Genomic DNA, 57,671 nt, shown 5'->3' on the forward strand with positions numbered 1-57,671 from the left:
CTAGACTTGCTTCATAGTTGCCATCTTTTATCTCATTTACAAAGGTGTTGGCTTTTTGGATGAAGATACTTTGATCTTTCATACCATCTTCAATGGCCTTTGTGTTTTTGTTTATTAGCTCTGCCATTTGACCAAATTCATCTTTAGAGGTTATCTCTATAGGCTGGGCTTTGTTTGTCTTGTGATTTAGTAGATCAAAGAAAGATAGTAGGCCTGTTTTTAGTTTGAGGATGATTTTTAGGAGGTAAGACGATAGGTAAAGCGAGAGCAATAGTCCTAAAATAAGCACCACTACAAGCACTCCAACAGATGCATAAGCAAGTGAGTTTAGATCCTCTAAAAGCTCGTCTTTGTCAAGCTCTCCGATAAGATACCAGCCCATACTTTTGATATATTTTGAGCCGATCAATAAATTTCTGCCATCTTTATCTAGCGATATGTAGCTGCCATTTTCGTTGATTAGCTTTTTAAGGTTTGCATCGCCAACTATATCTTTTAGGTTGCCGCTTACGTCTTTACCGATCTTGATGTCGCCTTTTTCATCGACTAGTAGAAATTTACCGCCACGACCTATCTTTTGTGACTGGACAAAATTTACTATCTCGCTTAAATTTACGCCAGTCGCTGCGATACCATAAAATTTATCATCTTTTTGAACTTTGTAGTTTATATACATCATTATCTTGCCACTGCCGTCTTCAGCCTTGTTGATGTCGATTAGGCTTAGGCTGCTGCCATCTTTTAAGGCATAGTACCATTTGTCATTTTCTGGGTTAATGACCTTTAAAATTTTATCTTCGACGTAGTAGTTTAGGGTTCTATCTGAGCCAAACATTATCGTATCTAGCTTTAAATTTTTAGCAAGAGTTTGAAAATAGTCAAACAAGACCTTTCTGCCGTGCTCGTCCTCGCCGTTTTTGACCCAGTCTATTAAGAAGCTATTTTGAGTTATTTGATAAGAAGAGTCGATTATCTTATCGATGTAAGACTCTATTTTATAACCAACTTCATTGATCGCAAGTGGAAATTCTTTACTTTCGACCCTGTCGGTATATAGATTTTTAGCCATGTTATAGGTCACAAGACCAACCACACTAACACAAACTAAGATCATGACACTTAGCACAAGTGCCGTTCTCATCCTGAGTGACTTCATTGCATTCTCCTTAAAGTAAATTGACAATTTTATTACAATATATTTAAATAATATTAAATTTTATAAATTAGAAATTTGTGAGATTTTTTGCAAGAAGCATTTTGCCTCTTGCAAATTTGTATTGAGAGTTACTTCTTAAGGCCGTATTTAGCGAGCATTTTATCAAATTCGCCAGATTTTTGTAGCTCTTCGATCGCGGCGTCTATTTTTTTGATAAGCTCAGTGTGTTTGCCCTTATCAAATGCCATTGCAAAGCCCTCTGTGCCGTCAGGAAGTCTTAAAAACTCCTCTAAGTCTGGATTTTGTTTCAAAAACTCAACACCTATTGGACTATCAGTAAGCACAACATCGATTTTACCGGCATTTAGTGACATTATAGCTGCTGCTACGTTTTCAGCTGGGATTGACTGATTTGTGATCTTTTTAGCTGCCTCTTCTTGAAGTGTGCCAACTTGAGCTGAAATTTTCTTATCTTTAAGATTGTCTTTATTTACATCTGAGCCTTTTTTGCGGATAAATAAATTCTCTGAAAAATAATATGGCTTAGTAAAATCAACAGACTTTCTTCTCTCGTCAGTTGCGCTCATGCCGCTTATCGCGATATCTATCTTGCCAGTTTTTAAAGCAGGTATTAGCCCATCAAAACTCATATTTGCTACGTCAAATTTGATCCCAGTTTTTTTAGTGATCTCATTTAGAAGATCAATCTCAAAGCCAACGATTTGATTTTTATCATCAAGATACTCAAACGGAGGATAATCAGCACTTGAACCTACCTTATAAACTACCTCTTTGCTAGCTTCTGGTGCATTTGTAGCACTTTTTTTACCACTATCATCACCACAACCTATAAAAAACATAACTAACCCTAACGCTAGAACTTTTAATAAATTTTTCATTTTACTCCTTTATTAGTGGTTTAAAATTTTGCCTAAAAACTCTCGCAGACGCTCGTGCTGCGGATTTGTAAAGACATTTTTTGGCGTATCATCAACTGCTATCTTGCCTTTATCCATAAAGAAAATTCTATTTGCCACGTTTCTTGCGAAGCCCATCTCGTGAGTCACAACAAGCATCGTTATACCCTTGGCCGCGACATCTTTCATGATATCAAGCACCTCGCCGATCATCTCAGGATCTAGCGCACTTGTTGGCTCGTCAAACAGTATCACCTCTGGCTCCATTGCAAGGCTTCTAGCGATCGCGATACGCTGCTTTTGACCGCCTGAGAGCTTGTGCGGATAGGCAAATTTCTTATCACTTAGCCCAACGCTCTTTAGCAGCTCATCTGCCCTCCTCTCAGCACTCTCTTTGTCTAAGATCCCAGCTTTTATCGGAGCTAGAGTTAAATTTTGCAATACATTTTTGTTTGCAAAAAGGTTAAAGTGCTGAAACACCATGCTCACTTTTTGGCGAATTTTATTTATGTCTGATTTTTTATCGAGGATATCTTCGCCATTTATCTTGATATGCCCGCTATCTGGCTCTTCAAGGCGGTTTATACAACGCAAAAATGTACTTTTTCCACCGCCGCTTGGGCCAATTATCGCTATGACTTCGCCCTTTTTGATATTTACGCTAATGTCATTTAAAACACGCAAATCGCCATAGCTTTTGTTTAAATTTTTAATCTCAATCATGGCGATTTAGTCTCCTCTCAAGTAGTTTCACCAAAAGGGTGAAAAATTTAACGCTCACGTAATATACAATGCCCGTAAAAATGACTGGCTCTGGGCTGTAAAAGACCGCTTGAAGGCTCTTACTTTGCATCGTAATATCAACGACGCTTATGTAGCCAACGACTGAGGTCTCTTTAAAAAGCGAGATAAATTCGTTTGCAAGCGCTGGCAAGATGTTTTTTGTAGCCTGTGGAAAAACCACCTCACGCATCGAAACGTAGTAGTTTAGACCCATCGCGCGTGCTGCCTCCATCTGGCCTTTATCAACGCTATTTATGCCGCTTCTTACGATCTCAGCGACGTATGCCGAGCTATTTAGTCCAAGTGCGATCACAGCGACATAAAAGTTGTCACTCCAAGTGGCAAAAATGACCACTGAAAATATAAGAAGTTGAAGTATTACAGGCGTTCCACGCAAGATGTCGATGTATTCGTCTATTATAAAATTTATAACTTTGATGTTTAGAAATTTAATAAACGCTAAGATAAATCCAAGCGTAATACCTATGGCGACACCACCGATAGTAAGCCCCAGCGTCACTCCGTAGCTCTTGATATAGGCTAGCTGCTGAGCATCGCTAAGCTCCCTTGGGTAGAAAAAATATGCGCCCAATGAGACGATTGTTATAAAAAACAGAAATTTAGCTAAATTTTGAGCGTTCAACTTCATCCTTTCTTTAAAATGTAGCCTTAAATGATACGAAAAAAAATATATCATTTTGCTTAAATAAATTTAAGGATTGCCCTAGCATTGAAATTTAAATAAATTTGTAATAACATAAGCGTTTTATTTTATTTGAAAGGAAATTTATGAGCTTTGGGTCTTATTTAGCCATCGCCATCTATTTTGGTTTCTTGCTCTTCATCGGACGATATTTCTACGATAAAAATGCAAGTATGAACGAGTATCTGCTAGATAACCGTCAAATGGGTCCAGTCGTCACCGCACTTAGCGCTGGTGCTTCTGATATGAGTGGTTGGATGCTACTTGGCGTGCCCGGGGCCTTATACGCAACTGGCGTGGCAAATGTCTGGATGATAGCTGGCCTTATCGTGGGAGCTTACTGCAACTACCTATTTCTAGCAAAAAGACTTAGGGTCTATACTGAGGTTGCAAGCGATAGCATCACGATACCAGACTTTTTGGAAAACCGCTTTAAAGATAGGACGAAAATTTTAAGGATCATCTCAGGTCTTATCATATTGATATTTTTCACACTTTACGTAAGTAGCGGCATCATCGCTGGTGGCAAGACTTTTGAGAGCTTTTTTGGTTTAAAATTTGCATACGGAGCGGTCTTTACGCTCATAATCGTAGTCTTTTACACATTTTTTGGTGGATTTAAGGCTGTTAGCATAACTGACGCATTTCAGGGGCTTTTGATGTTTTGTGTCCTAGTTTCGATCCCAGTCGTGGCATATCTAAATTTAGACTTGCCAAGCGATACAAATTTGATAAAAGAGATAAGCAAGCTTGATGCAAATCACCTAAATCCATTTAGAGACCAGACTTTCTGGGGCATTTTGGGCCTTCTAGCTTGGGGCTTTGGCTACTTTGGACAGCCACATATCATCGTTAGATTTATGGCGATACGTGACTCAAAAGAGCTTGCAAAGGCAAGAAGGATCGGCATTGGCTGGATGACGATCGGCCTACTAGGCGCAATTATGAGCGGACTTATCGGCTTTGTATATTTTAGCCAAAGAGGCGGACTGAGCGATCCTGAGACCGTGTTTTTAAAGCTTGGTGAGCTACTTTTCCCGCCATTTTTTATAGGTATCATCATCTCAGCTGTGCTTTCAGCGATCATGAGTACCATCTCAAGCCAGCTTTTAGTCACTTCAAGCTCAGTCACAAAGGACTTCATCTTTGCCTTTTATAAAAAAGAGGTGAGTCAAAGCACGCAAACAGCGATCAGCCGCTATGCAGTTGTGGTTGTAGCGATAATTGCCACCGTACTTGCCTTTATCTCGACAGATAACGTTCTAAACGTCGTTGGCAACGCTTGGGCTGGATTTGGCGCGAGCTTTGGTCCGGTGCTTCTTTTTAGCCTTTACTGGAAACGCATGAGCGCACTTGGAGCGCTTGCTGGTATGATAGCTGGCGGTGCGACCGTGATATTTTGGATAACATCAGGACTAAATGCCTATGTTTATGAAATTCTACCAGGCATTTTAACCTCAAGCCTAGCCATCATCATGGTCAGTATCTGGGGCGACGCGATAAATAAAATGACTATCGAGCCACACGAGCAAGTGATAAAAGATGAATTTGAAAAGATGAAGACAAGGCTTTAGGTCTTAAATTTATAAGAAATTCCTAGTACTTGTAACTGGGAATTTCTAAAATTTAACTTTACTTTCTTTATTAGAAAATCATCCAGATAGCAATAAAAATTTAAATCTTAAACCACTCTCGCTATTCATATAAATTTACAAAATAAGCATTTGCAAAGCTTTTATTTTTTTCTTGTATGCAGCAACACTGCAACTTTCAAATTTGCATTTAATCATATTCTAAAATTTAGCCTTTAGACATAAAAACACATCTTTGCTAGTGTCTTTTAACTTTTAGTTTCTAAGTCTTGCGGATCGTGAATTGTACTCTTTTTGTATCTAGCATAGCAATTTTTAATATATCTTCATCAGTAAGAGCAAAATCAAAAACTTCTATTTTGTTTCACACGCTCCTTCTTTACAGATTTTGGGACAACGATGACATTTCTTTGGATTAGCCATCTTAGCATAACCTGCCCTGTAGATTTATTATATTTTTCCCTATTTCTTTTAGTATATCTACATTAAAAACATCATTATTCCCCTCTGTGTATGAGAAGTCCAAGCCATAGACTCTTTGTCTTACTCAAACTGCGCTTCGCCCTCTATGACCCAAGCTAGACTATCTACAGTGATCTAGCTCCTCTCTTTCGTCAAATGCGTATATATCGATGCTTGCGTTTTTATTTTGAAAGAGCCTTTTGCCAACGACGCTTTTTCTACTATGTTTGGATATCTATTGAGATTATAAATTTGGCCTATTTGATGTCCTTTTACAAATTTACGTATCATTGTAGTTAAATTTTTCAAAGGATTTATTGATAGAGGCTATACTTTTATTCAGAATACAACTTGTCGTTTTTCCAGGACAATATTTTCTGTATCTGAATAAATAATTCAGGATTATCAATTACAACTAGCAATAAATTACTTTTTACTCTGGTTAGTGCTTCAAAAATACAACTATGTTCGTCGTAAGGGTAATATTCATTGTATAAAGATATCAGGTTCCCCTCTTCAGAATATTTAAAATACTTATCTAAAACTACAAGCACATTTTCATATTCTCTTCCAATAACATTGTGCGTAGATTTTGATTTTGCATAGACCATTATTCTTTTTAGGGATCTAGTTGATTTTGTTGTATACTCTGTTAACTCGATTGAAACATAATGCTCCTCGGAACATTTTTTCTCAATATATAGTTTTGCGTCATCTTTATTAGAGAAATATACAACCTGGACTTTATCGTAATCGTATGGTTGAACCTTGCTGGTTTTAGTATGCAAGAATTTAGATATAAAAGAAGCCATAAAAATATTTGTTCTTATTTTATCTTTTAGCCTTATATGCAAAATATCACTTCCATTACTTAATTTTTCTTCTACATTCAACGCTTTTTCTGATTTATGAAGTGTTTGCTGATGGTCTACTGAAAATACTATCATCTTATTATCAAGCTTTAAAAGCTGTTTAAATTGTATTTCATACAGTCTTTGTGCCTCATCTATTAGTATAACATCATAACATTTTAGATCATGATCTATACTAACGCCTTTTACTGGTACAATTTTTATACCCAATTCATTAGATAATAATTCATGTTCAGGAATTAGTGCACAAAATATAACTAAAACTTTATTTCCACTCAAAATATATTCTTTTGCTAAATCCAATAATAATAAAGATTTTCCTGTTCCAGGTCCTCCTGCAAGACAAACTTTTTTATAATCAGTTTTTAGTATGTCGTTTTTTCTTTGATTTTGTTCACTTGTTAAAAAATATTTATGATTCTTAAATTCTTTAGGCTGTGAGTATGGAGAAATTATAAGAGATGACTGATCTATAGATAGCAATTCGTTTTTAATTACATAATCATCTGGAATCATTTTGGATAAATCTGAAAAATCAATATCTTTTAATTTATCATCTTCTAATAAATAAATTTGTTTTGTTTTTACTATATATGTACATACAATAATATCTTTATTTAATAATTTAAGCAAACAATTGTGCCTGATTAATTGATCTCTAATCGCAGATATACCATCTTTTGGCAGCTCACTTTTAACTTCTACATTCAAAACAGATTTATTACTAAACCTTAGAATATCAAATTCTTCTCTTATTCCGGCTTCAATTAAAGTAGATATAAAATAACCTTCTTTTTGCATATGAGATAAATGTAAGCTTATTTCTATAAAAAACAAACATATACTGTCCATCTCACTATCAGACATGCCTTTATCTCGCTTAAATGAAAAACTACCATCTACTAATTTAAAAAGCGACCTACGTAGATCTTTATTTTTGGAGTCAAATATTTGAATTAGAGAATCTACATTGGTGCTTTTCATAAAATATTTTTACTCCCACTCTATCGTTGCAGGTGGCTTGCTTGAGATGTCATAAACTACGCGGTTTATGCCGTTTACCTCATTTATGATACGGCGACTTACGTTTTCAAGTAGATCATAAGGAAGCCTTGAAAAGCTTGCAGTCATGCCGTCGCTCGCATCGACCACGCGCACACAAACAGCATTTTCATAGGTGCGATTATCGCCCATTACGCCAACAGAATTTACATTTAAAAGTACGCAGAATGCCTGCCAAGTTTTGTTATACCAGCCACTACTTTTTAATTCATCGCGCAAGATCACGTCGGCTTTGCGAAGTAGCTCAAGGCTTGGCTTATTTACCTCGCCCATTATGCGGATAGCAAGGCCCGGTCCTGGGAAAGGGTGGCGGAAGACTAGATCGCGGCTTAGTCCAAGCTCAAGTCCAAGCTTTCTAACCTCGTCTTTAAAAATTTCTCTTAGCGGCTCAATAAGCTCAAATGTCATCCAATCAGGCAAACCTCCAACGTTGTGGTGGCTCTTTATCGTCTTGCTTGAGCCAACGACTGAGCTTTCGATGATATCAGTATAAAGAGTGCCTTGAGCTAGAAATTTCACATCGCCATGCTTCTTAGCCTCTTGCTCAAAAATTTCTATAAATGTCTCGCCTATGATCTTGCGTTTTTTCTCAGGATCAACGACGCCAGCCAAGCGACCTAAAAATATCTCACTCGCATCTATGCTAACTAGCTCAACGCCAAGTTTCGTTCTAAATGTAGCTTCAACTTGCTCTTTTTCGTTTGTTCTAAGAAGTCCGTTATCAACAAATACAAGGATCAAATTTTCAGGCACAGCTGCTGCTAAAAGCGCTGCGGTCACAGAGCTATCTACGCCGCCACTAACTGCGCAAAGTACCTTGTGAGTACCCACTGTTTTTCTGATCTCTTCTATCTTATTTTTAGCGAAGCTTCCCATGTTCCAAGTGCTCTCGCAGCCGCAGATATATTTAGCAAAATTCTTTAAAATTTGCGTGCCATACTCGCTGTGTTGTACCTCTGCGTGAAACTGGATCGCATAAAATTTACGTTTATCATCACCAAAAGCACAATAAGGCGAATTTTCGCTGACTGCAATCGCCTCAAAGCCCTTTGGTAGGTCTTTTACATAGTCGCTATGGCTCATCCATACGATTTGTTTTGAAGGTGTATCTTTAAAAAGATCGTGCTCTTTTACGACGCTAAGTTCAGCCTTGCCGTACTCTTTGTGATCAGCTGCTAAAACCTCAGCGCCATGTGTGTGAGCAAGTAGCTGCATGCCGTAGCAAACACCAAGTATAGGGATATTTAGCTCAAAAACGCCATTATCACAAAAGTAAGCATCTTTAGCATAAACGCTAGCTGGACCACCACTTAAAATGATACCTTTTGGATCTTTCGCCTTTATATCGCTTAGTTTTGCGTTAAATGGCAAAATTTCAGTATAAACTCCCTCTTCTCTTAGCCTTCTAGCTATTAGTTGAGTATACTGCGAACCAAAGTCCAAAACTATAATCGTATTGTTCATTTATAACCTTTTAAAAGTAGATGTGAAAAATTTCAAACTGCACATACCAAACAATGAGTGATACGATGTATCCCAAAACTACCATCCATGCATATTTCATATGCGCACCAAAGGTATAAATTCCTTTTAATTTACCCATTACTCCAACGCCAGCTGCTGAGCCAAAACTGATCATCGAACCACCGATACCAGCTGTAAGTGTCACTAGTAGCCACTGACTCATAGCCTCGCCCGCATCAGCTCCCATGACCGGATTTGCTTTTAGCACAGCTGACATAACAGGGACGTTATCAACGACTGCTGAGAGGAAGCCAACTCCGATATTTACAGGTGTCGAGCCAAATTTATCATAAAGTGATACAGCGTAATTTAAAAATCCAGCAAAGTGAAGAGCGCCAACTGCAGCTAAAATTCCAAAGAAGAAAAATAGCGTGTTATTCTCGATCTTTGACATATAGTGAAAGACGTTCATAGGCTCTTCGTCTTTATGGGCTTTTTTGAAATAGTAAGTGTAAAGGCTAAGCAGTGAGAAGCCAAACATCATGCCCCACATCGCTGGTAAGTGAAATAACTGGTGCATCATAACTGCACAAAAGATGGTAAATGCACCTATAAAGATAACCGCTTTACCGCCCTTTTTCATAACCACTTTTGGCTCATTTGCGACGTCAAAATGAGGCGCAGTATTTGGCACGATGCGTGAAAGTAAAAACGCTGTCACAAACCAGCCGATAAATGAAGCTGGGAAAAGTGCGAAAAAGTCTAAAAATGGTGACTTGCCAGCTGCCCAAACCATAAGTGTAGTGATATCGCCAAATGGACTCCACGCTCCGCCTGCGTTTGCTGCTACGACGATGTTTATCGCACCTGCGACTAGGAAATTTGTATTATTTCTATCTATCGTTAAAAGAACGGTTGATAGGATAAGCGCTGTTGTTAGGTTATCAGCCACTGGGCTAATGAAAAATGCCAAAATACCAGTTAGCCAAAATAGCTTTCTGTAAGTGTAGCCTTTTGAAACTAGGTTGTATTTAAGTGCGTTAAATACATCTCTTTCAACAAGTGCTTCGATAAATGTCATCGCTACCATTAAGAAAAAGACGATCTGAGCTATCTCTAAGATCAGGTGATTTACCTCGTGCTCTAGCGAATGCACATCCATGCCGTTTATAAGCATATAAACGCCGATTAGCAAAAACATAAAAGTGCCGATAAAGATAGCAGGTTTTGCCTTGTCGATGTGAAAATTCTCTTCTGCTGCTATGAAAAAGTATCCAACAACAAAAATGATAAGCGATAAAATTCCCGCCCATGTAGTAGTTAAGTCAATAGCCGCAGCTTCTCCGTCAGCACCAAAGGCTATAGCAAAAAACAAGCCTAGAAGTCCAAATAACCTCATATACTCTCCTTGTAAGATAAAAATTTGCGTATTTTACTTAAATGAGCCTAAAATTTAGGTTAGTTAAATTTATTAAGCTTGCATTACATTTTTATCTTACGCGAAATTTAAGATCAAATTTTATTGATCTTATCTGTTTTTTTCTCTTTCACAGGTGCATCGCCATAAAATGGATCGTCCTTGTAGCCGCAACCACTAAGTGCAAAAAGAGCGAAAATTAAAATAAAAGATGATAAGATTGCCTTATGAAAGACGCCAAATTTATGATAGATGCTATCCACGAAAATCCTTTGTATAAAGAAAAATTAAGCATGGCAGACGAGTGCCAAGAGCTTCTTCGCCTAATGGGTAAAGCAAAGCGATTTTACATAGCTTTTTGCTATGTTAGAGAAGGCATTTTAACCTTCGTTCTCACTCATCCCTCAGGGCTTTTGGAGCTTAGACGTGATAGTAGTATAAATGATATAAAAGGGTTATTAAAAACCTTTTACAAATTTAATAAAAATAGCATTTTTGCAAGCGTCATCGAGCCAAAACCTCTTAATGAGATCAACTATATAAAAAATAAAAAAGAAGAAAATATAAGATTTATCGTGAGCAAATATCTAAAATTTTTCACGCCTCAACCTACGCAAAGGTCAAATTTCATCGCGCCAGCAAGCAAAGGCGAGTTTAAAAATTTAGCCACAAATGAGCAAATTTATAAGAAATTTGAAGAGCTAAGAGAAATTTTGCTAAAGAAAAACGAGCAGGCAAGATGCTAATAGACGAGATAAGAACACTTCCAAACGAGCCTGGCGTATATCAGTATTTTGACGCTCAAAACAGACTTTTATATGTAGGCAAGGCCAAAATTTTAAAAAACAGGGTCAAAAGCTACTTTAAATTTATCCCAAGCTTAGCCCCAGCTGAAAAGCTAAGCCCAAGAATTTCAAAGATGATAAGCGAGGCGGTGCATCTTGAATACATCGTCACACCAAGCGAGGCAGACGCGCTCATACTTGAAAATTCATTTATCAAACAGCTTAAGCCAAAATACAACATCTTACTTCGTGACGACAAGACCTATCCTTATATCTTTATAAATTTAAACGATGAATTCCCTAGATTTGAGATCACTAGAAAGGTTGTAAAAGGCTCAAACATTCGCTATTTTGGGCCATATTTTAGTGGAGCGGGAGAGCTTCTTGAAGCGCTTTATCTAAATTTCAACCTAGTTCAAAAAAAGTCCTGCATCAAAGGCAAAAAAGCCTGCCTTTTTCACCAGCTAAAACGCTGCTACGCCCCGTGCGAGGGTAAAATTTCAAAAGAGAGCTACGCCAAAATAGTCGCTGACGCCACAGCCGCTTTGCAAAATCCAAATTTGTTAATCGCTCGCCTTGAAGAGCTCATGCTAAACTACGCCAAGGCCGAAGACTACGAGCAAGCAGCCGCGACTAGAGATAAGATGCAAACGCTTAAAAATATGCAAACAAAGGTCGAGGTCGATCTAGCTAAGCTTGAAGACTTTGAGGCCTACTCGGTCGCTTGCGTGCATGATATGATCTGCGCTGTGAGATTTAGCGTGCAAAGTGGCAAGATAACAGGCGTAAAAACCGATATCACGCAGGCTAAAAACGCTCAAAAAGACGAGATAAACGAGGCTTATAAGCAGGCTATTTTAAAAAGCTTTATCGCTGGTCAGCCAATAATCAGCACCAAAATTTACGTCAATGAAAACTTTGAAGATAGCGAACTGGTGGAGGAAATTTTAAACGAGAGGTTTGGACGTAAATTTAGCATCACTTGCCCAAAAATAGGCGATAAGCGTAAAATTTGCGAGATAGCTACAAAAAACGCCGAAGTTAGCATCGAAAAATACCTAAAAACACACGATAACGAGCTCTTAAACGAGATAAAAGAGTATTTTAATCTAGCTCACACGCCTTACGTGGTCGAAGCCTACGACAACTCGCACTTTTTTGGCGAGGCAAGTGCGGGGGCGATGGTGCGCTATGAGCATGGTGAGTGGGCGAAGCAAAACTACCGTCACATGCACCTAAACTCTAAAAACGACTACGATCAGATGAGAGAGAGCCTAACTGCCAGAGCACTTAGGTTTGATAAGCTTAGCCCGCCTGATCTTTGGGTCATAGACGGCGGCGAAGTGCTTTTAAGCTTAGCCTGCGAAATTTTAGCAAGCAGTGGCGCAAATGTCGATGTGATCGCTATCTCAAAAGAAAAAATAGACGCCAAAGCTCACAGAGCAAAGGGCGAGGCAAAGGATAAAATTTATACAAAAAATGGCAGTTTTAGCCTAAGCACGAGCGATAAAAAACTGCAATTTTTCCAAAAAATGCGCGATGAGAGCCATAGATTTGTCATCAGTTTTCACAGAAAAACAAGGCAGAAAAATGATATGCAAAGATCAGTGCTAAGACAAGCTGGCGTATCTGAGGGCAGTATCGCGAAATTAATCAGCTTTTACGGAAGTTTTGATAAAATCAGCGAAGCAAATTTAGACGAAGTAGCAAAAATAACAAACAAAAGCGTGGCAGCAAAGCTTTTAACGCTCAAAGAAGGAAATTTGAAGTGATAATATACGACAAAAACGGTCAAATTTTAGCGATGGGAGATATCTCTCTTGGTCTGCTTGAATTTAAAGATGTAAGGGAGTTTTTAAGCGAGCATAAAGACATTGACGAGCTAGTTTTGGACTACAAAGAGTCTGGAGTTTTTATAGACTATCTGGCAAAAAGGCCAAATTTAAGAGTAAATTTAAAGACTAAAAACGGCAAAATTTTAAATGCGACGCTTAAATTTTCAAAGATCAGCTCAGTAAAAAACGAAGAGTATTTCGAGCTTCTAATCCTAGATCAAACAGAAATTTACAGCCAAAACCAGCAAGCTGCGATAAAAGCAAAGACAAAGCTTCGCTTGCCAAATTTAAAGGTAGATGAAAAAGAGCTTTTAGACAAAGAAGAAGAGGTTTTAAACGAGAGCTGGTTTAGCGAGACGGCTAGCTTTTTAAATTTAAGCAAAAGCGAGTTTGCGACCTACCTTGGTATATTTTTAAGCAAGGCAAAAGATAAGATGATCTTTATCCAAAGTGCAGTACAAGCAAGAGATACTAAATTTTTAGAAGAGAGCATAAAGATATTAAAAGAGCCGGCTCTAAATTTAAAGATCACTCCGCTTGTGGCAAATTTCGATGCGCTACTTACCAGACCAAACAAAATGAAAAAGATCGCTCATATCAATGAAAGACTAGGCGAAATAAGCACGCTTTGCAATAAATTTTCAAAAAGGCTTGGCCATGAGGGTTAGTAAATTTTTGGTTCTTTTGCCGATATTTTTGGCTGCTATCACTTGCTTTTATAATGGCGCGCTCTACTTTGATAAATTTAGGATCTCTTATGGCATAAATAGCGAGGTAAAAAGAGAAAGTTTGATAAGAAAAACCTTAGATGCGATCGTTTCAGAAAGAATTGCTTACGAAAGATACAGCCAAACTAGGTCGCCACAAGACGAGACGGCTTTAAGAGAGGCAAATGCTGCTAAGAATTTAGTTGTAGAAAGTTTATCAAACACTCTTTCTAACACAACAGATGATAAAAGGATAAGAGATAGGCTAAATGAGGTTTTAAAAAACGCAAATGCAAGTTGGGAGAGCTCTAATCTCTCGTTTCTTAGCTTTGTTGAGTTAGCAAATTCTGCTGTTGAAAGTGGGCAAGTAGTGTTTAGAGATGTTGCTTTAGATATTAATATGAAGCGTTATATACTCTCTTTACTCAGAACCTATCAGCTGCTTCAAAACGTAAATATCACAAAAGAGCATATCTTGGCTGTGCTTATGGGTAAAGAAAAAATTACTGAAAGTTCGTTAAAACAATCTCTAGATAGCCTTAAATACAACGATATAAATGCAAATTTACTCCCAAATGGCGATATAAAAGACAACATAATAAGAGATATAGATAGGCTTGATAATATAGAGACCTCTCAGGGCTATGACGAGATCCGCCTTAAGCTAAAGCTAAAAAATGAGCTAACACGTGATGAAATTTTGCAGATATATACCTTTGAAAGCAATAGAGCCAAGCTCTTTAGCAAGATAGCAAATGTCTTAAGTGGCGAGCTAAAGAGACTAAATGATAACTTTAGAGTAAAGGTGCTTAGCCTAACATTTTTGATGTTTTTTCTTTCATTTTGGCTCTTTTACGCTGGCTATAAAACATACATCTGGCTAAAAGATCTAGAGAATTTAAATCAAAAAATGAAGCTTGTAAGAGATGAGATTTTAAAAAGGGGAAATAGAAATCCACAAAATTTAATAGAAAGCTTCATAACACTATATAAAGAGCTACTTCAAAAGTATGAGCAAGAAAGAAGCTTTGCTGCGATAAAAGATAGACTGCTTGTTAGGCTAAGTAAGAAATTTTATCAAGCAAAAGAGCAGATCTTTAGCTCGGTCGCTACCCTAAAAAAAGATGAAAATGTGGTAAAAAATGAGCTTCTTTTTGAAAATTTAGAAAAAAATAGCCAAATAATCGCGCTAAATTATAGCAATATAAAAGGCTTGCTTGATAGCAAAAATGGCGAAGTTGGACTAAATTTAAAGCCATTTAACCCACAAATTTTATTTTCAAACATACTTGAAGCGCAGATACCTTTTACGCAAGAGAAAAAGCTAAATTTCTTAACCTATCTTGACGCAAACATTAGCGACGAGCTAGAGGGAGATAGCGAGAAGATAAGCGTTGTATTTGGCTCTATCATGCAAGCTATCGTGACAAAATGCGATAAATTTGCCAACTTGATAGTGGAGATAAAAAATGTCAGCGACGCTCTTAGCCAAAGTGGTCTTTTGCTCATCGAAACAAAGATAAGGACAAATCAAATTTTCATAAATGAAGAGCAGATAAAGGCTTTAAGCGCAAAAGATGAAAGCGAGATAAACGATGAAGAGAGCGAGTTTTATCTCAGACTTGCTAGCTTTTATCTAGGGCTTTTTAACTCAAACCTTGATATAAGCACGCTTGGCGGAGCTGGCAATGAGTTTAAATTTATCCTTAGCCTAAAAAAGGTGCGAAAACTGCAAAATTTCAGCCTAAATCATGAGCTAAGGATCGCATATCTGCCTGATATAAATGCAAAATACAATGAATTTTTCGCAGCTACTTTAGAAGATATGGGGCTTAGGTTTCAAAATATTATCTCAAACAACCAAGCACTAGCGAAAAACTATGACATCGTCTTTGCAAGGCAGAGTGCTAGTAAAAATATAAATATAAAAAATGCGGTCTTGCTAAAAGATCCGCTCACGCCACTTAGCGTTGCGCGGCTTGTCTATATGGAGAAGAACAAGGGCGAGAGCTTGGCTGAAGAGAAAGTGCTCTTTTTACTATGCGATAAAAATCCGCTTAGTCTTGAGATGTTTTCGCGCGCCTTTAGCTTCTTAGACTGCGAAGTTATAGGCGTTAGCAGCCATAAAGAGCTTAAGCAAGCACTGCTTTTAAATAGGTTTAATGCTGTTTTTATCGATGCTTCATTTTTTGAAAATAGCGTGGCAAATTTCGTAAAAGAGATAAGATCACTTCAAGAAGAGAAGATAAATTTAGTCGCTGTGGTCTCAAACACCTCAAATATCCCTGAAAGAGAGCTGCTACCTGCTTTTGATGAGAAGATCAGAAAGCCTTTTAGCAAAGATGATCTAAATCAAATTTTGCCTAAATTTATCAAAAACTATAAGCCAAGCAAAGAAAATAGATACTTTAGCAAAAATGAAAATATAGTGATTTACAAGAGCACGAAGCTTGAAAATAAGATATTTGCTGGCGCTCTTGGCGAGTTTCAAAACACGCTTGAGATCGCAAATAGCTTTAGCGAGTTTTTGATAAAGATAAAGACAAAACCTTGCTCGCTAGCGCTTGTGGATGAAGCAGCGGAGGGTTTTGATATGAAAGAGCTAATAGCCACGATATCTGAGCTTAGATCTGGGCTAAAGCTAGATGCTAGAGTGCTACTTTTTAGCAACAACTTGGAGCTTAAAAATCAAAAAGAGTATATAAAAATCCTATCTCCAAGCGTTAGCAAGATAGAGCTTACAAACTTCGTAAAATCAGAGCTTAGCGAGATAAATTCAACCCAAAATGAACTAAAAAACAACTTTAAGTTTATAAAATTTAAGAGTTGAGTGTTTGGCTAGCTTGTAAATTTGAACTAAATTTCTAGGCTTGCATCTTTAGTAAATTTATGTGAGATAAAATTTAAATTTTTGCTGGTAAATTTGCCGCTTTGATTTAATGTAGCTTGCATTTGGCAAAGCTATTTTGATCAAGATCTAGCTAGCATTTTGCTAAAAGGATTTGCAGGTTTTTGAATTTATTTAAGCCAATAGTAGATCAAATTTATTCTTAAAACGGCATGGGTAAAAATAGAATTTACTAGCCTGTAAATTTGGCATTAGGCTAGCTTTGGATCAATTTTACTCTTTTATCCTACCGATAGCTTCAGCAAATTTTAGCTCTTTGTTTTCAAAGAGGTTGTACTCGATCGCATCTTTTTCGCTAAGTATGACGATGGTTGAGCCAAGCTCGAAATTTCCAAGACGCTCGCCCTTTTTAATGTGTAAATTTTCATACTCATAAATTTGCGTAAAATTTGCCATCGCATTTGTCTGGATACGCTCATCAAAGCAAAATTTCATCTTACCAACGTTTAGCGCACCCACGAAAACTAGCCAAAGTTTTTTGCCATTTTTCATCTCGCAAAGTAGCGCCACACGCTCGTTTTTGGTATAAAGGCTATCGACCTTGCCAAGCCATTTTACCGCCACGCTGTAAAGCTTACCAGGGATATAGACCGCTTTTTTTATCGTAATATCACAAGGTGCATGATAGTGATGATAGTCTTTTGGGCTAAGATAGATGTTGGCAAAGTCAAACTCGCCTTCAAGCTCGCCCTGCCCTAAAAGCTCCTTTAGCCCGTAGCTCATACCTTTTATACTAAAAGCTTCTAGCTCTTTTGTAGTGCCAAAGCTAAGGCAGGTACCATCAACAGGACTTATAAATATCTCATCTGCTGCGTCAAATTCTCTTGGCTTTAAGAGCTCTCTGGTGAAAAGTTCGTTTAAATTTTTATACTCATTTGATGGCTTAAACTCGCTCATGTCGATCTTAAATAGCTTTACATAAAAGGAGTTGATAAGCTCTTGAAGCGGTTTGAAAAAGTTTATTTTTGCAACCTTGCCAAAAAATTGAGAAAAGAGATTGTCCTTGTTCATTTTAGTCCTTGCTTAAATTTAAAATAGCGATCTCACTAGGAGCAAATATCCTAACCGGAGGCCCCCAAAATCCTGCACCGCTACTAACATAAGCTTGCATTTTATCATTAATCTTATAAAGCCCATGTAAAAAACCCTGATCCAGCAAAACTAGGATACTAAAAGGGAAAATTTGTCCAGCGTGCGTGTGACCGCAAAGCACTAGATCAACATCTTTTTGCATAGTTTTTATAAATTTTGGCTGATGAGAGAGTAGGATGGTAGGCGAATTTGGGTCGCGTCCAGCTAGCGCTTCATCTAAATTTGGCTCTAAATTTTTAAACCTTATGCCAGCTAGATCATAGACCCCTGCTAAATTTATACCAGCTATTTTTTCATTTTTATTACCAAGTATCCTAATGCCAAGAGCGCGAATTTTTTCTAGTATCCCATCAACTCCGTGGTAGTATTCGTGATTGCCAGGGACATAAAAGGTGCCATAGGTGCTTTTAAGATTTTTTAATGGATCTAAAAAATCGCCTATAAGTTCAGCTCTCATATCAACCAAGTCGCCAACTATCACGACTAGGTCTGGTCTAGCTAAATTTATCTCTTTTACAAGCTCAGCCACAAAATCCTTTTGCAAAAACTCGCCAATGTGCACATCGGTTATCATGGCTATTTTTAGATCACTTTGTAAATTTTTTATTTTTATACTAACTTGTCTGATCTTTGGCGGAGTAAGTGCGTTAAAAATTCCTTTCAAAAAGCAAGCAACTACAAAAATGACAAATGTCACATCAAAGCAAAATTTAATAAATTTTCGTCTTGTGGGATTAAAATGAGCTTTTGAACAAATGGATCTAACAATATCATAAAATAAACTAATGCCAAATAAAAATAGAGAAAAGCCAATGAGCGTTCCTGCTATCAGATAGAGTTCTATATTTAAAAAAGAAAATCTTAGCTGAAGAACAAATACAAACTCAAGCACACTAATAATATAGAAAAATATGCGAATTTTTTTAAGATGTGGAGTAAAAAAAGATACCTTTTTTATAAAACGTTTATATGAGTATAAATTTGTAAAAACACTAAAGATAAATGCCCCAATAATAATCCGAAAAAGTCCCAAAATATCTCCTTGAAAACAAGGATTATATTTTATATTTTTAAATTTACATTATAAATTTTATTAATTATTTAGAACAATTTGTAGTGCTAAGCCGTATGATTTTATAATTTAAATTTACAAAAATAATTATTAAAAGATATTTGCCTTAGGATAATAACTAAAAGATAAAATTTGGAATTTAAAAATAAAAAGGTGGGAAAAACTCCCACCTTAAAAAGCATTACTCTACTTTACCAGATTCCATTCTTTTTTTGTAGATCTTGCGAAGTTTTCTTATATCATTTTTAACTTCGAATACACCATGCCAGTGTGAGTAGTCAGGGCCACCCATTAGAGCGCCTTGTCTCATACGGCGACCTTCGTGGTGCCACATATGATAGTAAACATCTTGGAATTCATCTTCCCAAGCGTCTGCGAGTAGTAAGTTTTTAGCTTTCAACTCTTCAAGCATCTTAGTTGCTTCAGCATTGTAAACGTTATAAAGCTCTACTTGCTTATCACCCATAATGAAGAAGTTATCTGTATGAGTTGATGTATGGCAAGCTTTACAAACTAGCTTCATCTCAGCTCTTGCTGCTTCTGGTCCATTTGGATGACCTGCAAGTGGCGTTCCTATGGTTAGTTTGCCAGTTTTTTCGTAAACAACAGCAGCTTGTTCATCACCAGCTGTTCTTAGCTTACTGCTGACGCCCCATAGGTTCCATTTTAGTCTTCTTGAAACATTGTGAGTTGTTGTTGTTTCACCAACACCACTCATGTGGCAAGCTGCACAAGTTGGAGCTCTAAAGTCTGGTACATCCCATGTATCAGGAGCAGCATCAAAATTCCATTTGTGAGCTTCGCTATTATAGATATGTCCGTGCATTGAGTTGTTAAAGATCTCAATATCTGGGTGATCAGGTCCAAGGTGGCAAGATGCACAAGCAGCTGGTTTTCTAGCTTCAGCTATGCTAAATGTGTGTGCGCTGTGGCATGATTTACATCCGCCTACGCCACCATCAGGATAAACATTACCTATACCGTAGTTTGGCCAAGTCTCTTTTGTAGGTTTGTGATCAGCGTCTAGTTTGATGACGGTTCCGTGGCACTGTGTACAACCAGTAGCGTCTGGAGCCATTTTTAGATCTGGATGATCCATACCTTCATAGTGATACATTAGTTTTTCCATCGCAGGGTTAGCATACATTTGCATAGCACCTCTTGCGTGACCACTCTTAACAAATTCTTCAACCTCATTTTCGTGACACTTAGCACAAGTTTTTGGGCTAACTAGCATTGAAACGTGGTTGTTAGAATCTTTTGGATGCACCTTAACTGAAGCCATAGGATTATCTGCATTTACAGAGTGGCAATCCATACAACTTACGCCAACGTGAGCGTGGCGACTATTTTTCCAATCGGCAACTATGCCGGGTGTCTCTTTAGCGTGGCACTCAACACAGCTTTTTGATAAGTCTGACATTTTGTGAGCAACTTTAATGTTTTTTACAACATTAAGGTTTAAAGCGTCAGATTTATTTGCATCCATGTTTGCGGCAAAGCCAAAAGACATTAGACAGGCTAATAACATTAGCGACTTTTTAAACATCTCTCCTCCTTACTTGGTTTTATTGTTTTCTTGTTTTTTAATTGCTTCAAATTTATCGATTTGTAGTCCTAAATTCTTGTGACCAACGTGCTCGTGGCAATCAACACATGATTTCTTATTAGGATTTCCAAGAACGAAATAATCTCTATGTGGCAAGAATGATTTACCAGCTTGAATAACATTTTTTAAATTTGAGTGGCAAGTCAAACATCCACTATCATAGACAAAGTGAGATGCATGCTCGCGTTTTTTACGCCAGTCGATCTTGTCTGTATCTGTAAAAAATGTCTTATAACCATCATTTATCGATACTTTAAGTTTTGTAAGTACATAGGTATAGGCACTTGTATGATTTAGGTGACAGGCTGAACATTCAGCTTTTATGCCAAGCTTGTTATTGCCGCCGTGCGCATCTTCGTGATATGCAGCATTCATAGGATCCATCGTGTGACAAATGGTACAGATGTAGCCGCTACCAGTCGCGTGAAGTGCATCAGCTATGCCCATAGAAGCGATAAGACCGATTACGATGCCTATTATCACAGATGACCAAACAAAAAATTTCTTCTTAACTTCAGCCAAAATTTCCTCCTGAATTTATCAATATATCGTAAATTTTTACGAAAATTTTAGACGAATACTATCCAAAAATATATAAATTTTTTCTTTAAGTAAATGAAAATATTTATTTGATATTAACTTTCAATAAGAATAAATTTCTTGTAGCCCACCTACATTTTTTTCTAGAATTTGGTTCTTCTCATCAAGTTTGACCAAACCATTTGTTTTAAATTTATTTAAAATTCTCGAAAAAGTTTCTGGAGTCATATTGAGTATTGATGAAATTTTTGTATGCTTTAGTTCATTAAATAGATCTTCATGATCTAAAATAAACCTAGCTACCTTCTCTTCAGAGCTTAAAATGAGCTCTTGGTGGAGTAAATTTGTAGTGATCCTTATCTTTTGAGCCATTGATTTTAGAAATTTCATGCAAATTTCTGGCTTTGTTAAAAACTGTGCTTCAAATTTTTCATAATTTATCTTTAAAACCTCGCCAGAGATAGTAAAAATGGCACTCGCTGGATAAGGGATATTTTCAAAATTTACAACTTCAGCTACAAAATTCATAGGTGCAAGCTGATGGATAAAAATTTCTTTACCATTTGCCGTAGTTTTATAAAGTTTAACCGAGCCAGTTATCAAAAACGTAAGCCACTTTGGCTCCTCGCCCTCTATAAATAAAAACTCGCCTTTTTTGTATTTTTTAATAACGCTTATTGCTTCAAGTTTGGCTAGGTCATCGGCACTAAGGCCTTGAAAAAATGGGATTTGTTCTATCATGTTTCACTCGCTTTTAAGATGAAAAAGCATTTTAGCATAAAAAATAGGACAAAAATTAACGGATTTCAAAGGGAGCTTTCTCCCTTTGATTTAAGAATTTATTTTTTAAGAAGATCTCTGATCTCTGTTAGAAGTGCTATATCAGCTGGAGTTTCAGGCTCTGCAGGAGCTGCCTCTTCTTCTTTTGGTAGTTTATTTTTAAGTGTATTTAAAGCTTTGATGACGCAAAAAATACAAAATGCAATGATTAAAAAATCAACCATTGTTTGTATAAATGAGCCATAGTTTATCGTAACAGCTGGCGCACCTTCTGCCGCTTCTTTTAGTGTTAGCTTAAGATCAGTGAAATTTACACCGCCTGTTATAACACCAACTACTGGCATAATAATATCACCAACTAGCGATGAAACGATCTTTCCAAATGCCCCACCGATAACAACACCAACTGCCATATCTATGACATTTCCGCGCATCGCAAATTCTTTAAATTCGCTGATAAAACTCATTCTTTCTCCTATAAATAGTTAAATTTTCGTGCGGATTTTATAAAAAATATGCTTTGCTTAGCCTAAAAATTTAAAATTACATAACTTTAAATTTATCAAGCGAGTGTTATAATCCAAACTTCAAATTTAACGTAAGGAATGAGCTTATGTATCGTTTTGCACCCTCTCCAACAGGAGATATGCACATAGGAAATTTACGTGCTGCTATTTTCAACTATATTTGTTCTTTGCAAGATAAAAGTGGCTTTATTTTACGCATAGAAGATACTGACAAAGAGCGAAATATCGAGGGAAAAGAGAAAGATATCTTAGAAATTTTGAGCAAATTTGGCATAAAACCAGAGCAAATTTACATCCAAAGTGAAAATTTAAAATTCCACAGACAGCTTGCATCAAAGCTTCTCATCGATAAAAAGGCATTTGCTTGCTTTTGCACCGAAGAAGAGCTCGAAGCAAAAAAACAAAAAGCAAAAGAGCAAGGCGTGGCATATAGATATGACGGCACCTGCGAGAGACTAAGCGACGCTGAAGTTTTAAACTGCGAGAAGCCATTTGTCATCCGCATGAAAAAACCAACACGCACGATGAGCTTTACAGATGCGATCAAAGGCGAGCTAAGCTTCGAACCAGACGCCGTTGATAGCTTTGTCATCATGAGAGCGGACAAGACTCCGACTTACAACTTCGCCTGCGCGGTTGATGATATGCTTGAGGGCGTGACCTTTGTCATACGCGGCGAGGATCACGTGAGCAACACACCAAAGCAAGACCTCATACGCGAGGGGCTTGGCTACACCGGCAAGATGAACTACGCGCATTTGCCTATCCTTTTAAATATAGAGGGCAAAAAAATGAGCAAACGCGAGAACGAATCAAGCGTCAAATGGCTCTTTGAGCAGGGATTTTTACCTGAGGCGATCGCAAACTATCTGATACTTCTTGGCAACAAAACTCCAACTGAAATTTTTACGATAGAAGATGCGGTGAAGTGGTTTGATATAACCAAAATTTCACGCTCACCTGCTAGATTTGACGTGAAAAAACTTGAGCAGATAAATAGAGAACACATCAAGCTTGCTTCAAAAGAGCGCATAAAAGAGATCTTTGGCGTGGATGAGAGCAAGGTTGAGTTAGTTAAATTTTATACTCAAGAAAGCTCACTAGTGCCTGAGATAAAAGCAAAAGTAGAGGCTATATACTCACCAAAAATAGCTCCAGATGAGTACAAAAACGAATTTGAGATCATAAAAAAAGCAGCTCGTAATTTAAAAGCGTGCGAAACATTTGATGAGTTTAAAAAAGAGCTTATGAGCGCTACAAATTTAAAAGGTAAAAACTTTTTCATGCCGCTACGTGCGCTTCTTACAAACGACCTTCACGGCCCTGAGCTTAGCGAGCTCTATCCACTCATCAAAGATGATCTAGGCAAAATTTTAATCTAGGAGCAAAAATGATACTTTCCACCCTATTTTCAGCGGTCGCAAACATTTTGCATCTTATCATCACGGTATATACGTGGATCGTCATCGCAGCGGCTCTCATTAGCTGGGTCAAGCCTGATCCTAGCTCGCCAGTCGTGCAGCTACTTTATAGGCTGACTGATCCTGTTTATAGCTTCATCAGACGCTACATCAAAACAGAATTTAACGGTATCGACTTTACCCCACTCATCGTGCTTTTAGCACTTCAACTCATAGATCAATTTTTAATAAGGCTTTTATTTGTTTTTGCTGCGTCACTTTAGTATCCTCTCTTTAGCCTGCGTTGCTCTTTTAGCTAAAATTTACACCTACGAGGAGCTAAAAAACGAGCCAAAAAGCCTTGCAAAAGACTACTACATAAACCGCCTTATAAACGAGGGTAGCTACACAAAGGAGCAGATAGCAGAGCTTTCACGCGACGTTTTTAGAAAAAGTGGCTTAGTTCAAAAATCAATCAATAAAATTTTACCTCCCAAAGCAGCCCCTAGCAAGTGCCCTGGCATAAGCGCAAACAACATCACAAGTGCTAGCTTGGCTTGCCAAAATTTACTAACAACGATGAGCTTTTCTCTAAAACTTGATAGCAAAACTCGTGAAATTTTAGCGGCAAATCTTGCAAGCACAAATCCAGAAAAAGCTAGAATTTTACGCACTTTAAACGAGCCAAATCCAGCTCTTAGCTTTGCAAATGCAAACGATACAAAAAGCTTTTTGGAGCTTTTTAACGCTTCAAATCCACAAAGCAAAAACGCTCTTTTTAGCGTAAATTTTGAAGCAAATTTTATGAACAAGCTCTACATGCAAAAGGGCTTTACAAATTTACTAAACGACGTCGTATTTAATAAAAAATATGAAGGCTTTAGAAGAAATTTACTTAGCATAGATCCTGCAGTCACTGAAAAAAGCGACGCATTTACACTTGGGCTAAACGCCATCTTACTTGGTCAAAATGACGTTGCATTTAGTTTTTTCACAAGAGCTAAAAACACCTTTGATAGGGCTTGGCAAAGGGATAATGCGACCTTTTGGCAGTATGAGCTAAGCGGCGATGAGAGCTTTTTAAAAGAGCTAAGTGCTAGCAAAGATGCAAATATCTACTCACTTTACGCAAGAGATTTGGTCGGTGGCGAGCCGCTTGAGGTCGTCGTGCCAAGACCTAGCAAGCAAAATATCGAAAATTTTGATGTGAGCGATCCATTTTTATGGAACAAAACCATGTCCCTTGCAAAGGATATGAACGCCACGCAAGCAAGCGAATTTGCGATGAAATTTTACACAAACGAGAGCATCGGCGCATACGCATACTTCATGCAAAAGGCACATGGCTGGGAGAAGCAGTACTTTTTGATGCCAAGCTCACCTGAGCTTGAAGGCATCAGCACTGAGCGAAAGTCGATGATCTACGCACTTGCAAGACAAGAGAGCCTCTTTATCCCAAGCGTCATTTCTACCTCATACGCCCTTGGTATGATGCAGTTTATGCCATTTCTTGCAAATGCGATCGGCAAAAAAGAGCTAAAAATCCCAAATTTTGACCAAGACGATCTTTTTAAAACTGATGTTGCATTTAAATTTGCAAATCATCACCTAAACTATCTTGATAAATTTCTTTATCATCCGCTCTTTACGGCCTACGCGTATAACGGCGGTATCGGCTTTACCAAAAAAGTCATAACAAGAGATGATATGTTTAAAGAGGGGAAATTTGAGCCGTTTTTATCGATCGAGCTAGTCCCAGTGGCTGAGACTAGAAACTACGGCAAGAAGGTGCTTGCAAACTATGTGATCTATATGGCGCTTAATGGTTCCAGTATAAAGATTTCGCAACTTTTCGAAAATTTAACAAAACCGGCTTTGACTGATAAATTTCGAAACTAAGCGCGAGATCGTCGCTTTGCTTACTTGGTGCGGTCACTTCGTAATAGACCGCCCAAGGCATAGAAAATCCAGCAAATTTAAGCATCTCGTCGTTTTCATCAAGCAGCCTTGCGCTTGTGGCATTTGAGTCGCCATTTACCTTTATGTTGCTCAAATTTTGCGCATGCTCTTTTGGGTTTATGGCTACTAAAAAGTGCTCTTTGCTCTCGTCTAAATTTGAGTTATATATAGGATTTAGATAGGTTGCAATTATGAGCGTTCTATCAGTGCCATCGATGATCTCGCTCTTACTTGTGTAGGCCAAAAGCTCATTTTTTAGTGGCTCATGCACGATCACTTTTTGATCAGCGCAACCAAATATCATCAAAATAAATATAAAAAATAGTGTAAATTTTCTCATAAAAAACTCTTAAAATATTAAATTTTCTCGCATTTTAGCATTTTATTTTTTAAATTTCACTCATAAATTTTAAAGCCAATATGAGCTATAATCGCAAGAAATTTTAACGAAAAAGGCTCTTATGAAAAGACTTGCCATTGCTTTTTCTGGCCCTTCAAATAGCGGAAAAACGACGCTTATCTTAAAAGTCGCAAAAAAATTTATAGATGATGGGCTAAAGGTCGTTGTGGTCAAGCACGACCCAGGCGACAAGGCCAAATTTGACGTTGAAGGCAAGGATAGCTTTAAATTTTCTCAGGCAGGAGCTGACGTAGTCGTGATGAGTCCGACTAGAACGACTTACTTTTCGCAAAGCTCGCAAGGCATAGACGAGGTCATAAGGATGATCGGCGAGTTTGATATTCTCTTAGTCGAGGGGCTAAAGACGCTGCCACTGCCAAGACTAAGCGTCTTTCGAGGCGAGATCGATGAAGCTTATCTTAGCTTTTCAGACGCGATCGCCACTTATAAAAAGCAAATCCCTTACGAGATCACAAATCTAAATTTAGACGATATAGACGCCATTTGTGCGTGGATAATCAAAAATGCAAAGGCTGTATAATGCAAGAACTAAACCAAATTTTTAACACCATTAAAGATATCGCAAAAGAGATAAGCGAAGTGATAAAATACGCCGATCTTGGCTACACAACTCACGAAAATGCAACTGGCGACACCCAGCTAAAGCTTGATGTTAAAAGCGACGAGATCATCACAGCTAAATTTAAGCAGCTTTCATGCGTAAAAGCGCTAATTAGCGAAGAGAAAGAGGACGAGCTTGAGATAAATAAAAACGCTAAATTTATCATCGCTTACGATCCACTCGATGGCTCAAGCCTAGTTGATGTAAATTTCGCCGTTGGCTCGATCTTTGGTATCTACGAAGACGAGGTAAAACCAGAAAATTTAATAGCCGCAGCTTACAGCATCTATGGTCCAAGACTTGAGCTAGTAATTGCTGAGAAAAAGAGCGCTTTGCCTAAATTTTATAGGCTTGGCAAAGATGGTGAGTTTAAATTTGTAAAAGAGCTTGAGCTAAAAGAAAAAGGCAAGCTAAATGCCACGGGAGCTACGCAAAAAGGTTGGAGCCAAACGCATAGAAACTTCATAAACGAGCTATTTAACGAGGGCTACAGGCTAAGATACTCAGGCGCGATGGTGAGCGACTTGCATCAAATTTTACTAAAAGGCGGCGGTCTTTTTAGCTACCCAGCAACGAGCGATCATCCAAATGGCAAGCTAAGGGTTGTCTTTGAGGTGTTGCCATTTGCTTTTATATATGAAAACGCAAAGGGCGCAACGACAAATGGCAAAAATCAAACACTCTTTGATATAAAAATAGAAAAAATTCACCAAACTACGCCATGCTTCTTTGGTTCGCGTGATGAAATTTCTCTTTTGCATAAATTTTACGAGCAAAAATAATGCAAGAAGCACAAGCAAACGAGCCACTTGACGCATTTGAGCTAGCCCTAAAGCAAAAGGCAAAGATCTTGCAAGAGTGTCAAGAGCAAAAAGGTCGCAAAAGCTGTTTTAACTGCGAGGCATTTTTTGACTGCGAGACGAGGATAGAGTATGTAAATAGCTGCTACAACTCGATGTCAAAAGGCAACACTGGCAGTGACGGCGGATTTGATTTTTAAATTTAAAGGAAAAATATGAAAGAAAAAGCTTATATAACCACTCCGATTTATTACGTAAATGACGTGCCACACATCGGCCACGCCTACACGACTATCATCGCTGATACGCTTGCTAGATTTAACCGCTTGCAAGGCAAAGAGACCTACTTTATGACTGGCACAGACGAGCATGGTCAAAAGATCGAGCAAGCAGCTCGTGCTAGGGGTAAGACGCCAAAAGAGTATGCTGATGAGATCAGTGCGAAATTTAGATCGCTTTGGGACGAATTTGAGATAAGCTACGACCATTTTATAAGGACAACTGACGAAGAGCACAAGCAAACCGTGCAAAATGTCTTTGAAAAGATGCAAGCAAACGGCGATATCTACAAGGGCGAGTACGAGGGCTTTTACTGCGTTAGCTGCGAGACATTTTTTAACCAAAGAGACCTACTTGAGGACAACCGCTGTCCAGACTGCGGCCGCGTGACATCTTTAGTCAAAGAAGAGAGCTACTTTTTCAAACTTTCAAAATACGAAGACGCGCTTTTAAAATGGTATGAAAACGACGAGCTTTGCGTCATCCCAAAGGGTAAGAAAAACGAGGTCGTAAGCTTTGTAAAGGGCGGACTAAAAGACCTCTCTGTGACAAGAACGAGCTTTGACTGGGGCATAAAGCTACCAAAGAGTGCAAACGACGACAAGCACGTTATGTATGTCTGGCTTGACGCGCTCATAAACTACTTAACAACTCTAGGATACTCAAGAGATAACGCTAGAATGGACCTTTGGCCGCATACGACACATATCGTTGGCAAGGACATTTTACGTTTTCACGCGGTTTATTGGCCGGCATTTTTGATGAGCCTTGGCTTGCCACTGCCAAAACACGTCGCAGCGCACGGCTGGTGGACGATAGATGGCGAGAAGATGAGCAAAAGCAAGGGCAACGTCATCAACCCAAGAGAGGTCGCAAACGCTTATGGACTTGAAAATTTCAGATACTTTTTGCTTAGAGAGGTGCCGTTTGGACAAGATGGCGACTACAGCCAAAAAGCCTTGATCGAGCGCATAAACTCAGAGCTTGGCAATGGACTTGGCAACCTGCTAAGCCGTATAGTGGGCATGAGCGCAAAGTATAGCGACTATAAAATCGACTCAAAAGACGTGATCAAATTTCACAAAGCCGAGCTTGATGAGGCGAAGGGCTATCTTGATGAGGCGATAAAAAATTTAGAAAATTTAGCGACAAACCGCTATTTAGAGGATCTTTGGAAGGTCGTAACGCTTGCAAACGCAGCCGTTGCGAAGTATGAGCCATGGTCGCTTGTAAAAGCTGGCAAAAGTGATGAGGCAAACGCACTTGTGGCACTTTGTGCAAATTTACTTGCTAAAGTTGCTATTTTGCTTAGCCCAGCTATGCCAAAAACTTGCGCTAAGATAGCTGATACGCTTGGCTTTAGCATAGATACGGCCTCTTATGAAGGTCTTGTATTGAAAAATGAAATTTCAAATTTTATGGCAAAAGCTACTGAGCCACTCTTCCCAAGGATAGAAAAAGAGCTAATGGGCGAGGCAAGAGGACTAAAAGAAGAGCCAAAAGCAGAGGTAAAAGCTGAGCCAAAAGAGGAGAAAAAAGAAGAAGGTATCATTAGCATCGATGACTTTGCCAAAATTGTGATAAAAGTAGGCGAAGTGCTCGAGTGCGAAAGGGTCGAGGGTAGCGAGAAACTGCTTAAATTTAAGATAGATCTTGGCGAGGAGCAGCCACGTCAAATTTTATCTGGCATCGCCAAATACTACGAGCCTAGCTCGCTTGTGGGCAAGCAAGTTTGCGTTTTAGCAAATTTAAAAGAGCGAACGATGATGAAAAAATATGTCTCACAAGGCATGATCCTAAGCGCATCAGATGGCTCGCTAACGCTTCTTGGCACGCAGGGCAAGGTCAAAAACGGCGCGATCGTTGGCTAAATGACGATAGAAAATTTAACCCACATAATAAATGGGCAAATTTTAAACAACCCAAGCATCTCAAGCGTGACTAGCTTCGCGTTTGAGGCTAAAAATATAAAACGAGGCTACGCTCTCATCGCCACGCAAAGCGATCAGATCGCACCTGCGATAAAGCAAGGTGCCTACGCTATCATTAGCGAAGAAGAGATCACGCCAAGCGACGATGAGATAGCCTTTATCAAGGTAGCAAGCCTGCAAACGGCTATCATCAAGCTCATGCGCTTTGAGGCGATCCACAAAAATATAAAATTTTGCGCGGTCAATCCCTTCATAAAAGCGCTTTTAGAGAAGTCACACCTCGAAAAAAACGCCCACGTCATACCTGAAAATTTAACCGAGCTTTTTTACAAAATTTTTCATGCAAATTTGTTTGACACATTTTTTAGCGACGATACGAGGATACTTCAAAGGCTCTCGCTACTTTACGAGACAGCCTGGACTGACACAAACATAAGCGTGCTAAATCCAAGCTCGATCTTCTTTACAACGCTCATTTACGATGACAAATACTATCAAAATTTATCCATCCCTAGAGTTTTTGCTGGGATGTTTTGCGGACTTCTTGGCTATCTTAAGAAAAATAATATCGGCTTTAAAGTGACAGAGAGCAGGATTTCATCGCACTTTGACCCAGTCTTTATCGACAAAGACTTTAAGCCAGTTGGTTTTGGTAGCAGTTTTAGAGCGGTGATAGCTGAAGAAGACGAGGAGCTATTTTTGACTGAAAGCATATTTCTAAGGCGAAATTTCAGCGAAAGCGAACTTAAATTTTGTCTGCCAAAAGATAGCACGCTAAAGGTTGAAAACGCCATTTTTTATGAAAATTTAGACGAGATAAAGAAGCTACAAAATTTCGTCTACGCCCTTGTGCTTTGCAAAAAAGAAGAACTACTTGACAGCCTTAGTCAAAGCAAAGAGCAAAGCGGACTCTTTTAAATTTAGAGCCAGAGCCTAAGCCCTGGCAGTTTTTTACTCACCTAAGAAGTATTTTAGATCAGCTTGCGCGTCGCCGCTAATTGGTCTAACGTTAAATTTATCCACTAAGAAATTTATGATCTCTTCATTGAAAAATTTAGGCAAGCTAGGTCCTACGTTGATATTTTTGATACCAAGGCTAAATAGCGCTAACAAGATGATGACCGCTTTTTGCTCCATCCACATTAGCACGATAGAAACTGGTAGGTCATTTACTGCGATGCCTGTTGCCTCGCTTAATGCAAGGGCGATCTTAACTGCGCCGTTGCTGTCGTTGCACTGACCAAGGTCGATGTAGCGTGGTAGCTCGGTGCCTGGGACGTTGCCAAAGTCGATATCGTTAAATCTAAATTTACCACAGCTTGAAGTAAGTATGACGCAGTCTTTTGGAAGGCTAGCAGCTAGCTCTCTATAGTACTCACGTCCCTTGCCAGGCGCGTCACAGCCAGCGATCACAAAAAATCTGCGGATCTTGCCAGTGTTTATCGCGTCTAAAATTTGTGGGGCTAAAGTTAGGATAGTCTTGTAGTGGCCGCCAGTTACTAGGCTCTCGTCGCTATCAAAGCCGCTAACGTCGCCACAGGCTAGTGCGCACTCGATAAGTGGTGTGAAGTCGTCGTTTTCGATGTGTTTTACGCCGTTTGTGCCTGCGATCGAGTAGCCAAATAGCCTATCAGCGTATGTGCAGTTTGAGCGTAGTGGCACGATGCAGTTTGTTGTCATTAGTATCGCACCTTTAAATTCGTTAAATAGCTTAGTTTGGTCAAACCACGCCTTGCCGACGTTGCCTTTTAGGTGGCTATACTTGCGTAGTTCTGGGTATCCGTGAGCTGGAAGCATCTCTGAGTGAGTGTAGATGTTGATGCCTTTGTCTTTTGTCGCCTCAAGTAGCGCTTTTAGGGCGTGCAAGTTGTGACCGCTAACTAAGATCGCCTTGCCCTCGACCTTGTTTTGGCTCACTCTAACTGGTGTTGGGATGCCAAATTTAGCCGTGTGAGCCTCGCTTAGCAGGTTCATCACCTCAACGCCAGCATCGCCTACTTCAAGAAGCTGTTTGATGTGCTCATCGAAGTTGAAATTTGAGTTTGTAAGCGTAAAATAAAGCGTATCAGCCATAATACGATCAACGTTGCTAGTATCAGCGCCAAGCTCGTGCGCGTGGTGGCGGTATGCGCTAAGGCCTTTTAAGCCAAAAACCATCGTATCTTGCAAAAGCGCTAGCGTGTCGCTCTTGCCACAGGTGCCCATAGGCTGGCCCTTTGCACCGCATCCGTCCTCAGCACTCATCTCGCACTGATGGCAAAACATCTTCATATCTTTCATCTTTTCTCCTTGTGAATTTAAAAATTTAAGCGGATTTTATCCTATGTGGCTAGCTATTTTGGTTGATAGCAGTCAAGAAAAGTTAAATTTAAATTTTAGTTATTAAATTTAAGGTTTTATGATTTTGGATATCAAAATATAAATTTGAAATTTGGCGCAAAGAGTTAATAAAATTTACAAAAAAACGATTTACATTTGAAATTTATTTAAAAGGATGAAAATGAAAAATTTACTACTAGTGGTATTTGCCGCTTTTATGCTTTGTGGCTGCGCTCCAAAGGGGATATTTGTGACCTTGCCAGACGAGCAAGCACCTTCAAATGTTAGCAAAAAGACAAAAATTTACATCGAAAGCGTCAAGGATGTGAGAGCCTTTGAAAACGACCCAAAACAAGCCAGCACCCCATCTTTGTACAAGCACAATGTAAATGAAGTTAGCGCAAAAGAGAAGCAAAAATACATCGGCAGAACGAGAAATAGCTACGGCAAAGGGCTTTGGAACGTCATTTTAGAAAATAAACAAAGGACAACTAGTATAGTAAGGGCGCGTATAGAGGACGCCTTTAGAAGTAATGGCTATCAGGTCGTAAAAAACGAAAACGAGATAGATAAGGATACGATAAGCGTTAATGCAAGGATAGAAAAACTTTGGACTTATATGACGCTTGGTGCGGTAAAAGTTGGTCTAAACGCTGATATAAGCACCATTTTAAGCGTAAATAACAAAGAGCTAAGCACGGTCGTAAAACGCAAAGAGGAGTATCTCTTAATAAACCAAAATGATTATGCAAATATCATCAAAAGCTCTTTGGCTGAGTACAAAGAGAAGCTTTCAAAGCAGATAAGCGAGCTAAATTTAGAGTAGAAATTTAGGCTAGCTACTAAATTTATAGTGGCTAGCTTTTAAATTTCAAGTCAAATTTTACTTTTTATAAGGGATTTTATCAACAGCGTTTGCTTTTTTAAAGCCATTTAACCTTAGCCTGCAGCTATCACAAAGCCCACACGCCTCATCCTCACTCTCGTAGCAGCTCCATGTAAGCTCTATTGGCGAATTAAGCTCAAGTGACTTTGCCACAATGTCAGCCTTGCTTAAATTTACAAGTGGCGTGATGATCTCGCAAGAAAAATCAGCCGAAGTGCCTAAATTTATCGCCTCATTTATGCTTTTTATAAAGCTCTCTTTGCAGTCAGGATACCCTGAGCTATCCTCCTCGACCACGCCTATGTAGATCGCCTGCACCCCCTCTTTTTCGGCAAGCGCGGCGGCGATTGAGATAAATACGCCATTTCTAAACGGCACGTAGGTGTTTGGCACGTCCTTACTAACGCCATCTTTTCTTATCTGCAGACTCTTATCCGTTAGCGAATTTCCGCCTATTTGAGCGATGAAGCTAACGTCTAAATTTATCTTTTTAACCACACCAAGACGCTCACATATCTCGTCAAACGCACGTTTCTCTCGTCTCATCGTCCTTTGTCCGTAATCAAAATGAAGTGCGACTACATCATATCCAGCCCTTTTTGCCATCACAGCGCAAAGCGTGCTATCCATACCGCCGCTCATTATACAAACTGCTTTTTTCATATTTTGCCTTTTAAATTTGCTAAAATTATACAAAATTTTACTAAGGACAAGCCAAAAATGATACTTTGCGAAGAGAGTTATCCAGAAATTTTAGATCAAATTTGCTCATATCTAACACCTGGTGAAGTTGAGTTAGTTTTTATCAACAAAGATGAGATGAGAGAGCTAAACAGAACTGAGCGAGGCATAGATAAAACCACTGACGTCTTAAGCTTTCCCCTTGAGCTCATCGTTCACGCCCCACTTGGCTCGGTAGTCATAAACAAAGATATGGTAAAAGAAAAAGCAGCCGAGCTAAATCACAGCGAAGATGCCGAAACTGCGCTACTTTTCACACATGGCTTGCTGCATATCTTAGGCTTCGATCACGAAAAAGATGATGGGCAAATGAGAGAAAAAGAGTGCGAAGTGATAGCTAAATTTGAGCTACCAAAGAGCCTAATCGTAAGAAGCGAGGATGTTAGGCTCATTGATCTTATAAACAAAAAGGGCTGATAAAGCCCCTGATTTAAAGAGCCTCTTTTTTTGTCTCTAAATTTTCAACTTTTGGCGCAAAAGTCTTATTTATCTTTCTTATCCAGATGATAAGTGAGATAAATAAAATGAAGTAAAGCACGTAGCTAGCGATAGGCCAGCTGGTACTTGTGCCGCTATCTTTTATCGAGATCACGTTTCTAAACTCGTTTAGCATAGAAATTCTATATCCGTAGTATTTGATAGTGACGTTTTTATCGCTATTTGTAAAGCCTTGAGCCTTGGCTTGGATGTCGGCTGAGTTAAATTTAAAATAAAATGGAAAGCCCCACGCCGTATCTTCGTTTCTATAAGCCATAACTTTTTCAGCGTTTTTCGCATCTTTTGTGTAGATGAAGTAGACGTCGCGCACTGGGCCGTCAGCTGGGTTTTTAGCGTCTATTATGCCATCTTTATCCATGCGTTTTACGTCGCCGCCAGTTATCTGCACGCTTGCGTAGTGCGGAAATGAAAAATCAACCAAAAAAGCCAAAAATAGGTGCAAAAGCACGACAAAACTAACGCAAATTCTCTTTAAAAATGTCATCATTTCTATCCTTTAAATTTGCACTATTTTATGAAAAGATAGCTTAAATAAAGGGGCAAAGCGCCCCCATAAATTTAAGCCTTTTTGTTAAGCATAAATTTTAAAAGCTGAGCAAAGAAGCAGATGCCACCGATTATTAAAATCGTGTCGCCAAGCATCCTTAGCCATCTTAAATTTTGCAAGTGTGACTGTTGTAAAAGCTCAGCACTTCTTGCATACCACATGCCCTGCTCCAAGCTTGCAAATGCTTGATAAATTCCTATTGGAAGTAGTGAAAGCACGATCATTAGCATAAGTCCTGCATTTAGTCCCCAAAAGCCAACTTTCATCAGATTTTCATCAAATTCTTGCCCTTTAAATAAATAAGTAGCCACAAGCCAAACAAAGCCAAGTGCCAAAAATCCATAAACGCCAAATAGCGCTGCGTGTCCGTGAACTGGCGTTGTATTTAGCCCTTGGATGTAAAATAGCGAGATTGGAGGATTTATCAAAAATCCAAAGACGCCAGCGCCTAGCATATTCCAAAAGGCAACTGCGATGAAGCAGTAAAGTGGCCATTTAAGCGTTTTAGCCCAGCTTTGAGCAAACTGAAGTCTGTAATGCTCATATGCCTCAGCGCCAAGTAAAACTAAAGGCACGACCTCAAGTGCCGAAAAACTAGCACCAACCGCCATTATAGGCGTTGTAGTGCCTGCAAAGTAGAGGTGATGGAAGGTGCCTGGGATACCGCCTACCATAAAGAGTGACGCACTAGCAAGTGTTGAAAATGTAGCAAATCTCTTTGAGACAAGTCCAAGACTAACAAAGACAAAGGCAAGTGAAGCCGTCGCAAATACCTCAAAAAAGCCCTCAACCCAAAGATGCACTACCCACCAGCGCCAGTACTCCATCACTGGCAATGGACTTCTTTGTCCATAAAATAGCCCTGCTCCGTAAAATAAGCCAACCGCAACCGCTGACATAGCAAAGATAGCAAGTAAATTTTTATCGCCTTTGTTTTTAAAGCCGCCTGCAAATCCACGAAGAAGTAGAAGCATCCAGATGACAAGACCAACAAACAAAATGATCTGCCAAACACGTCCAAGATCGATGTATTCATATCCTTGATGTCCAAGCCAGAAGCTTAAATTTATAGGCATGATGTTTGCGATGGCTAGATACTCACCCACAAAACTACCAACTACAAGGATAAGTAGCGCGTAAAAGAGCAGATCAACGCCAAGCTTTTGAAATTTTGGATCCTTGCCGCCATTTATAATAGGAGCTAAAAATAGTCCAGCTGCTAAAAATCCGGTCGCTATCCAAAATATACTAGCTTGTATATGCCACGTTCTAGCAAGCGAATAAGGGATGTAGGCTGATAAATTTACGCCATAAAATTCTTGTCCTTCGACTGTGTAGTGAGCTGTAAAGCCGCCTATTAAAATTTGAAACGCAAATAGAGCTAATGTGACAAAGAGATACTTTTTAAGTGCCTTTTGTGATGGTGTTAAATTTAGCTTTTTAAGCGGATCTTCGCTGATAGGCTCAAGCTTTTCATCGTCTTTTTTGCCATAAAATGAGCTAAACCAAACAAGGAAGCCAACGCCAGCTAGAAGTATCACGACGCTTGCAATCGACCAAAAGATATTTTCGCTTGTTGGCACGTTATCGATTAGCGGCTCGTGCGGCCAGTTGTTTGTATAGGTTGCCTCGCTACCAGGTCTGTTTGTGGCTGTCGCCCAGGCTGACCAGAAGAAGAAGTTGTTTAGATCAGCTCTGTCGCTAGCATTTGGAAGCGTATTTTCTTTCATCGCATAAGCTTCTCTTAAAGGCTTAAATTTAGGGTCATTACCAAAAAGCGCAGCATACTCGCTAGCTACTTGACTTATTGCCTTTAGCCTATCAGCGCTTAGCACAAATTTATCGTCCTTTACGCTATTTTCTCTATACTCTTTTTTGAGCAAAACCTTTAAATTTGCTTTTTGCTCGGCGTTTAGATCAGCGTATTTTAGATGATAAATTTCATCAGCTTTGATCTCTAAAAAGGCAACTAGCTCTTTGTGAAGCCAGTCCGCACTCCAATCAGGTGCTTGATATGCCCCGTGTCCCCAAACAGAGCCAACCTGCATACCGCCTATGCTTTGCCAAGCCTCTTGACCTTTGTAGATACTCTCTTTGTCGATTACGACCTTGCCATTTTCGTCAGTAAAATTTACAACTGGAGGCGAATTTCTATAAACCTCAACGCCATAGTAGCCTAAAATACTAAAGCAAACTACCAGCACAGCAACAAGTGCGAGCCAGTATCTTTTGTATTCACGCATCAATTCTCCTTTTTTAAAATTTAGGAGAAAGTTTATCTCATTTCAAAATAGTGATTAATGACATATATCAATAAAAGGAGAATATTTATCCTATTAGTTTTATAGAAATTTACAATAATATGCATTTTTTTCACAATGTATATGCAAATTTTACATAACATTAATGTAAATAGCGGTAATATATCAACCAAACTATTTCACACCAAAAAAGGAAAAAATATGCAAATGAATTTCATGCACAAAGTGGCTAAAATAGGCCTTGTTGCTTCACTTTTTACAGCTCTTAGCCTAAGCGCTGCTGACTCTGCTAGAAGCATAACCGATATGCAAGGCGTAAAAGTAAGCGTCCCAGAAAAGGTTGAGAAGATCGCAGCACTGTGGAATGCAAACAACGAGATCATCCTAGCACTTGGCGGTATGGATAAGGTTGTAGCCACAACTGATCTGATCAAAAACAACAAGTGGTTTGAGCACATCTATCCAAGACTTAAAAATTTACCAGCTGCACTAAATGGCAAAGACCTTCAGATCGAAGAGCTTGTTAAACTTGCACCTGACGTTATCATAGTGTATAACAAAAATTTTCAAGATGAACTTATCAAAAATGGCTTTAGCGCGGTAAATTTGATCTTTAGAGACTATCCAGATATGGAGAAAAGCATCTACGCAACAGCTGAAGTCATAGGGACTGATGATGCTAGAAAAAAAGCTGAAAAACTTGCTAATAAAATCCACGATAACTCTGAGTTTGTAACAGCAAGAACAAAAAGCATCCCTGACGCTAAACGTCCAAAAGTACTTCACCTTCTTGGTGGTGCAAATTTGCTAAAAGTTGATGGTACAAATACCATCCAAAACACTTGGATCAAGCTAGGTGGCGGTGTAAATGCTATCAATACTGAGGGTTCAATGATCGAAATTAGCGCTGAAGAGATCATCAATGCAAATCCTGATATCATCATCGTTGGCGGTAATGACACAGACGCACAGATCAAAAAGATAAAAGAGCACCCTGCATTCTCTGGTTCAAACGCTGTTAAAAACGGCAAAATTTACGGCAACCCAAAAGGTGTATTTAGCTGGGATAGATATGGTGCTGAAAACGTACTTCAAATTTTATGGGCAGCAAAAACTATCCAACCAGATCTATTTAAAGATGTCGATATGAAAGTAAAAACAAAAGAGTTTTATAAAGAGTTTTTAGGTCACGAGCTTACCGACACAGAGTATGGCTATATCTTAAAAGGCCTAAATCCAGATGGTAGCAGTAAGTAAGATATGAAAAACGCAAATTTTTCAATAGTTGTTATCTTTTTAGCTCTACTAACGCTTATTTGCGCCTTTGTCGCACTTGGCGTTGGTAGATTTTACATACCTTTTAACGACGTCTTTAGCGTGCTAGCTCACGGTTTTGGTTTTGGAGATGGCGCAGCTAGCAACATCACAAACGTGATAGAAAATTTACGCATACCGCGCATTATAGCTGCTATCTTAGTCGGTGCTGCTCTTAGCGTGAGCGGTGCAGCCTATCAAGGCGTCTTTAAAAACCAGCTAGTAAGCCCTGATCTTCTTGGAGTCTCGGCTGGTGCTTGCGTGGGAGCTGCAACTGCCATTATCTTTGATCTATCGCTAATTTGGATACAAATTTTTGCATTTGGCTTTGGCTTAGCAGCCGTTGCTATCACTCTAGCCATACCTAAGATGATGGGGCGCGCGAGCACGCTTATGCTGGTTCTTTCTGGTATCATCGTAAGTGGCCTCATGGGCTCAATAATCGGCTTTTTAAAGTATGTCGCAGACCCTGAGACAAAGCTACCTGACATTGTTTATTGGCAGCTTGGTAGCCTTGCTAAGCTTGATGGCGATAACTTAATATACATAGCTCCTGTAATGATCATCTGCGCCATTTTACTTATCGCCATGAGCTGGCGTATAAATTTGCTCTCTCTTGGCGACGAGAGTGCGGCAAGACTAGGCGTAAATGTAGCTTTTGAGCGCGCTGTCATCATCATCTGCGCTACGCTTCTTACAGCATGCAGCGTCTGCATAAGCGGCATAGTCGCTTGGGTGGGACTTCTCATGCCTCACTTAGCGCGCATGCTAGTTGGCGCAAATAACATAAAAAGCATGCCTGCAAGCATATTTATGGGTGCGATATTTTTGCTTTTTGTAGATACCTTAGCGCGCAGCATAAGCGTGAGCGAAGTGCCTCTTGGCGTACTTACTGGCTTTATTGGCACGGTATTTTTCGTCTGGGTTTTATGGCGAAATAAAAAGGTTGCATGATGCTTGAAGTTAGAAATTTAAACTTTAGCTACCCAAATGGGGCTGGCAAACTAGAAAATGTAAATTTAAAGATAGGCGCTGGGGAAATTTTAACCATTCTTGGTCGAAATGGAGCTGGCAAATCAACAACTCTTGGGCTAATAAGCGGCTCGCTAAAGCCAGTTTCTGGAGAGATCTTTCTTGATGGCAAAAACGTAGATAGCCTAAGCAACAAAGAGCGTGCTAAGATCATGGCGTATGTCGCTCAAAGCGAGGTTACTGAGTATGACTACACCGGACTTGAGTTTATAACTATGGGTCGCGCGGCGCACCTTGGCATCTTTGCAAGACCTAGCAAAGAGGATGAAGAGATCGCTAGAATTTACACCAAAAAGCTTGAGATCGAGTATCTTGAAGATCGCTTCATCACGCAGATGAGTGGCGGTCAAAAGCAGATGTGTATGATCGCTCGTGCGATGGCTGCGCAGCCAAAGATGATCATATTTGACGAGCCAACAAGCGCGCTTGATTTTGGCAACCAGTATAAATTCCTACGCACCGTCAAGTGGCTAAAAGAGCTTGGCTACTCGGTCGTGCTAACCACTCACAACCCTGACTTTGCCGTGCTTCTTGGCGGATATGTCGCTCTTGTAAAGGGTGATGGCGAGGTTGGATTTGGCACGGTTGATGAGATCATTAGAAGTGAGAATTTAAGCAAGCTTTACGGACTAAATTTAAACGTGAGCTATATCGACGAAGTAAAAAGAAACTGCTGCCTCACTTATCCACTATAAATTTATCTGCTCTTAAATTTTTAAGGGCAGATAGTCGTTTTATCTAAAAATTTCTACTTAAATTTACTAATCATAAATGCTAAAATGCAAAATAAATTTAAAGGAAAAACAATGGCTTACCCACTACTAGGCACAAAGATCGTGATCGATGAAGAAAAGGTTTTAAGGGAGAAAAAATATAAGCTAGATGTGATCTATGAATATTTAGACCAACTTGCCAAGCAGTGCGACTTGATCAAGATTGACAAAAATACTTTTCACGCAAAGGGTAATGAAAATGACTTGGCAAATTTGGGTCTGTTTATGTGTAGATATGCGGTAGAGAACGAATGGCTAACAAAAAATATCAAAGAGTGGATTTGGATTAGCGAAAACTCTGGTAACGAAGATATGATGGCGAAATTTAAGAAAGAAAATATAGGAGTTTGGGAGTGAGCGATAAAAAAATCTCGCCATATCAAATTTTCATGTAAATTTTAAAAAAGAGCCTGCGAAAGGTTAAATTTTGCTAGGCAAGGTAAATTTAGATATGGCAGTTCTAAACCGATTTGTTAGCAACCTTTTTATTAATAGCAATATCGAAAAAGACAAAAAGCAAGATCAGTTTTGGCAAGGGATTAAAATTTAACCGCATAAAACTAACAGCCTTGCCATAAATTTGACGCAAATTTATATCCTCCTAGCCAAAAGCAATCATCTACCTAAATTTAACACAACCCACAAGATCAAATTTGAGCGTTATTTTTAAATTCCGCCACTCTCGCCTTTGCAGCCTGCGTGATATCATCCTCGTAGTCGTAGAAGTTAAAGGTCGCTCCGTGCTGAAAAAAGCCATTTAGTATATCGCCGCTCTGGCGGTTTTTCAGATCAAGCTCGGCCACCTTAAAGCCGTCATTTGTTGCGCAAAATTCCTTTAGCCTTGCAGGCGCCTCTTTTAGCTTGGTAAATAAAAAGCAGTATCCATCGCCGCCATTTCGCCCCACTCTACCGCGCAGCTGATGAAGCGTGGCAAGCCCCAGCCTCTCAGCGCCCACGATCACTATCGTATTTAGCCTTGGCAGTGAGATGCCGACCTCAACAACCGTCGTTGAGAGCAAAATTTCGCCCTCTTCTCTAAACTGCCTTAAAATTTCCTCTTTTTCTTTGTCTTTGCCGTGCGTGACAAAGACATTTTTGAAATTCTTTAGCCAAAAGCCCTGAGCCTCACTTAGACTTTGGTAGTTTGAGCTCTCGCTACTCTCAACTAGTGGATAGATGATGGCTACTTGAAAGCCGCCCACAAGCTGTTTTTTGATGTGTGCGAGCAGATAGCCAAACTCGCTAGCACCTAAAATTTGGCTCATTATATTTTTCTTAAACGGCATCTGCTTTAAAAAGCTAAAATTTACGATCTCAGACTGGATCAAACTAAGCGTCCTAGGTATTGGCGTAGCTGAAAACTGCACGAAATTTGCTCGCTCATCCTCGTTTGAGGCAAGCTCTTCTATCTTTTTGCGCTGATTTGAGCCAAATCGGTGCTGCTCATCGACCATGACAAGCGGCGAATTTGGTAACTCATGAAAAAGTAGCGCATGCGTGCCAACGATCAAATTTACCCCGCTAAAGTCTATCTTTTTCTCCCCGCTTCGCACGAGCATCACATTCATAAAAGCGGGCAGCAGCCTCTTTGCTTCGTTATAAATTTGCTCGCTTAAGATGCTTGTTGGCGCCATCAAAATGGCACTTTGCGGATAGACGCTAAGAGCGGCTGCTAGGATAACAAGCGTCTTGCCACTTCCCACATCGCCCATTATGACGCGCCTTTTTGCCTGCACAGCGCTAAGGTCGTCTCTGATATCATTTATCGCATTTAGCTGATCATTTGTCGGCGTAAATGGCAGGCTCTTAAGCCAAGAGTTTATGTCAAAAAGCTTGATTTTAGGGCTTTTAAAGTATGTTTTTTTCGCACTTAGCTTCTTTATGTAGTTAAAAATCTCTACAAATTTTAAAATTTGCACGCCCTCATTATCATTTTTTAGGCGGTATAAAATTTGCACGCTTTGCTCGTCTAACCGCTGCAAATCAGCTAGAAATTTAGCCTCTTTTTCATTTAAGCCCTCTGTTAATAAATTTTCTAAATTTATATATTTTAAGATGATTTTTTTTAGCTCTTCATCTTTTAGCTCGGTCTTAAATTTAGGCACGATCTGGCCTATTTTTGTGGTGATTTTTGGATTTACGATCTGCCAAGAGCCAAAGGCGTAGGAGCAAAGCCCATATATCGCCATCTCTTTGCCAACCTTAAAAGCGCCGTAGTGCCATGACTTTGCGTTAAAAATGACGATCTTCACGCTACTTTGCCACTGCTCGCAAAAGGCAAGTGCTGTTAGCATACCAGGGCGCGAGGCGAGCGAGGTGATCTTTACATTTATGCAGACCTGCCCTTCTCTTGGGCTCTTAGCGATCGTCGTATCCTCAAAGCCCTTTGGCAGCACTAGAGCAAGGTCGAGCAGGCTAAGCACGCCTATTTTTAGAAGTTTTGCCCTGTCGCTTGCTTCAAATTTCATTTTTTAGGACGCAAAAACTTAGCTCGTTTATCTCTGCGTGGGCTTTTATGAAGCTATTTAGCTCGCTTAGCGAAAGGGCTGAAATTTTATCCAAGTCCTTTAAAAATGCCCCAAGCTCGCCATGTTCGTAAAACTCGCCTTGCGCGATGTCAAGGCGCTTAAATAGCGTCTCAAGCCTAAGTGGCAACGAACCAAGTAAAAATTTCTTCGCCTGCTCAAGCTCGGCCTTGCTAACGCCTTTTTTACTAAATTTTAAAATTTCCTCTTTTATAACGGCGATCGCCTCGTCTTTTTTCTCATTTTTTGTCTGCATGTAGCCGTAAAGCTGGCTGTAAGAGAGATTTAGTAAATTTCTAGCGTAAGCGCTGTATGCAAGCCCTCTTTTCACGCGGATCTCCTCCATGAGCCTCGAGCCAAAGCCACCCTCGCCTAAAATAAATGTCGCCACTGCGGCCTTGTATTTCTCTTCAGGTTTTACATCAAATGGCGCGCCAAAGTAGATGTATGCCTGCTCGCTTTGCCTGATGATCTCGCTACTTTCGCACTTGTTACTTGGGCTAAAGCGCTCTAGCTTTCGCACCTTGCCAGGTTTTAGGATTTCTAAAACGTTAGCCAGCTCTTTTGTCTGCTTCTCGTCGATGTCGCCACCAAGCACGCAGAGCAAATTTGAAAGGTCTAAATGCTCGTTTAAAAATTTCCTCACATCTTCAAGCGTGATCGCTTTTACGCTCTTTTTAGTGCCGATACTTGGTTGTGCAAGCACGCTTTTTGGGTATAAAATCTCAAAAAGCCCTTGCCTTGCCACGTAGTCAAAGTCGTTTTCATTTGCTGCGATCTCGCCAAGAGTGACGGTTTTGCACCTATTTAGGATCTCATCTGTTAAATTTGGAGCGAGTAGTAGCTCTTTTAGCTTGCCGCACGCAAAGGCAAAGTGCTCTTTTAGGCAGTTTAGGTCGATGCAAAATGTCTCAAAGCCGCAGCTTGCATTTAGGCTAATTGCCCTTACCTCAAGCTCTTTGGCAAATTTAGCCGAGCCTAGCTTCATATCGCCCTCATTTAGTAAATTTGCACTAAGTCTTGCAAGGCCTGCTAGCTTGCCGTTTTGCGAGCTACCAGCTGCTTTGAAAACTAGTTTTAGGCTCACTACTGGCATCGCTTTTGAGTTTTCAAAAACGACTGGAATTTTTATATTTTTTACATTGATATCTAAAATTTTCATCTAAAATTTCTCCAAAATATCGTAGTTTGTGTTACGCTTAGCTGGAATTTCTCCAACATCTTTTATAAGCTCGATCATCTGGTCTTGATTCATCCTAAAGCTAGCACCTGCGGCCTTTACGACGTTTTCTTCCATCATCGTGCTACCAAGGTCATTTGCGCCAAAAAGAAGCGCTAGCTGGCCTACGTAGCTGCCCTGCGTGACCCAGCTGCTTTGGATATTTTTAAAGTTATCCAAAAAGAGCCTTGAAACCGCAAGTAGTCTTAGGTAGACGTTTGAGCTTTGCTTTTTGATCTCTGGAAACTCTTGCATGAGCTTTGTATTTAGCCCCTGAAAGCTCCAAAGTATAAATGCTCTAAATCCAGCCGTTTCATCTTGTAAATTTCTGATGTGCTCCCAGTGCTCGACGATCTCGCGAGTGCTCTCAACCGTGCCAAACATCATCGTCGCAGTCGTCTTCATGCCAAGCTCGTGCGCCTCTTTGTGTATGCGAAGCCAGTCTGCGGTGTCGCATTTTTTAGGGGCGATGATGTCACGTACTCTATCGCTTAAAATCTCCGCTCCAGCCCCTGGCATCGAGTATAAGCCCTTTTCGTTTAGGCGTCTTAAGACCTCTTTTGTAGAAATTTTTGAAATTCTTGCGATGTAGTCGATCTCAACTGCAGAAAAGCCATGTATCGTGATGCTTGGATAGTGCTTACTGATGTAGCTTACAAGCTCCTCGTACCACTCGATCTTTAGCTTTGGATGAACGCCACCTTGAAATAAAATTTGCGTGCCGCCAATGGCGATTAGCTCCTCGATCTTCTTGCCGATCTCCTCAAAACTTAGCACATAAGCGTCTTCTTCTTTTGCGTGGCGGTAAAATGCGCAAAATTTACAATCCACCCAGCAGACATTTGTATAGTTGATGTTGCGATCTACGATAAAGGTCGTAATGCCCTCTGGATGAAGCTCTTTTTTTCTAGCTAGCGCCATCTTGCCAAGCTCGTGAAGCGGTGCATTTTCTATAAGATCGATGGCTTCATTTACACTAAGTCTTTTCAAATTTAACCTTTTATTTTGCTTATTTTTGGGCGAAAGTTTAGCCAAAAATGCTTTTAAATATGATAAATCAGGCGTTATGAAAAATTAATTTTTAAAGGCTAAAATGTGAGAAATTCTTTAAAGGAGAGAGTTATGAAAAAGGTGATATTTGCCGTTATCTGCGGATTATTTTTAGTTGGTTGTGCTAAAAATGAGCTAAAGCCAGCTGAGCCACAAGGTACAAGTTGCGGATGTGCTCATCATCAAAAAATGATGCAAGAAAATATGCCAAGCTGCCCTCATCACGGCATGCAAGGGGCGATGCATGGGCAAATGCCAGCAGGCTGCCCAGCCCACGCAAAATAGATAAAGTGCCAAATGGCACTTTATTTTAATATAACTTTGTCGCCTTTAGTGCCTAAAACCTGCACTTTCTCGCCATTTTTTAGCGCTCCGTCATACTTCCAAAGAGTGCCTTTAAAATAGACCATATTTTCTCTGATCTCGCCAACGCCAGCTTCATCTAAAAATTCCTCATTAAAGCTCTCTTTTCTAGCCATAAATTTGCTCTTTAACGGCGCTTTTAAAAGTGCCAGCAAGACAATCGCAAGTGCCGAGACGCCTAAAATTTGATATGGCCACTCAAAGGCAACGCCAAAATTTACCGCTCCGATGATGATAAAAGCTAGACCAAAAAATAGCAGATAAAACGAAAATAGCATAAGCTCAGCCACGCACAAGAGCGCGCCGATGGCTATCATTATAAAAGGACTTATCACGCCTTATCCTTAGCTAAGAAATTTTTTAAAACACTAAGCGAGCCGATGAGTTCAGCCGCCTCATAAGGGACTAAAATTTTATCTTTTGAGCTATTTTTAGCTAGCTCGCTAAATGCCCCGACCCTGTCGCGCGCAAGCAAAAATTCAGCCGCATTTGCGTTTTTGCTCATGCTATCGTTTATCATATCCATAGCCTCTTTTTGAGCCGTTGCGATGGCGATTTGCTCGTATTTTTTCGCATCAGCCATACGCTCTATAGCCTCTGCTTGAAGCACTTTTTCTTGTTTTAGTGCCTCTGCGTTGCGGATTAGTGCCTCTTTTTCAGCCAAGGCTTTTAGCTCGATCGCGCGCTTTTCACGCTCTGCCTTCATCTGCATATTCATCGCCTCTTCGATGCCAAGTGGGACAGAAATTTCAGAAATTTCCACACGCATGATCTTTACGCCCCAGTTGCCAGCAGCGTCGCCAAGAGCCACTTGAAGTGCGGCATTTAGGCGGTCACGTGAGCTTAGCGTATCGTCAAGGTTCATCGCGCCTATCTCGCCACGAAGCGTTGTCATGGCTAAATTTGCAATGGCGCGCTTGTAGTTATCAACATTATAAACCGCCATTTTTGCGTCAAATACCTTTAAAAAGACGATGCCATCGACACTTATATTAACATTATCTTTTGTGATGACTTGCTGTTTTGTGATATCAACAAGCTGCTCTTTTATAGTTATGATCGCTCTTATCTGATCGACAAATGGGATGATGATATGAAATCCCCCATCAAGCACCTTGTGAAATTTACCAAGTCGCTCGATCAGCAAGTTATCTGCTTGTGAAACGATCTTGATACCAGCCTTTAAAAACAAAAATGCAAAAATAACCAAAACAACGACTAAGACGCTAAATGTCTCAACTTGCATCTTCTCTCCTTTAATTTATAATTTGTTATTTTCTTAAGTATTATAATACATTTTTAAATTTTATCTTTTAAAAAGGATCAGCATGAAAAATTTTATCTTTGCACTAAGTGCGGCTCTACTTTTAGCAGGTTGTGCTACGTCAAACCAAAGCGCAAGCGTCCCACAAGGCAAATGTGAAGTAAAAGGTAGCTGCATGGCTCCAGTAAGCAGCATCGAAGGCACTTACAAGGCATTTTTACCTTGCGCTAGCTGCATGGGCATAGACTCAACCCTCACACTAAAAAAGGACGGCACATTTGAAAGTGTGATGAACTACAAGTCAAAAGACAACTACAAAGCCGTTAGCAAAGGCAAATACTCGCTCAATAATGGCGTTATCACAACCGTTGATGAGTATAAAGAGAAGAGCTTTTATAAGATCGATGGCGAGAGCCTAAAGATGCTTGACATGGATCAAAAAGAGGTCACTGGCGAGCTAAAAGACAAATACATCTTCAAACGCGTAAAATAAATTTTAAAGGCAAAATGATATAATTTTGCAATTTTTAAGGAGTTGCAAATGAAATATCTTTTTGCCATACTTATCTCATTTTTCATCATTGGCTGTGCGAAAAATGAAAATTTAAAGCCACAAAATCAAGAACAAACACAAAAATCAAAAGAAGAAAAACCTCTTCTTAGAGATGAAAAACCCAAAAAACCAGAAAAACTAATACTTTCAAACTCTATCTACACGAGCTACTACACGACCTTGCCATGCTCAAACTGCGAGGGCATAAAGACTATCCTAACTCTAAATAAAGACAAAACCTACACAAAAACTATGCTTACGATGGATAAGGCTGCCACCTTGGTAGAAAAAGGTGGCACCTTTGATGTCGATGAGAGCGCTATCGTGCTAAAAGATGAAAACGGCGCACTAAGCTACTTTGTGCCAAATAAAAACTCACTTCTTCAGCTTGATGATAAGAAAAATAAGCGAGTTGGCGTGCTAGCTCAAATTTATAACTACGAGCCGGTAAATAAGGCATATAAAGATAGTTTTTTTGCTAGATTTTCTAAATTTAAAGACAAAAATGGCTTTTTAGAGCTTGTGCTTGTGCCTAGCAAAAATGGCGCAAAGATAAGCTTTTACTCATCACTAAAAGATGGCTCACCACTTTGTAAATTTAACTCAGAGCTACTTTATGACAAGGGCATTTTTTACCTTTTGGATGAAAAAGGCGTGGCTTTAAGCGTGCATAAAACTGCTAACGACATCTTCATAATCGCAAACGATAAAATTTGCAAAAATGCTCACATAAGCGGACACTACAAAAGAGAAAAAGGCAGATCTAGCCTCTTTGGCAAGGGCTTTTTTGCAAAACTTACAAACGAGTCAGCAAACGCTGATGTGATGAAATTTTATGGCGCAAAAAACATAAAAAGAGACAATACAAAAAAAGAAAATAGCTACATCGTCACAAGCAAAAACGAGAGAATTTTTGAATACACCTTGCTAAATGGCATTATCACAAGCATTGAAATTTACTCAAATGAGTTTAAAACTCCTGAAAATATCAGCCTAAAATCAAATTTCAAAGATATAAAAAACGCCCTTGTCATCTCTAAATTTCAAAGCGACGCAAACAATATCTATCTAAAAATAAACAGCCACGACATGCTCATAAAGCTTAAAAATCCACTTGCACAAGAGATAACAAGCTTAAGCCAGATCCCAGACGAGGCACAAATAGAACAGATAACTCTGATGTGGAACCAGTAGCTTGAAAGAGTATCTTAAGCTTTTAAAGGACGAGAGAAATTTCCGCCTTTTAAGCACCATCCAGCTCATGTGCTACTTTGGTGTGTGGTTCTCGCACACTGGCATCTTTACGCTACTTATCTCGCTTGACGCTCCTGTGTGGGCGCTTACACTAAGTGCGGCGATGGCATTTATCCCTGGCGTTGTCATCGCTCCATTTAGCGGCATTTTGGTTGATAAATTTAGCCCAAAACCGATGCTTGTTATCATGATGGCGGTTGAGACCATAAGCGTTTTTATGCTGCTTTTTATAAATTCGCTTGATTTTTTATGGCTGCTTTTGCTTATCATTTTTATCAGAAACGGTGTTGGCGGGATGTATTTTCAAGTAGAAATGAGCGTGCTACCAAAAATTTTAAGCAAAGAGAGCCTAAAGCTTGCAAACGAGATTCACTCCATCATCTGGGCGGTCTCATACACCGCTGGCATGGGGCTTGCTGGCGTTTATATACACTTTTTTGGCATCAAAAGCGCCTTTTTGCTTGACGGAGCTCTTTATCTTTGCAGTTTTGGCTTTTTATATCTTTTAAAGCTAGACGAGCTAAAGCCAGAATTTATAGAAAAACCTCTAAAAATGCTAAAAAACGGGCTTAAATATCTAAAAGAAAATAGGCTCATTGTGCATCTTATATTTTTGCACGCCTTTGTTGGCATCACTGCCTATGACGCATTGATCGCACTTTTGGCTGACTATAGATACGCAAATTTACTCTCAACCTCGCTAGTTATTGGCCTATTAAACGCCTCAAGGTCGATCTCGCTTATGTTTGCGCCAGCCTTGCTTAGTAAATTTATGAATAAAAAAACGCTCATCTACATCTACATCGGTCAAGGAGTTGGCATCATCATCTGGGCGCTCTCTTTGCGAAATTTTTATCTCTCGCTAATTGGCATCGTCTTTGCAGGCTTTTGCACCTCAAGCCTTTGGAGCTACACCTACACACTGCTTCAGCAAAACTGCCAAAAAGAGTTTTACGGCCGCGTGATCGCGTATAACGATATGGTTTTTCTTGGATTTAGCGCACTTATCTCATTTGCGATCGGCTTTTTATACGAGCTTGGACTAAGCGTGGAGATGATCGCAACCTTCATGGGAAGCCTCTTTTTTATTGGAGCCTTTTACTACCACGTAGTTTCAAAAAGGTATGAGATAAAGTAAATCTACTTTTGTCCAAAAAAACCTAAGAGAGCCATAAGTATAAAAAAGATTATTGCCCATACAATTTGAGAGCCTGGAGAATCTTCATCATCTGTCTCTTTTTTATCCTTTTCCTCAAACCAATCTCTAACATTATGCTTAACAGAACCCTTTTTTAAACTCCCACTACTTGTTTGTGATAAATTTTCTTTTTTATTGGCTTCACTAGCTGTAACAGTATTGCCATTTTTTGAAATTTCTGATTTTTTACTTTTGTCATCTTTTACCATAGTATCTTCATCTTTTAAAGGTACTACTTTAATATCATTTTGGTCAAAATTCTCCTCACCACCTATCTCTTGCCATTTGCCATTTATCTTAACCATATTTTTAACGACGGTAGAGTTCTCTTTAAAGGTCTTCAAGTCGCTTGGTTTTAGAGGAATTTCTACTTTGTTATTGCCATCAATAATTACAGCGTTGCCTTCCTTTGAAATTTCTATTTTATTATCTCCATCATGGATCACAAATGTGCCATCTTTTGAAGGATCAATCTTGTTATTATCTTTATCAAAAAACTCACTCTTTCCATTGACACTAACCTTAGTCCATTCATGAAACTCACTATGAGGTGACATATCTTTAAGAGCATCAAATTTTGCAAAATTTACTGGAATTTCTACTTTATTGTTATTTTCATCAACTATTACAAAATTTCCATCTTTTGAAATTTCTATTTTATCTTCACCATTAGTTGCGCTGGTCTCATACCATTTTCCATCTACCTCAACCATATTTTTAACCACGGTTGAGCTTTTAATATCATCAATTTTTATTGACTTTTCCACTTTGTTTTTGTCGCTAATAACTACATCATCTTTTAAAATTTCCGCTTTATCTTCAGATTCATCTTTTTTAAGCTTGATAATATCAACATTGCTAATCTCTTTTTGAATTTCTTCGCTACTCTCACTGACATTAGGATCTTTGCCGCTACTATCTATCTCAAACCATTTGCCATTTACTTTAACCTTTGCAAAGCCATTGCAAAAATCATCAGCATCATCAAATTTACACTCTATTACCTGAACACCATTCTTATCTATAAAGCCAAATTTGCCAAATTTTTTAACCCTGGCTAACCCTTCACAAAAGTCACTTGCATCACTAAAATTACATGCAATGACCTGCTCCCCTGCTTCATCTATAAAACCATAGTTACCAAATTTCTTAATCCTAGCTAAGCCATCTTTAAACTCGCCAACTATCTCAAAAGTCTGCTTCATCCTTCACCACCTTTTTTTGTGACTATTTTATTTATATTTTTTTAAAAAGATACTAAATTTAATATTTTAAAAAGAGAGTGCAAGAGCTTAAGCTCTTGCAATTTTATAGATAAACTGGGATATTTGTATGTTCTAAGAAAAATCTTGATGTTCCGCCAAGGACCATCTCCATTAGTCCGTTTTCGCCGTATCTGCTAGCTACGATAAGGTCTGCGTTTCTATCATTTGCAGCTTTTAAAAGTGCCTCGCCAGGTATCGTTGTAGTTGCTATAACTTCAAAACTAGCGCTGATATTATGAACCTTAAAGTACTCTTCAAGTTTTTTAAGATTTAGCTCGGCATTATCGCCAAGGCTTGCTTTTGAAGTGATGCACTGAACTTTTTTAGCGCTCTTTAAAAGATCGATCGCGCCAGTTAGGGCTCTTGAGCTTTGAGTAGTGCCTGTCCAGCTTACAAGGATATTATCAGCTTTAAAATCACGCATCTTTCTAGGGATAACGATCGCATTTTTGCCACTTTTTAAAACAGCTGACTCAAATGTGCCAGTGATCTTGCCATCAAGTGGCACTGCAGCTACGACTAGATCGCAAAATTTACTCTCTTGCTCGACTATGGCGCTTCTTTTTCCATTATGGATTGTGAAATTTGCAGTGCAGACATCTTCGATAACCTCGTCGCTCACCTTTATGCCTAGCTCTGCGCAAATTTTATTAAAAAGCTTTTCGTTCTCTTCATGCTCAACCGCAAGCTCTGACTTGGCTGATTTTAAGAATTCCTCAAAAAGCACTCCACCACGAAGCGTCATTTTCATATTATAAACCACGCTTGGATCTAGTTGGCAAGTGAGGATCTCCATGTGAGCTTTAAACCATTGTGCAACCTTTAAAGCACCGTAAATTCTTGGCTCGATATCGTCCCCTGCTCCTATTGGAAAAAGCAACTTTTTGTATTTCATCATCTATCCTTTAAAAATTTATTCAACCAAAGAGAGCGAAATTTTATTTCCTTTTTGCTCGCTCACACACACTTTTACCTGATCGCCTACATTTAATGGGCTCTTTATCTTCGAGATGTGAAGCAGACCATCAACACCGTCTTTTAGCTCGATAAATACTCCAAAATCAACCACGCTTTTTACGCTTCCTGTAAATTCATCGCCTATGTTAAATGTCGGTTTTACGCGGTCTTTGTCGTGTTTAAATGGCTTTTTGCCAAATGAGCGAGAGTTCTCTTTTGAAGTGATCGAGATGATGTAGTCTTTTGCCGCATCGACATTTTTCTTAGCGCCACCTGCGATTTTAACTTCGCCTTTTTCTCTATCAAGGTCGATTGAAACTTCAAATTTCTCGATGATCTCTTTTATGGTCTTGCCAGCTTGACCGATGATATCTACGATCTTGCTTGGATCAACGCTAAACAGCTCAAGTTTTGGAAGCACATCTTCGTTTATCTCTATATTTTTATCAGCCTGTGTCATTAGAGCAAGGATATGCTCTCTGCCGCGTTTTGCTTGATAAAGTGCCTCTTTTAGCACCTCTAAGCTGATGCCTCCAAGCTTGATGTCCATCTGAAGCGCTGTGATGCCATCACTTGTGCCAGCAACTTTAAAGTCCATATCGCCGTCGTGGTCTTCAAGTCCCATGATGTCAGTTAAAACTGCGTGCTTATCGCCTTCAAATATAAGACCCATCGCAACACCTGCAACTAGTTTTTGGGTATTGACTCCAGCAGCTCTAAGTGCGAGTGAACCACCGCAAACGCTAGCCATAGAGCTTGAACCGTTGCTCTCTAAAATTTCTGAAACGACCCTTATCGTATATGGAGAAGCTAGATCGATGCTTGGTGCAAGGGCACGTTTGGCTAAATTTCCATGTCCAAGCTCACGTCTGCCTGGAGCTTTAAGTGGGCTTGCTTCGCCTACGCTAAAGCCTGGGAAGTTGTAGTTAAACATAAATTTCTCAACCAAAGGAGCTTTTTCAGTAAGGATGTCATACATCTGAGCGTCGCTATCTGTGCCAAGTGTAGCGACAACTAGCGCTTGAGTTTGCCCTCTTGTAAAGAGGCATGAGCCATGAGCGTTTGGAAGGACATTTGTCTCGATGCTAATAGGCCTAACCTCTTCAAGTCCGCGTCCATCGGCTCTAACGCCCTCGTTTATGATCTGCTCTCTTACTATTTTCTTTTTATATTTACCAAGGGCATTTGAGATGACAGCCTCGTCCCAGCCCTCTTTTTGAGCTACCTCATCGCTTGAAATTTGCTTAGCGATCTTGCCAAGCTCGCTTGCACGCTCACTCTTTGCCATTTGGTTGATAGCGTTTTTAACCTCTGCTTTATAAAATTTATCGATGTAAATAGCGATATTTTCGTTCTCTATCTCAGGTTTTAGTTCAAGCGCAGCGTCCTCTTTTTTATGCTCTTTAAACGCCTCTTCGTAAGCGTTGCTAGCTCTTAGTATGGCCTTTCCAGCAAAGTCTATCGCCTCAACCATCTTATCTTCGCTAAATTCATTCATCACTTGCTTTTGAGCCATGCTATCGCTTAGGCTTGGATCTATCATTGGCTCGATCGCTACCATCGGTATGAGCTGCGTAGTTTGCTGAGGCAAGCTTCTCATCTCGATCATCAAAAGCTCATCTTTTGTACCAGCTACATAAAGATCGATCGCACTTTGTTTTAGCTCAGAGTTGCTTGGGTTTATAACAAATTTATCATCTATATATCCAACTCTCACGCCACAAACTGGACGATTTACTGGGATATCGCTAAGATACAGTGCAACTGAAGCCGCATTTAGGCTCACAACTTGCAAATCAACCTCAGGATCAGCCGAAAGCACCATTACAACGATCTGCGTTGGGTATGCGTAGCCTTTTGGGAAAAGCGGGCGAAGTGATCTATCTATGATGCGAGCTGTTAGCGTCTCAAAGTCGCCTGGCTTGGTCTCACGCTTGACGTAACCGCCTGGGATTTTACCAGCAGCGTAAGCTTTTTCGATGTATTGCACCGTTAGAGGCAAAAAGTCCTCTTCAACTTGCACATCTTCTCTTGCCACAGTTGCTAAAACTACGGTATTTTTCACCCTTAAAAGCACTGCCCCACTAGCTTGTTTAGCTACTTTATTAAGGTCAAAAATTTCGACCTGATTATTGACTTCTATACTATATTGCATTATTTTTATCTCCTTGTTGTTTTTGTAACGGTAAATAGTGAGGGCTCTCTTCTAATATCGACATGATGCGCTCGCTCGTAGCCTCGATCTTTTTCTCGTAATACGAATCCACATCGATAAAATCAACGATCTTGTTTATCGTGTAAATTTCATCGACCATATCATTTAAATTTGCAAAGACATCGGTGGCTATCATCGGCGTTGCGTATGAGATGGATTTTACCTTCACATCAAGCAGCGTCTTTATGCAGATGAGTGCCGTCATGCCAGTCTCACACCCCTCATCAATCAGTAAAATATTCTTGCCCTTTAGCTCTCCTATCAAATTTCCTTTTCTATATTTATAGACATTTTTTAAAATTTTCTCTTCATATTTTCTATGCGCTTCGCCGTAGATGTAGTCATAGCTTATGTTAAAAGCTTTTATGAGAGGATCGTTTAGTACGATATCCTCAGTTTCGCTAACTATCGCTACGTCACATTCACTGTTGTTTGGTGCAGGGATTGGCTCGCTAAAGAGCATCTCATAGCTTAAATTTAACCCCCTGCAAACCACATCAGTCAGGATAACTGACTCAAGCGACATGCAAAGAACTATCGTCTTAGCGTCATTTAGCTCTTTTTTTGGCAAGATCTCGATGAGCTTATTGGCTGCATCTAGTTGATCTTTAAATTTAACGCTTGCCATTATCTAGCCATCTTATTTGCTACTTGATGAAGCGGTGCTGCTTTGTGAAAAGTCATAGTGCAAGCCGCCCATCGGATAGAAATTTATAGTAAAGTAGATGCCACTTTTCTTAGTTGAGGCTGAGCCATTTGTCGTTGTTGTCGGCTCGACATCGTGTTGATAAATTAGCCCGTAGTTCCAGCACTTTCTTTGATGAAGCACGCCAACTCTCCAGCTCTTTGTGTAACTTCTCTCAACGTCGTATTGCCAGTCGCCAATTAGGCTATATTGATGAGGGAGCTTCACGCCTGCACTGCTTGTAAAGTAGCTATCTTTTGTTGCGCTGTTTTTAGCCTTGCTATCGCTCTTTTTCATCGTATGGAGCATATTTATCCAAAATAGATCGTGCGTATAGTAAAGTCCGTTTTGAACCTTTTTAAGCTCTCTATCTTTGTGTGAGTACTCAAGCTTGTTATAAAGGCTAAAATTCTCAAACGGATATAGATAGATGGCATTTTTTAAATTTGAATATTCATCATCTTTTGTGTAGTAACCTTGTGATATGCTATGTTTTACGACTTTTCTACCACTGCCGTTAAAGAAATACTGTGTCAAATAGCCAGAAACTTCCTCTTTGCTCTGATCTTGAGCTAAGAAATTTTCATACTCATTTAGATCTTTATCGTAGATAAACTCGTCGTCTAAATTTCCTTTTCTATATCCTGGCAGCAAGTACTCAGCACCAAAATTTAAAGTGTGATAAAAGCTCTCATACGCCTTTGCAAGGTCTGTGTGAAGGGCAAATTTATGGTAGTTATTTACAAAATTTGTGTGTTTATCTTCTCTTTTGTCATCAAATGAATTTATCTTGTTTTCGTAGTTTATCCTTGAAGCGTAAAGATACTCGTAAAATGAAAATGTTAAGCTATCATCAAACAGTGGCACATGCACTGAAGCTGGGAGTGTAAATTCATACTGAGTTGCCCTAACGCCTATCTTTCTATCATATCTGTGTGATTGAAGATCGATTGAATATAAGATATTTGGCAAGACTATATCATCTGTAAATTTATGATACTGAAGCGATGGAAGCTCTTGAAGCGTATCTTTGTTTTCGTTCTTTGAGCCGATCTTTTCGGTATCTATGTAGTATTTCGCATAGGCACCAAAGTAGTGATCGTCATTTGCGATGAAGTAGTTAAATTTAGAGGTCACAAGTGAATCATAGTCATCGTCTCTGCCCTTTAAATTTAGATAGTCTATGTCATTTAGCTTGGTTGCATCTATCCACATACCCTCTTGCAGATCAGCCTCACTAAGGTATTTTATGAGCTTATCTCTTTCGTATTTTAGACCGACACCTTTATGGGTTTTGTTTTTTAGCTCAGCTCTGTTTGAAGTCTCGCCTTTTTGCTTGGCTCGGTAGCTGTTTTTATCAGTAAATGAACCAAAGCTGATCTCACCTCTTGAATCAGGCGAATCAGTAAATCTAAAAGCACCGTAAATTCCAGCGCCTCTGTTTGTTCTGATCTGCGGATCAAACTCCAGATCCCACTCATTATAAGGCGCAAAATATACTGGCTGCTTATAGTAAAAACCCTCTGACTTGCCATATCCAAGCTCTGGCGGCAAAAGGCCTGTCCTTCTTGTAGTATCAGTTGAGAAGCCAAAGTATGGCAGGTAAAAGACTGGCACGTTTGCTATGCGAAAGACTGGGTTAAAAAGATGCAGAAATTTACTCTGTTTGTTTAGCATGGCTGAGCTTGAAGTGATGCTCCAGTCAGGGTCTTGGACGTTGCAGCTTGATACCATCGCCTTTCTTACTCTGTAGTACTCACTATCAGAGCTACTCTCGTCGCTCCTCATCCACACTTCCATGTCTTTGTTCATCATAAAGAGCGACTCAAAGGCAGCGTTGTTGTTTTTTAAATTTAGCTTAGCGTAGTTTGAGCGGGAGACCTCATCTTTGCCCTTCATCATATTGACATTGCCAAAGAGCTCAATGACTGAGTTGTTTTGATCATAAACAGCACAATCAGCCGTCACAAGATACTCTTGTGAATATACAACGACGTTTTTATTTGCCGTTACGATGCCCTTATCTTGCTTCACATCATCAGCCAATAGCTGCACATCTTGCACTGCTGCACTTAAACTAAAAACACAAACCGGAATTAAAAATAAAATTTTACGCATTTATCACCACTGTTTTTGCTATTTTGTCTTGCCACGTCTGCCTTGCAGGGTTTGAAAGTGCCCACGCAAAGCCAAGATAAAAACAAGCTTCACTAACTATCCTAAAGATCGCCCTAACAAGACTTTGAGTTAAATTTGGCTTATCTAAAATTTCTACATTTATACACATTGTCTTTGTTATCATCTGCCCAGGGCTTGCACCATAAAACCAAACGAAAAATGTGTGATAGATGACTTTTAGCAGGTTGATCTGCCAAAAAAGATTTAATACTAAATTTCTAGCATCATCAAAGTTAGTGCTAGTAGAAAGTGGCTCCCAATAGATGATCATAAAAAGAAATACAACTATGATCTCATCGATAGAAAACGCCATGATCCTTTTAGCAAAAGGGGCAAGTGAAATTTCTTCGTTTTGAAGCTTCTCTTCTATCTGCATACTCATTTTAGAGCCTGCCACGCGATATCTTTTCTATAGTGTGCTCCGTCAAATTTGACATTTTCGCAAAGCTCATAGGCCTTATCACGTGCCTCTTTTATGCTCTTTGCAGTCGCCACGCAGACTAGCACTCTACCGCCATCTGCGTAAATTTCATCGCCCTCTTTGCTCACACCTGCGTAAGCTATATGGGCGTCTTTTACATCATTTAAAACTGAAATTTTAGCCTTTGGGCTGCTTTTATAAGGATAATTTTTGCTAGACATTACGACACCAACAGCAAATTCACCTTTTAAGCTGATAGGCTTTAGCTCGCCTTTTGCAGCATTTAGTAAAATTTCACTCAAATTTCCATCTATCAAAGGCATCAAGACCTCGCACTCAGGATCGCCAAATCTCACGTTAAACTCAAGCACATAAGGCTCATTTTTCACGATCATCAGCCCTACAAAAAGCACTCCGCAAAACGGACTGCCTTCGTTTTTCATCCCCTTTAGCGTAGGTTTTACCACCTCTTCTTCGAC

General features: G+C 39.4%; 54 protein-coding genes (1 of these 54 running past the window's edge). 23 read left to right on the top strand and 31 right to left on the bottom strand.

Translation table 11 applies throughout. The annotated features are described in order from the left end of the window. The 4 genes from F3G88_RS10310 to F3G88_RS08275 all read right to left on the bottom strand — a co-directional run. Positions 1-1,156, bottom strand: a 1,156-nt coding sequence (locus F3G88_RS10310; RefSeq protein ID WP_188117471.1) for a cache domain-containing protein, incomplete at its 3' end; no start/stop codon positions are given. A 128-nt stretch (positions 1,157-1,284) separates the two neighbouring features. Beyond that, positions 1,285-2,055 carry a basic amino acid ABC transporter substrate-binding protein gene (locus tag F3G88_RS08265; protein ID WP_149715867.1) on the bottom strand — a complete coding sequence of 257 codons (771 nt, stop codon included), beginning with the start codon at positions 2,053-2,055 and terminating at the stop codon, positions 1,285-1,287. A gap of 12 nt (positions 2,056-2,067) precedes the next feature. Then, the gene (locus tag F3G88_RS08270) at positions 2,068-2,796 is read right to left on the bottom strand and encodes an amino acid ABC transporter ATP-binding protein (protein ID WP_087581502.1); all 729 of its coding nucleotides are present in this window, start codon (positions 2,794-2,796) and stop codon (positions 2,068-2,070) included. Then, on the bottom strand, positions 2,789-3,499 hold the full coding sequence (locus tag F3G88_RS08275; RefSeq protein WP_188117472.1) for an amino acid ABC transporter permease: 711 nt from the start codon (positions 3,497-3,499) through the stop codon (positions 2,789-2,791). The genes F3G88_RS08270 and F3G88_RS08275 overlap by 8 nt, the downstream gene beginning before the upstream one ends. Before the next feature lie 146 nt (positions 3,500-3,645). Here F3G88_RS08275 and putP point away from each other — a divergent pair, with 146 nt between their 5' ends. Further along, positions 3,646-5,133, top strand: coding sequence for a sodium/proline symporter PutP (gene putP / locus F3G88_RS08280; protein ID WP_149715869.1), 1,488 nt, complete (start codon positions 3,646-3,648; stop codon positions 5,131-5,133). 815 nt (positions 5,134-5,948) lie between these two features. On the opposite strand, the gene F3G88_RS08290 is transcribed toward putP, so the two are convergent. The 4 genes from F3G88_RS08290 to F3G88_RS10315 all read right to left on the bottom strand — a co-directional run bounded on the left by F3G88_RS08290 (position 5,949) and on the right by F3G88_RS10315 (position 10,691). After that, a complete protein-coding gene (locus F3G88_RS08290; protein WP_180999917.1) occupies positions 5,949-7,286 on the bottom strand; it encodes a DNA/RNA helicase domain-containing protein in 1,338 nt (445 codons plus the stop codon). A gap of 192 nt (positions 7,287-7,478) precedes the next feature. Continuing rightward, positions 7,479-9,011: a glutamine-hydrolyzing GMP synthase gene (guaA, locus tag F3G88_RS08295; RefSeq protein WP_149715870.1), complete on the bottom strand. Its 1,533-nt coding sequence runs from the start codon at positions 9,009-9,011 to the stop codon at positions 7,479-7,481. Between the two features lie 10 nt (positions 9,012-9,021). Continuing rightward, entirely contained in the window at positions 9,022-10,410 is a 1,389-nt protein-coding gene (nhaD, locus tag F3G88_RS08300; RefSeq protein ID WP_103603235.1) for a sodium:proton antiporter NhaD, read from the bottom strand. A gap of 113 nt (positions 10,411-10,523) precedes the next feature. Further along, on the bottom strand, positions 10,524-10,691 hold the full coding sequence (locus F3G88_RS10315) for an LptM family lipoprotein (RefSeq protein ID WP_012001408.1): 168 nt from the start codon (positions 10,689-10,691) through the stop codon (positions 10,524-10,526). A 9-nt stretch (positions 10,692-10,700) separates the two neighbouring features. Here F3G88_RS10315 and F3G88_RS08305 point away from each other — a divergent pair, with 9 nt between their 5' ends. The 4 genes from F3G88_RS08305 to F3G88_RS08320 are packed head-to-tail and all read left to right on the top strand — an operon-like array spanning position 10,701 to position 16,585. Beyond that, positions 10,701-11,174, top strand: coding sequence for a hypothetical protein (locus tag F3G88_RS08305; protein WP_188117473.1), 474 nt, complete (start codon positions 10,701-10,703; stop codon positions 11,172-11,174). Next, positions 11,168-12,985, top strand: a complete 1,818-nt coding sequence (gene uvrC, locus F3G88_RS08310) for an excinuclease ABC subunit UvrC (protein WP_149715871.1) — start codon at positions 11,168-11,170, stop codon at positions 12,983-12,985. The genes F3G88_RS08305 and uvrC overlap by 7 nt, the downstream gene beginning before the upstream one ends. Next, positions 12,982-13,716 carry a hypothetical protein gene (locus F3G88_RS08315; protein ID WP_149715872.1) on the top strand — a complete coding sequence of 245 codons (735 nt, stop codon included), beginning with the start codon at positions 12,982-12,984 and terminating at the stop codon, positions 13,714-13,716. The genes uvrC and F3G88_RS08315 overlap by 4 nt, the downstream gene beginning before the upstream one ends. Further along, positions 13,706-16,585, top strand: a complete 2,880-nt coding sequence (locus F3G88_RS08320; protein ID WP_149715873.1) for a DNA-binding transcriptional response regulator — start codon at positions 13,706-13,708, stop codon at positions 16,583-16,585. Before F3G88_RS08315 ends, F3G88_RS08320 begins: the two co-directional genes overlap by 11 nt. A gap of 291 nt (positions 16,586-16,876) precedes the next feature. Here the strand turns inward: F3G88_RS08320 and F3G88_RS08325 are convergent, their stop codons facing one another. The 6 genes from F3G88_RS08325 to mscL form a co-directional block, all read right to left on the bottom strand. After that, complete coding sequence (locus F3G88_RS08325; protein WP_149715874.1) at positions 16,877-17,674, bottom strand: phosphatidylserine decarboxylase; 798 nt, start codon at positions 17,672-17,674, stop codon at positions 16,877-16,879. 1 nt (position 17,675) lies between these two features. Continuing rightward, complete coding sequence (locus tag F3G88_RS08330; RefSeq protein WP_223228751.1) at positions 17,676-18,452, bottom strand: metallophosphoesterase; 777 nt, start codon at positions 18,450-18,452, stop codon at positions 17,676-17,678. A gap of 556 nt (positions 18,453-19,008) precedes the next feature. Continuing rightward, positions 19,009-20,376 carry a multiheme c-type cytochrome gene (locus F3G88_RS08335; protein WP_149715876.1) on the bottom strand — a complete coding sequence of 456 codons (1,368 nt, stop codon included), beginning with the start codon at positions 20,374-20,376 and terminating at the stop codon, positions 19,009-19,011. Between the two features lie 9 nt (positions 20,377-20,385). Beyond that, a complete protein-coding gene (locus tag F3G88_RS08340; RefSeq protein WP_084040850.1) occupies positions 20,386-20,958 on the bottom strand; it encodes a cytochrome c3 family protein in 573 nt (190 codons plus the stop codon). A gap of 120 nt (positions 20,959-21,078) precedes the next feature. After that, entirely contained in the window at positions 21,079-21,717 is a 639-nt protein-coding gene (locus tag F3G88_RS08345) for a Crp/Fnr family transcriptional regulator (RefSeq protein WP_149715877.1), read from the bottom strand. A gap of 98 nt (positions 21,718-21,815) precedes the next feature. Further along, the gene (gene mscL, locus F3G88_RS08350) at positions 21,816-22,223 is read right to left on the bottom strand and encodes a large-conductance mechanosensitive channel protein MscL (RefSeq protein ID WP_009294582.1); all 408 of its coding nucleotides are present in this window, start codon (positions 22,221-22,223) and stop codon (positions 21,816-21,818) included. A 146-nt stretch (positions 22,224-22,369) separates the two neighbouring features. Between mscL and gltX the strand changes: the two genes are divergently transcribed. Genes gltX through F3G88_RS08365 form a run of 3 tightly spaced genes read left to right on the top strand, consistent with a single transcriptional unit; the run spans position 22,370 to position 25,582 of the window. Continuing rightward, positions 22,370-23,665, top strand: a complete 1,296-nt coding sequence (gene gltX, locus F3G88_RS08355) for a glutamate--tRNA ligase (RefSeq protein ID WP_103650761.1) — start codon at positions 22,370-22,372, stop codon at positions 23,663-23,665. An 8-nt stretch (positions 23,666-23,673) separates the two neighbouring features. Next, the gene (locus F3G88_RS08360; RefSeq protein WP_148784546.1) at positions 23,674-23,967 is read left to right on the top strand and encodes a YggT family protein; all 294 of its coding nucleotides are present in this window, start codon (positions 23,674-23,676) and stop codon (positions 23,965-23,967) included. Beyond that, entirely contained in the window at positions 23,945-25,582 is a 1,638-nt protein-coding gene (locus F3G88_RS08365; RefSeq protein WP_149715878.1) for a lytic transglycosylase domain-containing protein, read from the top strand. Before F3G88_RS08360 ends, F3G88_RS08365 begins: the two co-directional genes overlap by 23 nt. On the opposite strand, the gene F3G88_RS08370 is transcribed toward F3G88_RS08365, so the two are convergent. After that, positions 25,503-25,982 (bottom strand): hypothetical protein, encoded by a 480-nt coding sequence (locus F3G88_RS08370; protein ID WP_035142983.1) that lies wholly within the window; start codon positions 25,980-25,982, stop codon positions 25,503-25,505. The genes F3G88_RS08365 and F3G88_RS08370 overlap by 80 nt on opposite strands. A 121-nt stretch (positions 25,983-26,103) precedes the next feature. On the opposite strand from F3G88_RS08370, the gene mobB reads away from it, so the two are divergent. From mobB to F3G88_RS08395, 5 genes are read left to right on the top strand one after another with little or no spacing between them, the layout of a single operon-like run. Then, positions 26,104-26,583 (top strand): molybdopterin-guanine dinucleotide biosynthesis protein B, encoded by a 480-nt coding sequence (gene mobB / locus F3G88_RS08375; RefSeq protein WP_103646102.1) that lies wholly within the window; start codon positions 26,104-26,106, stop codon positions 26,581-26,583. Further along, positions 26,583-27,446: a class 1 fructose-bisphosphatase gene (locus tag F3G88_RS08380; protein WP_262974780.1), complete on the top strand. Its 864-nt coding sequence runs from the start codon at positions 26,583-26,585 to the stop codon at positions 27,444-27,446. Before mobB ends, F3G88_RS08380 begins: the two co-directional genes overlap by 1 nt. After that, complete coding sequence (locus tag F3G88_RS08385; RefSeq protein WP_149715880.1) at positions 27,446-27,664, top strand: hypothetical protein; 219 nt, start codon at positions 27,446-27,448, stop codon at positions 27,662-27,664. Before F3G88_RS08380 ends, F3G88_RS08385 begins: the two co-directional genes overlap by 1 nt. A gap of 15 nt (positions 27,665-27,679) precedes the next feature. Further along, a complete protein-coding gene (gene metG, locus F3G88_RS08390; protein WP_149715881.1) occupies positions 27,680-29,614 on the top strand; it encodes a methionine--tRNA ligase in 1,935 nt (644 codons plus the stop codon). Next, positions 29,615-30,592, top strand: a complete 978-nt coding sequence (locus tag F3G88_RS08395; protein ID WP_103599010.1) for a ferrochelatase — start codon at positions 29,615-29,617, stop codon at positions 30,590-30,592. A 33-nt stretch (positions 30,593-30,625) separates the two neighbouring features. On the opposite strand, the gene hcp is transcribed toward F3G88_RS08395, so the two are convergent. Beyond that, on the bottom strand, positions 30,626-31,954 hold the full coding sequence (gene hcp, locus F3G88_RS08400) for a hydroxylamine reductase (protein ID WP_149715882.1): 1,329 nt from the start codon (positions 31,952-31,954) through the stop codon (positions 30,626-30,628). Positions 31,955-32,174: 220 nt separating this feature from the next. Between hcp and F3G88_RS08405 the strand changes: the two genes are divergently transcribed. Continuing rightward, positions 32,175-32,819, top strand: a complete 645-nt coding sequence (locus tag F3G88_RS08405; protein ID WP_103572940.1) for a YajG family lipoprotein — start codon at positions 32,175-32,177, stop codon at positions 32,817-32,819. Positions 32,820-32,876: 57 nt separating this feature from the next. Here F3G88_RS08405 and queC read toward each other — a convergent pair whose 3' ends face one another. Continuing rightward, positions 32,877-33,575 (bottom strand): 7-cyano-7-deazaguanine synthase QueC, encoded by a 699-nt coding sequence (gene queC / locus F3G88_RS08410; protein ID WP_141088404.1) that lies wholly within the window; start codon positions 33,573-33,575, stop codon positions 32,877-32,879. Positions 33,576-33,599: 24 nt separating this feature from the next. On the opposite strand from queC, the gene ybeY reads away from it, so the two are divergent. After that, complete coding sequence (gene ybeY, locus F3G88_RS08415) at positions 33,600-34,037, top strand: rRNA maturation RNase YbeY (RefSeq protein ID WP_103572938.1); 438 nt, start codon at positions 33,600-33,602, stop codon at positions 34,035-34,037. Between the two features lie 13 nt (positions 34,038-34,050). Here the strand turns inward: ybeY and F3G88_RS08420 are convergent, their stop codons facing one another. Next, positions 34,051-34,605, bottom strand: a complete 555-nt coding sequence (locus F3G88_RS08420; RefSeq protein ID WP_149715883.1) for a DUF1523 family protein — start codon at positions 34,603-34,605, stop codon at positions 34,051-34,053. A gap of 71 nt (positions 34,606-34,676) precedes the next feature. Beyond that, on the bottom strand, positions 34,677-36,908 hold the full coding sequence (locus tag F3G88_RS08425; RefSeq protein ID WP_149715884.1) for a nitric-oxide reductase large subunit: 2,232 nt from the start codon (positions 36,906-36,908) through the stop codon (positions 34,677-34,679). A 219-nt stretch (positions 36,909-37,127) separates the two neighbouring features. On the opposite strand from F3G88_RS08425, the gene F3G88_RS08430 reads away from it, so the two are divergent. The 4 genes from F3G88_RS08430 (at position 37,128) to F3G88_RS08445 (ending at position 40,402) form a co-directional block, all read left to right on the top strand. Continuing rightward, a complete protein-coding gene (locus F3G88_RS08430) occupies positions 37,128-38,183 on the top strand; it encodes an ABC transporter substrate-binding protein (RefSeq protein ID WP_103558589.1) in 1,056 nt (351 codons plus the stop codon). Positions 38,184-38,186: 3 nt separating this feature from the next. Continuing rightward, positions 38,187-39,194, top strand: coding sequence for a FecCD family ABC transporter permease (locus F3G88_RS08435; protein WP_149715885.1), 1,008 nt, complete (start codon positions 38,187-38,189; stop codon positions 39,192-39,194). Next, positions 39,194-39,967, top strand: a complete 774-nt coding sequence (locus F3G88_RS08440; RefSeq protein WP_012001386.1) for an ABC transporter ATP-binding protein — start codon at positions 39,194-39,196, stop codon at positions 39,965-39,967. The genes F3G88_RS08435 and F3G88_RS08440 overlap by 1 nt, the downstream gene beginning before the upstream one ends. 111 nt (positions 39,968-40,078) lie before the next feature. Beyond that, positions 40,079-40,402, top strand: coding sequence for a hypothetical protein (locus F3G88_RS08445; protein WP_149715886.1), 324 nt, complete (start codon positions 40,079-40,081; stop codon positions 40,400-40,402). Between the two features lie 290 nt (positions 40,403-40,692). On the opposite strand, the gene recG is transcribed toward F3G88_RS08445, so the two are convergent. The 3 genes from recG to F3G88_RS08460 are packed head-to-tail and all read right to left on the bottom strand — an operon-like array spanning position 40,693 to position 44,779. After that, positions 40,693-42,513 carry an ATP-dependent DNA helicase RecG gene (gene recG / locus F3G88_RS08450; protein ID WP_107831167.1) on the bottom strand — a complete coding sequence of 607 codons (1,821 nt, stop codon included), beginning with the start codon at positions 42,511-42,513 and terminating at the stop codon, positions 40,693-40,695. Next, a complete protein-coding gene (locus F3G88_RS08455) occupies positions 42,503-43,732 on the bottom strand; it encodes a M16 family metallopeptidase (protein WP_149715887.1) in 1,230 nt (409 codons plus the stop codon). The genes recG and F3G88_RS08455 overlap by 11 nt, the downstream gene beginning before the upstream one ends. Beyond that, complete coding sequence (locus F3G88_RS08460; protein ID WP_149715888.1) at positions 43,733-44,779, bottom strand: dehypoxanthine futalosine cyclase; 1,047 nt, start codon at positions 44,777-44,779, stop codon at positions 43,733-43,735. Between the two features lie 132 nt (positions 44,780-44,911). Between F3G88_RS08460 and F3G88_RS08465 the strand changes: the two genes are divergently transcribed. Continuing rightward, positions 44,912-45,124 (top strand): hypothetical protein, encoded by a 213-nt coding sequence (locus F3G88_RS08465; RefSeq protein ID WP_103572928.1) that lies wholly within the window; start codon positions 44,912-44,914, stop codon positions 45,122-45,124. Positions 45,125-45,144: 20 nt separating this feature from the next. Here F3G88_RS08465 and F3G88_RS08470 read toward each other — a convergent pair whose 3' ends face one another. Together F3G88_RS08470 and F3G88_RS08475 are read right to left on the bottom strand one after the other, a co-directional pair. Continuing rightward, positions 45,145-45,537, bottom strand: a complete 393-nt coding sequence (locus tag F3G88_RS08470; RefSeq protein WP_103572927.1) for an NfeD family protein — start codon at positions 45,535-45,537, stop codon at positions 45,145-45,147. Then, the gene (locus F3G88_RS08475) at positions 45,534-46,448 is read right to left on the bottom strand and encodes an SPFH domain-containing protein (RefSeq protein ID WP_103572926.1); all 915 of its coding nucleotides are present in this window, start codon (positions 46,446-46,448) and stop codon (positions 45,534-45,536) included. The genes F3G88_RS08470 and F3G88_RS08475 overlap by 4 nt, the downstream gene beginning before the upstream one ends. An 82-nt stretch (positions 46,449-46,530) precedes the next feature. Between F3G88_RS08475 and F3G88_RS08480 the strand changes: the two genes are divergently transcribed. From F3G88_RS08480 to F3G88_RS08490, 3 genes are read left to right on the top strand one after another with little or no spacing between them, the layout of a single operon-like run. Next, positions 46,531-46,959: a copper resistance protein NlpE gene (locus tag F3G88_RS08480; protein ID WP_149715889.1), complete on the top strand. Its 429-nt coding sequence runs from the start codon at positions 46,531-46,533 to the stop codon at positions 46,957-46,959. 48 nt (positions 46,960-47,007) lie between these two features. Next, the gene (locus F3G88_RS08485; protein ID WP_149715890.1) at positions 47,008-48,213 is read left to right on the top strand and encodes a copper resistance protein NlpE; all 1,206 of its coding nucleotides are present in this window, start codon (positions 47,008-47,010) and stop codon (positions 48,211-48,213) included. Between the two features lies 1 nt (position 48,214). Continuing rightward, complete coding sequence (locus F3G88_RS08490) at positions 48,215-49,411, top strand: MFS transporter (protein ID WP_149715891.1); 1,197 nt, start codon at positions 48,215-48,217, stop codon at positions 49,409-49,411. Positions 49,412-49,413: 2 nt separating this feature from the next. Here F3G88_RS08490 and F3G88_RS08495 read toward each other — a convergent pair whose 3' ends face one another. The 7 genes from F3G88_RS08495 to purD all read right to left on the bottom strand — a co-directional run. Next, positions 49,414-50,676, bottom strand: a complete 1,263-nt coding sequence (locus tag F3G88_RS08495; RefSeq protein ID WP_103572922.1) for a WG repeat-containing protein — start codon at positions 50,674-50,676, stop codon at positions 49,414-49,416. 103 nt (positions 50,677-50,779) lie between these two features. Beyond that, positions 50,780-51,631: a universal stress protein gene (locus tag F3G88_RS08500; protein ID WP_087582804.1), complete on the bottom strand. Its 852-nt coding sequence runs from the start codon at positions 51,629-51,631 to the stop codon at positions 50,780-50,782. 18 nt (positions 51,632-51,649) lie between these two features. Next, the gene (locus F3G88_RS08505; protein WP_149715892.1) at positions 51,650-53,848 is read right to left on the bottom strand and encodes a polyribonucleotide nucleotidyltransferase; all 2,199 of its coding nucleotides are present in this window, start codon (positions 53,846-53,848) and stop codon (positions 51,650-51,652) included. Next, positions 53,838-54,536 carry a sodium:proton antiporter gene (locus F3G88_RS08510; protein ID WP_002941705.1) on the bottom strand — a complete coding sequence of 233 codons (699 nt, stop codon included), beginning with the start codon at positions 54,534-54,536 and terminating at the stop codon, positions 53,838-53,840. Before F3G88_RS08510 ends, F3G88_RS08505 begins: the two co-directional genes overlap by 11 nt. Positions 54,537-54,548: 12 nt before the next feature. Then, on the bottom strand, positions 54,549-56,711 hold the full coding sequence (locus tag F3G88_RS08515) for an LPS-assembly protein LptD (protein WP_149715893.1): 2,163 nt from the start codon (positions 56,709-56,711) through the stop codon (positions 54,549-54,551). After that, complete coding sequence (locus tag F3G88_RS08520) at positions 56,704-57,153, bottom strand: RDD family protein (RefSeq protein WP_149715947.1); 450 nt, start codon at positions 57,151-57,153, stop codon at positions 56,704-56,706. The genes F3G88_RS08515 and F3G88_RS08520 overlap by 8 nt, the downstream gene beginning before the upstream one ends. After that, on the bottom strand, positions 57,150-57,671 hold the final stretch of the coding sequence (gene purD, locus F3G88_RS08525; RefSeq protein ID WP_149715894.1) for a phosphoribosylamine--glycine ligase. 726 nt of this gene lie beyond the right edge of the window; the window shows 522 of its 1,248 coding nt (coding positions 727-1,248); its start codon lies off the right edge, out of view; the stop codon is at positions 57,150-57,152. Before purD ends, F3G88_RS08520 begins: the two co-directional genes overlap by 4 nt.

Origin of the sequence: Campylobacter concisus, from assembly GCF_902460675.1 — a bacterium.
In the GTDB taxonomy this organism is placed as follows: Bacteria; Campylobacterota; Campylobacteria; order Campylobacterales; family Campylobacteraceae; genus Campylobacter_A; species Campylobacter_A concisus_AJ.

Bases quoted from the DNA above. Each gene is read 5' to 3' on its own strand.
- F3G88_RS08265 (WP_149715867.1), bottom strand. From the start codon at position 2,055: ATGAAAAATTTATTAAAAGTTCTAGCGTTAGGGTTAGTTATGTTTTTT.
- F3G88_RS08270 (WP_087581502.1), bottom strand. From the start codon at position 2,796: ATGATTGAGATTAAAAATTTAAACAAAAGCTATGGCGATTTGCGTGTT.
- putP (WP_149715869.1), top strand. From the start codon at position 3,646: ATGAGCTTTGGGTCTTATTTAGCCATCGCCATCTATTTTGGTTTCTTG.
- F3G88_RS08290 (WP_180999917.1), bottom strand. From the start codon at position 7,286: ATGCAAAAAGAAGGTTATTTTATATCTACTTTAATTGAAGCCGGAATA.
- guaA (WP_149715870.1), bottom strand. From the start codon at position 9,011: ATGAACAATACGATTATAGTTTTGGACTTTGGTTCGCAGTATACTCAA.
- nhaD (WP_103603235.1), bottom strand. From the start codon at position 10,410: ATGAGGTTATTTGGACTTCTAGGCTTGTTTTTTGCTATAGCCTTTGGT.
- uvrC (WP_149715871.1), top strand. From the start codon at position 11,168: ATGCTAATAGACGAGATAAGAACACTTCCAAACGAGCCTGGCGTATAT.
- F3G88_RS08320 (WP_149715873.1), top strand. From the start codon at position 13,706: ATGAGGGTTAGTAAATTTTTGGTTCTTTTGCCGATATTTTTGGCTGCT.
- F3G88_RS08325 (WP_149715874.1), bottom strand. From the start codon at position 17,674: ATGAACAAGGACAATCTCTTTTCTCAATTTTTTGGCAAGGTTGCAAAA.
- F3G88_RS08335 (WP_149715876.1), bottom strand. From the start codon at position 20,376: ATGTTTAAAAAGTCGCTAATGTTATTAGCCTGTCTAATGTCTTTTGGC.
- F3G88_RS08345 (WP_149715877.1), bottom strand. From the start codon at position 21,717: ATGATAGAACAAATCCCATTTTTTCAAGGCCTTAGTGCCGATGACCTA.
- mscL (WP_009294582.1), bottom strand. From the start codon at position 22,223: ATGAGTTTTATCAGCGAATTTAAAGAATTTGCGATGCGCGGAAATGTC.
- gltX (WP_103650761.1), top strand. From the start codon at position 22,370: ATGTATCGTTTTGCACCCTCTCCAACAGGAGATATGCACATAGGAAAT.
- F3G88_RS08360 (WP_148784546.1), top strand. From the start codon at position 23,674: ATGATACTTTCCACCCTATTTTCAGCGGTCGCAAACATTTTGCATCTT.
- F3G88_RS08370 (WP_035142983.1), bottom strand. From the start codon at position 25,982: ATGAGAAAATTTACACTATTTTTTATATTTATTTTGATGATATTTGGT.
- mobB (WP_103646102.1), top strand. From the start codon at position 26,104: ATGAAAAGACTTGCCATTGCTTTTTCTGGCCCTTCAAATAGCGGAAAA.
- F3G88_RS08380 (WP_262974780.1), top strand. From the start codon at position 26,583: ATGCAAGAACTAAACCAAATTTTTAACACCATTAAAGATATCGCAAAA.
- F3G88_RS08385 (WP_149715880.1), top strand. From the start codon at position 27,446: ATGCAAGAAGCACAAGCAAACGAGCCACTTGACGCATTTGAGCTAGCC.
- metG (WP_149715881.1), top strand. From the start codon at position 27,680: ATGAAAGAAAAAGCTTATATAACCACTCCGATTTATTACGTAAATGAC.
- F3G88_RS08395 (WP_103599010.1), top strand. From the start codon at position 29,615: ATGACGATAGAAAATTTAACCCACATAATAAATGGGCAAATTTTAAAC.
- hcp (WP_149715882.1), bottom strand. From the start codon at position 31,954: ATGAAAGATATGAAGATGTTTTGCCATCAGTGCGAGATGAGTGCTGAG.
- F3G88_RS08405 (WP_103572940.1), top strand. From the start codon at position 32,175: ATGAAAAATTTACTACTAGTGGTATTTGCCGCTTTTATGCTTTGTGGC.
- ybeY (WP_103572938.1), top strand. From the start codon at position 33,600: ATGATACTTTGCGAAGAGAGTTATCCAGAAATTTTAGATCAAATTTGC.
- F3G88_RS08420 (WP_149715883.1), bottom strand. From the start codon at position 34,605: ATGATGACATTTTTAAAGAGAATTTGCGTTAGTTTTGTCGTGCTTTTG.
- F3G88_RS08425 (WP_149715884.1), bottom strand. From the start codon at position 36,908: ATGCGTGAATACAAAAGATACTGGCTCGCACTTGTTGCTGTGCTGGTA.
- F3G88_RS08430 (WP_103558589.1), top strand. From the start codon at position 37,128: ATGCAAATGAATTTCATGCACAAAGTGGCTAAAATAGGCCTTGTTGCT.
- F3G88_RS08435 (WP_149715885.1), top strand. From the start codon at position 38,187: ATGAAAAACGCAAATTTTTCAATAGTTGTTATCTTTTTAGCTCTACTA.
- F3G88_RS08440 (WP_012001386.1), top strand. From the start codon at position 39,194: ATGCTTGAAGTTAGAAATTTAAACTTTAGCTACCCAAATGGGGCTGGC.
- F3G88_RS08445 (WP_149715886.1), top strand. From the start codon at position 40,079: ATGGCTTACCCACTACTAGGCACAAAGATCGTGATCGATGAAGAAAAG.
- recG (WP_107831167.1), bottom strand. From the start codon at position 42,513: ATGAAATTTGAAGCAAGCGACAGGGCAAAACTTCTAAAAATAGGCGTG.
- F3G88_RS08455 (WP_149715887.1), bottom strand. From the start codon at position 43,732: ATGAAAATTTTAGATATCAATGTAAAAAATATAAAAATTCCAGTCGTT.
- F3G88_RS08465 (WP_103572928.1), top strand. From the start codon at position 44,912: ATGAAAAAGGTGATATTTGCCGTTATCTGCGGATTATTTTTAGTTGGT.
- F3G88_RS08475 (WP_103572926.1), bottom strand. From the start codon at position 46,448: ATGCAAGTTGAGACATTTAGCGTCTTAGTCGTTGTTTTGGTTATTTTT.
- F3G88_RS08480 (WP_149715889.1), top strand. From the start codon at position 46,531: ATGAAAAATTTTATCTTTGCACTAAGTGCGGCTCTACTTTTAGCAGGT.
- F3G88_RS08485 (WP_149715890.1), top strand. From the start codon at position 47,008: ATGAAATATCTTTTTGCCATACTTATCTCATTTTTCATCATTGGCTGT.
- F3G88_RS08495 (WP_103572922.1), bottom strand. From the start codon at position 50,676: ATGAAGCAGACTTTTGAGATAGTTGGCGAGTTTAAAGATGGCTTAGCT.
- F3G88_RS08500 (WP_087582804.1), bottom strand. From the start codon at position 51,631: ATGAAATACAAAAAGTTGCTTTTTCCAATAGGAGCAGGGGACGATATC.
- F3G88_RS08505 (WP_149715892.1), bottom strand. From the start codon at position 53,848: ATGCAATATAGTATAGAAGTCAATAATCAGGTCGAAATTTTTGACCTT.
- F3G88_RS08510 (WP_002941705.1), bottom strand. From the start codon at position 54,536: ATGGCAAGCGTTAAATTTAAAGATCAACTAGATGCAGCCAATAAGCTC.
- F3G88_RS08515 (WP_149715893.1), bottom strand. From the start codon at position 56,711: ATGCGTAAAATTTTATTTTTAATTCCGGTTTGTGTTTTTAGTTTAAGT.
- F3G88_RS08520 (WP_149715947.1), bottom strand. From the start codon at position 57,153: ATGAGTATGCAGATAGAAGAGAAGCTTCAAAACGAAGAAATTTCACTT.